Here is a 56170-nt window from a genome sequence, read left to right as displayed (position 1 = left end):
CGGTCGGGCGGATGGTCGCGACGGTACAGCCGGGCGCCGGCGGTGCGTGGACGAGCCGTCTGATGGCCGGGCCGCTCTCCGGCGGCATCCGCTATAACGGTCCGGCGGGCGTGCTGTTCAGTCTCGCGGGGCAGGCGCGGCAGCAGCTGACCGGCGGCATTGCGGTCGCCGCCGATTTCGGCGGGCGGGTCGATGCGCCGACGCTGAACGGCGTGATCCGCGCCGACAAGCTCACCTACGAGAACGAAGTGTACGGCACGCGGCTGTCGAACATGAAGCTCGCCGGTCGGTTCGACAATACGCGCCTCCAGATCACGCAATTGCAGGCCACGGCCGGCGACGGCACGGTGCAGGCGCAGGGTTCGGTCGGCTTCTCGTCGGCCGAAGGCTTCCCGATCGACATCCAGGCGAAGCTGGACAATGCGCGCCTCGCCCGCAGCGACGCGCTGGGCGCGACCGCGACGGGCACGATCGCGATCAGCAACAACGCGCGCGACGGCGGGCTGATCAAGGGCGACCTGATCATTCCGGAAGCACGCTACGAGATCGTGACGCAGGGCCAGGCCGAGGTGCCGGAGTTGACCGGCGTGCGGCGCAAGAGCGATCTGGTGACGCGCCCGACCGACCGTCCGGCGGCGGCTCCGGCCGGGCTGTTCAAGCTCGATCTTCGCGTGCGGGCGGACAATCAGTTGTTCGTCAGCGGCATGGGGCTGGAATCCGAATGGAAGATGGACATGCGGATCGGCGGCACGTCGGCCGCGCCCAAGGTGGTCGGGCGCCTGCAAGTGGTGCGGGGTACGTACACCTTCTCGGGCAAGCGTTTCGAGATCACGTCCGGCGACATCCGCTTCGACGGCGGTGCGCTGACCGATCCGCAGATCGCGTTGACCGCCAGCACGACCACCAACGGCGTGACGGTCAACATCAACGTCAGCGGCACGGGGCAGAAGCCGGTCATCGCCTTCACCTCGACGCCGTCGTTGCCGCAGGACGAGGTGCTGAGCCGGCTGCTGTTCGGATCGTCGGTGACGAACCTGTCGGCGACCGAAGCGATCCAGCTGGCGGCGGCGCTGAATTCGCTGCGTGGTTCGGGCGGCGGCGGGCTCAACCCGCTCGGCAAGCTGCGTTCGGCCACCGGGTTCGATCGCCTGCGCATCCTCGGCGCGGACGAGGCGACCGGCCGGGGCACGTCGCTCGCGGCGGGCAAGTATCTGACCAACAACATCTATGTCGAGATCATCACCGACTCACGCGGGTTCACCGCGACGCAGTTGCAGATCGCGCTGACCAAGAGTTTGAGCCTGTTGTCGCAGGCGGGCTCGTTCGGCGGGTCGAGCGCGAGCGTGCGGTATTCGAAGGATTTCTAAAGTTTCGCATCGCTCGTCATCACGGAGTTGATCCGGAGTCCAATAAGCCGTTTGGGCGGCATCCGGTGATCTGGCGTTTCGCCTGCGGCCCGTTGGATCCCGGATCAAGTCCGGGATGACGGTCGAGATGGCGGCATTCGTCGCTCGCAGAACCAAGTCCTTTTCCGCAACCGATAAATGGAATATCGGGTATGCAGGAGAGAGCATATGGCGCTTGAACATTTCGACGTGGTCGTGGTCGGGGCGGGGATATCGGGGATCGGCGCGGGGTATCATCTCCAGACGCTGGCGCCGGACCGATCCTATGTCATTCTCGAAGGAAGGCCGCAGCTTGGCGGCACGTGGGATCTGTTCCGCTATCCCGGTATCCGTTCGGATTCGGACATGTACACGCTCGGCTATTCGTTCAAGCCGTGGACCCAGGCGAAGGCGATCGCGGACGGTCCTTCGATCCTGCGGTATCTGCAGGAGACGGCGCGCGAGCATGGCATCGACCGGCATATCCGGTATCGCAGCCACGTAAAGGCGGCGTCCTGGTCGACCCCGGACGCACGCTGGACGGTCAGCGTCGAGGGGCCTGACGGGCCGGTGCGATATACCTGCAACTTCCTCTTCATGTGCTCGGGCTATTATAATTACGCCAAGGGCCACACGCCGGACTTTGCCGGTGCCGGGGATTTCGCCGGGCGGATCGTTCATCCGCAGCATTGGCCGAGCGACCTCGATTACACCGGCAAGAAGGTCGTGGTGATCGGCAGCGGCGCGACGGCGGTGACGTTGGTGCCGGAGATGGCGAAGACCGCCGCGCACGTCACGATGCTGCAGCGATCGCCCACCTATGTCGTGTCGCGACCGAGCGAGGACGGGGTCGCCAACTGGCTGCGCGCCAAGCTGCCGGCAAAGACCGCTTATGGCATCACGCGCTGGAAGAACGTGCTGTGGGGGATGTTCTTCTTCCGCCTGGCGCGGCGGCGGCCGGAAAAAGTGAAGGACCGGATCATCGGCATGGTGCGCGAGCATCTTGGGCCGGACTACGATGTCGCGACGCATTTCACGCCGCGCTACAATCCCTGGGACCAGCGGCTATGCCTGGTGCCTGATGCCGACCTGTTCGATGCGCTCAAGGCCGGATCGGCCGAAGTGGTGACCGATCGCATCGCGCGGTTCACGCCCGGCGGCATCGCGCTGGAAAGCGGCAAGGAGATTGCGGCCGACGTGGTCGTCACGGCGACCGGGCTGGAACTGCAATTGCTCAGTGACGTAGCGTTCGATGTGGACGGCGCGCCGGTCGATCTGGCGAAGACGTATAACTATAAGGGCATGATGTATTCGGGCGTGCCCAATCTGGCGTCGTCGTTCGGCTATACCAATGCGTCCTGGACGCTGAAGGCCGATCTGACCTGTGCCTATGTCTGCCGTCTGCTCAACACGATGGCGAAGCGCGGGTTGCGCCAGGCGACGCCGCGCATCTCGGGCGAGGATTTGCAGGCCGAGCCGTTCCTCGATTTCTCGTCCGGCTACGTCACGCGTGCGATGGAGAAATTCCCGAAGCAGGGCGACCGCAAGCCGTGGAAATTGTACCAGAATTACGCCAAGGACCTGGTGACGCTGAAATACGGATCGGTCGACACCGAGATGGAATTCTCCAATCCCGCGCCAAAGCGCGTGGCATCGCGCGATACGGTCGACGCCTGAGGGATTGGGGGTTAGGGTCGCCGGCATGACGCCGGATGATCTTACCGCCAGCGCGCTCGGCCATCTCGAGCGGCTGATCGCGTTCGATACGACGTCTCGCGATTCGAACCTCAGGCTGATCGAATATGTCGAGCATGTGCTGGCACCGCTCGGCGTCAACGCGACACGGGTGTTCAACGAGGATCGCTCCAAGGCCAATCTGTACGCGACACTCGGGCCTAGCGTGCCGGGGGGCGTGGTGCTTTCGGGGCATACCGATGTCGTGCCGGTCGATGGCCAGCCCTGGACGAGCGACCCTTTCACGCTGACGCGCCGGGGCGATCGGCTGTTCGGACGCGGGACGTGCGACATGAAGGCGTTCCTCGCGCTCGCTTTGGCGGGTGCGCCGGCGTTCTTGAGCGGTGCGCGGCCGGTGCATCTGGCCTTTTCCTATGACGAGGAGGTCGGCTGTCTCGGCGCGCCGAGCATGATCCGCGAACTGGTGCGGGATCTGCCCCCGCCCGCCGCCGTGGTGGTGGGCGAGCCGACCAATATGGAGGTGGTGAGCGGGCACAAAGGCATCTCGACCTGGCGCGTGACGGTGAGCGGGCATGAGGCGCATTCGAGCCTGACGCACCTCGGCGTGTCGGCGAACATGGTTGCGGTGCGGCTAATGGCGCGGCTGGCCGATCTGGCGGATGCGCTGGCACTGAAGGCCGATGCGCATTCGGCGTTCTGCCCGCGACATGCGACGTTGACGATCGGTCAGGTCAATGGCGGGACGGCGGTGAACATCCTGGCGCGCGAGTGCATGTTCGTCTTCGATCTGCGCGTGCTGCCGGGGATGGACCCGGACGCGATCGTCGCGCCGTTCATTGCGGCGTGCGCAGCGGAAGGCGCACGGATCGGGCCGCTGTTCGAGGGTGCCGGGGTGGAGGTGGTACGACGATCGCAGACGCCGAGCTTCGCGCCGGAGCCCGATGGGGCAGCCGAGCTGCTGGTGCGGCGGTTGACCGGCGACAACGGGCCGGCGCGCGTGGTGGCCTATGCCTCGGAGGCCGGACAGTTCCAGGGCGGCGGTTTCTCGGTGGTGATCTGCGGGCCCGGCTCGATCGAGCAGGCGCATCAGGCGGACGAGTATCTGGAGGTTGCGCAGCTGGAACGCGGCGCGACGTTCATGGCGCGGCTGGCAGAGGCACAGCGATAGAGTGCAAGTCACGCGATCGGCAGGAGGCGTCGCCGATGATGCGCGGTCACGAAGCGCTGACAAAAGTTTATTCGAAAAATAGCCGCTTCGGACGCTTTGTTCGAGGCAGTACCGAATCGGGACTGTCGGCCGATTGGCGGACAGTCCGTAAAAAGTCGCCGGTCAGATCCTGCGGGGAGTGCCGACCGAAAGTATCGATCCGACGCCGCGTTAAATGCTTCTAATATAGAAGGATTCTGTTGGACGTCGGATCGACTGCCTGATTTACCAGGGGCGAACGTTGTCGCCGTAGATGAGCGAAAGCAGAAACTTCAGCATGGTTATCTCCCTTGTTACACTCAGTCGAGTGCCGACAATTCTTAATGCATTTTTAACCGTAAGGCAATCGGAAGGCGGCGCGTGCGGTGTCCCGTTCGGGGTCGTTTAAGGGTTCCTTCAGGGGTGGCGCGGTAGCGGTATCGCGATGGCCTGCGTTTCCAGAACAGTTGGTCCGCATAACGGACCCCGGCGACACGCTCGGCCGATCGGCGCGAGCGCGCTCGACGACGTGCGTGCGCAAGCCGGTGGGCCAGTGGCGGAAGCGCCGGATCAGGCGTCGAAAGGCGTAGCTTCGCGTCGCCGCGCGGCGCCGGTCCTCTTGCAGGACGAGGATCGTCTGCCCTGGCCGGTGGTTCGGGCGTGGCAATTCCTCTGCATGACCGACATCCTGAATTTCGCGGCGCTGCGCCGTCACCTGGGATGTTCGCGGGCCGACCAGTTGGTGGTCGATGTCAGCGATCGCATCGCCGCAGTGTTGCCGAGCGCGCGGGTGACGATCGTGGGACGGTCCGTGCTGGAACTGACGTTCGAGGGCGACACGATCGACGATCTCGATGCGGCGCTGGTCCTGCTCAACGACGAGTTCGGCGCGCCGTTCGATCTGGACGGCGAGGCGCATCAACTGAAGATGCTGTTCGCCGCCGCGGCAGCACCGGTCGGCAATACCGAGGATGTCCGGCTTGCCGAGGAGGCCGAAGCCGCGATGGAGCAGGCGCGGATCGATCAGCGCACGGTGGTGCGCGATCTGTCGGCCGGAACGCCCGCGTTCGACCGGCTGACACTGTCGCGCGAACTCGGGCCCGCGCTCGCCAATCGCGAGATGTTCCTGCAATATCAGCCCAAGGTGCACGTGCGCCGGCAGGAGATTTCCAGTGCCGAGGCCCTGGTGCGGTGGCAGCACCCGACGCGCGGGCTGGTCCTGCCGGGCGATTTCATCACTCTGGCCGAAGAGATCGGCGAGATCGGGCCGCTGACCTTGTGGACGCTCGATCAGGTGATCGCCGACCAGAAGGTGCTGGCCGCCGAGGGCCATGACCTGACGATCTTCATCAACATTTCCGGGCAGTTGCTCGCCGAGCGCGATTTCGTGCAGGCGGCCTGCGCCATGGTGACGGACGGAGGCGCTAAGATCGGCTTCGAGATCACCGAAACGGCGGTGATCCGCGATCCCGAAATCGCCATCCGCCACCTTCAGCAATTTGCCGATGTCGGCATCGTCATCGCGATCGACGATTACGGCGCGGGCCTGTCGTCGCTCGCGTATCTCAAGCAATTGCCGGCGCGCGAACTGAAGATCGACAAGATGTTCGTGCTTCAACTGACCAGCAGCAATCGCGATCCGCTGATCGTGCGATCGACGATCGACCTGGCGCACGCGCTGGAGATGGAAGTGACCGCCGAGGGGGTCGAGACGCAGGCGGCGATGGCGCTGCTGACCGTGATGGGCTGCGACATGGTGCAGGGCTATCTGATCAGCCGGCCGATCTCGTTCGATGCTTTCCGTCATTATCTGCGCGACGACAAGCTGAAGGCGGCGCATCACCAGGGCGGGTCGCTGTTCAGCCGCCCGGCGAGCTTCTGGAAGAGCGCCTGAGCACGGTAATCTTAGCCGGGGGTTAAGGGGTTCGGGGCTAACGTCCGGCCGATGAAGCTGACCGATCTGACCATGCCCATTGCGATGCTGCTGAGCCTGACGGCCGGCGTCGCTCCGGTCATCGCGGCCCCCGGGAATGCTCATGCCGCCACCGATCCGCAGGCCGGGATCCGCTTCGATCGCGTGATCGCCGATGCCAAGGCGATGATGCTGCTCGATCCGGCCAAGACGGTCGAACGCGGGCAGGCGGCCGAACACCTCGCCGCGAAGCTTCAGGGGCGGGCGCGGATCATCGGCATCGCCACCGCCGAATGGTTGCAGGGCGAGGCGTATCTCCGCATCAACGATGCCACCCGCGCGGCACCGCTGATCGAGCGCGCAATCAAGATGGTCGCCAAGGCCGGGCCACCATCCAAGCTGAACGGCGATTTGTTGCTGTCGCGCGGCGGCCTGCATACCGCCACGGCGAACGTTGCCGCAGCGCTGGAGGATTATCAGCAGGCACACAATATCTTCCGCGATATCGGCGAGACGCGCAGCCGGGCGATCGCGCTGCTCAGCATCGCCCTGCTGTATCAGGAGGCTGAAGATTATCAGAACGCCCTGAAATATTACGATCAGGCGTTGGACGTGTATCGCGGCGACCCGCAGATCCTCTACGCGATCTACAACAACCGGGCCAATGCACTGAAGGAATTGGGACGGCTGACCGATGCGGAGGGGCAGTTCCGCAAGGCATTGGAACTGGCGCGCGAACTGAAGAGCCCGGCGATGGAAGCGCGCGTGCTGAGCAACATCGCACGCGGCCAGCTTCTGTCAGGACAATTGGCGGCCGCGGATCGCACGATCGCCCAGGGCTTCGTGGTCGCGGGTGGACCGGAAGCGGCGGTAGCGCGCGATCAGTTCTGGGTGCTTGCGGCAAATTCGGCGTTTCGCAGGGGCGACATGCCCGAGGCGGTCAAACTCATCACGCGGAGCTTTTCCGGGATCGACCCCGACAAGACGACGTTGGAACTACGGGAAGGGCATAAGATTGCCTATGAAATCTTCCGCAAGGCGGGAGACGACCGAAACGCCCTGATCCATCTCGAGGCATTGAAGCGGCTCGACGATCAAACTTCGAAGCTGGCTTCCTCCGCCAACACGTCGCTGGTGGCGGCGCGGTTCGATTTCGCCAACCAGAAGACACGCATCGCGCAACTCAAGGCGACCGAACTCCAACGCAATATCGATTTCGAGCGCGCGCAGGCGAAGACGCGGCAGACTATCGCGACCGGGCTGTCCGCCATCGTGGTGATGATCGTCGGTTTGCTGACCTTCGGCATCGTCACTTTACGTCGCAGCCGCAATCAGGTGCGCGCCGCCAATATCGACCTGGCGGCGACGAACAGCGCGCTCGGCAAGGCGCTGGCGGCGAAGACCGAGTTCCTCGCCACCACCAGCCATGAGATCCGCACGCCGCTGAACGGAATCCTCGGCATGACGCAGGTGATGCTGGCCGATCGCGCGCTGACCGAGCAGATCCGCGACCGGATCGGCGTGGTGCACAGCGCGGGCGTGACGATGCGGGCGCTGGTCGACGATATTCTGGACGTCGCCAAGATGGAGACGGGCAATCTGACGATCGAGCATGTGCCGCTCGACCTGAGGGCGACGCTGAACGACGTCGCCCGGCTGTGGCAGGAACAGGCGGCGGGCAAGGGGATCGGCTTCGTGCTCGATCTCGATCAGAGCCCGGCCTGGATCGCCGGCGACGCGGCGCGGTTGCGGCAGATCGTGTTCAACCTGCTGTCCAACGCGCTGAAGTTCACCGAGGCGGGTAGCGTCACCTTGCGGGCGGCGGCGGTGGGCGAGCGACTGTGCCTCACCGTGACCGACAGCGGCATCGGCATTCCGGCGGACAAGTACGAACTGATCTTCGAATCCTTCCGCCAGGTCGATGCCGGGACGACGCGACGTTTCGGCGGGACCGGGCTGGGCCTCGCGATCTGCCGCAACCTGGCGCGGGCGATGGATGGAGACGTGCGGGTCGAAAGCGAGATCGGCGTGGGATCGTCCTTCATCATCGACCTGCCCTTGACGCTCGCGGCACCGCCGGAGGCGGTCCCGGAGGTGTCCGATGGCAAGGCGCTGCTGATCGTCGACCGCAGTCCGATCACGCGCAGCATGCTTCGCGCCATGGTCGAAGCGCGTGCGGGGACGGTGATCTTCGCCGCTTCGGTCGAGGAGGCGGTGGAGAAACTGAACGGCGGCCAGGTGGCTCAGGTCCTGATCGACGATGCGACGATCAAGGCCGCGCCCGACCGCGACGCCGCGCTGTCGGCGATCGTCACGGCGGCGAATGCGGCAAAGGCGGCCACCAGTCTGCTTTGGAGCGCGAAGGATGATTCGGAGCATGACGCGCTGTGTGCTACAGGCATAGGACAGGTGATCGCCAAGCCCGTCACGGGCGCAGCGCTGATAGAAAAATTGTACGTTTCCGACGGGGTTATCCCCCAGCCGCTTGTTTCGCGCGCGGCATAAGGCGATAGGGTGCAAGAGATGTCGCACAGAATGTCGATCCAGGCCCCACGCCCATGAACGTCCTCTTTATCGAGGATGATCCGATGAATCGCCGGGTGGTCGGCGATATGCTCGACGTTGCCGGCGCCACGATGACCGGTGCGGAAAACGCCGAACTCGGCCTGCAGCTGATCGAGCAGAACGATTACGCGATTATCCTGATCGACCTGCGCATGCCCGGCATGGATGGTATCACCGCGATCCGGCATATCCGTTCACGTAGCGACGCCAAGGCGGGCTTGCCGATCATCGTGGTAACCGCCGACACCGCGATCGACCTGCGGGAACGTTGCATCTCGCAGGGTGCGGACGAGGTATTGTTCAAGCCGGTGGCGATGGATGCCCTGTTCGACGCGATGGGGCGCATGCTGGCCAAGGCCGCCGGCGACGGGACGATCGGTTAGGCTCTCACAGCCTGCTTGCTATTATCGCTTCCCTGGCCTCCGCTGGGGAAGTGGCTCCTTGAGAGTGCCGACGCTCAATCCCGCCGCTTCAAGGCATCGGTGAGCGAAGCGGTCGCGCTACCGCGACGGGCAGGCTGGGGTTGCGTGGGGGCGGGGGCCCAACCGGTGAGAAACACGATATCGAAGCGTTCGGTCGTGCGGCCGTCCGGGTCGGCGCGGTCGGCGAAAGCCCGGGCGGCATTGGCCAGCGTTTCGCGGGTGAGTGGCGGCGTGCCGGGGAGCAGATTGGTCGCCGCCATGCCGCGCAGGTCGCGAAACAGGCTCCAGACATCGCCGTAGCGCACTTTCAGCGTCTCCACGTCCGCCACCGGCAAGGCGAAGCCGGCGCGCATCAGCAGGTCGCCGGCGGCGCGGACATCGACTTGCGGATGAACGCGCGCGGCGGGCGTGTCGCGTTCGGCATCGCGCAGCGTCGCGCGGAGCGTGGAGAGCGTGTTCCCGCCGGTGAACGCGGCCAGAAACAGGCCGTCCGGGCGCAAGGCGCGACGCGCAAGCGTCAGGGCGCCGGGCAGGTCGCTGACCGTGTCGAGCGTGCCGGCGGAGACGATCAGATCGAAGCTGCCATCGGGAAAGGTCGGCCGGTCCTCGTCGGCCTGAACGCCGCCGGAGGCTTCGGCGAACAGGGAGCCGGGATCGCTGCGGGTGATGTTAGCGCCCGGCGGGGCAACGAACGCCCCGTCGAAACAGCCGAGGTCCAGCACATCCTCGAACGCGCGGGTCACGGTCGACAGGCGTTCGGCGATGCCGTCGAGCATGGCCTCGCGCAGGAACGAGAAACCGGCATAACCCGGCGCGGCACGATCACGGCGGAGGCGTCGCAGGTTGCGATCGAAGATTTCGGGTGGCGTCACGGGCGGGCTTGTGCCCCGCGCCGGGCGCGGCGACAAGAGTTCGTGTCGCCACTGCTGAAACCGCTGCATTATGTCGCCGGTCTTGCGCTACCGCCGCGCTGCCCGGGATGCGGCGCGGTGATGAGCGAGGACCATCGCTTCTGCGCGGACTGTTTCGGGCAATTGCGCTTTCTCGGCCCGCCATGGTGCGCCGCCTGCAACGTACCGTTCGACTATGATCGGGGGGACGGGGCTTTATGCGGCGAATGCATCGCCGATCCTCCGCGCCATGCCGGGGTGCGGGCGGCGGTGGCGTATGGCGACGTCGCGCGGACGGTGGCGCTGCGGCTGAAATATGGCGGCAGGACCGGTTTCGCCGAAACGGTGGCGCGGGCGATGCTGCGGTTGATACCGGACGACGCGAAGCTGCTGGTGCCGGTGCCGCTGCATCGCTGGCGGATCTGGTCGCGCGGGTTCAACCAGGCGGCGTTGATCGCCGAACGCCTGTCGGTGGCGAGTGGCGTGCCGGCGGACCCAAGCGTGCTGCGACGGGAGAAGGCGACGCCTCCATTGCGTGGGCTCGGCGCGAAGGGACGGGCGCGGGCGGTGGCGGGCGCGTTTCGGATCGATGGCGCAGACCGGGTGCGCGACCGGGCGGTGGTGTTGATCGACGACGTGCATACCAGCGGCGCGACGAGCGACGGCTGCACGCGCGTGCTGCTACGCGCCGGGGCGACCAGCGTGACGATCCTGTGCTGGGCGCGCGTGCTGGATGAGGCGCGCACCGATTGACAACGGCCCTTCGCGACCACATTTCTGTCTCATGGCCAAAATCGAAATCTACACCAAAGCCTTCTGCCCGTATTGCGCGCGGGCGATGAAGCTGTTGTCGAGCAAGAACGTGGAGGTCGAGGAATTCGACATCACGATGGGCGGGCCGAAGCGCGCCGAAATGCTCGAACGCGCCAATGGCGGGACCACGGTGCCGCAGGTCTTCATCGACGGACGGCATGTCGGCGGATCCGACGATCTGGCCGCGCTGGAGCGTGAGGGCAAGCTGGACGCACTGCTGGGCGTATGAAGGCCGCCGTGCTGCAGATGACGAGCGGGATCGATCCCGCCGCCAATGCGCGCGTGCTGACCGATGCAATCGCCGAGGCCGCCGGTGGCGGGGCGAGCATGCTGTTCACGCCCGAAATGTCCGGATTGCTCGATCGCGATCGGGTTCGTGGCGGGCCGAAGATCGTCGCCGAAGAGGCGGACGCTGTGCTCGCGGCGGTGCAGACGGCGGCGGCGGAGCATCGGCTTTGGGTTCATCTCGGGTCGCTGGCTGTGCGGCGGCCGGACGGCAAGTTCGCCAATCGCGGGTTCGTGATCGACGATCGCGGGGCGATCCGGGCGCGATACGACAAGATCCATCTGTTCGACGTCGATCTGCCGACCGGCGAAAGCTGGCGGGAGTCCGCGGCTTATGTCGGCGGCGAGACGGCGAGCGTGGTCGCGACTCCGTTCGGGCCGCTGGGGCTGTCGATCTGCTACGACCTGCGGTTCGCCGATCTCTATCGCGCGCTGAGCAATGCCGGGGCGACGGTACTGGCGGTGCCGGCGGCCTTCACCCGGCCTACGGGCGAGGCGCATTGGCACGTGCTGTTGCGCGCTCGGGCGATCGAGGCGGGGGCGTGGGTGATCGCGGCGGCGCAGACCGGTGTACACGAGGATGGCCGCGCGACCTTCGGGCATTCGCTGGTGATCGATCCCTGGGGGCAGGTGGTGCTCGACATGGGCGAGGATGCCGGCGTCGGGTTCGCCGAGATCGATCCGGCGCGCGTGGCGGACGTGCGGTCGCGCATTCCGGTAATTGTGCATCGCCGTGTCATTCCCGACGTGACGACAGCATGATCGTTTTCGATCTCAAGTGTGCGCACGATCACGTGTTCGAGGCGTGGTTCGGATCGAGCGCGGCGTTCGAGGATCAGCGCGCGCGTGGGCTGGTGGCCTGTCCGCTGTGCGGCGACACTGTGGTGGCGAAGGCGGTGATGGCACCCAACCTCGCGGCGAAGGGCAACAGCAAGCCGGCCGCCGTGCCGGTGACGCAGCGCGCCACGCCCGATACGCCGATCCCGCCCGACGTGCTGAAGGCCGCGCTTCAGTCGCTGGCCAAGGCGCAATTGAAGGCGCTGGAGACCTCGCAATGGGTGGGGGGTGCCTTTGCCGATCGTGCACGGGCGATGCATGCCGGCGAGGAGGATCATGCTCCGATCCACGGCCAGTCGACGATCGCCGAGGCCAAGGCGCTGGTCGAGGACGGCGTGCCGATCGCGCCGCTATTGATCCCGATCGTGCCGCCCGAAGCGCTGAACTAGCATCATGGCCGAGAGCTGTCGGCGCGACGCCCAGAAGGTCGAAGAGCCGCAAGGCATCGACATCTCGTGGCACGTGCCGTGGCATGCCAGAGTGCCGGGCGCGGCGCTGATCGCGATCATGACGTTGCTGTGGCTCGGGCATATCCGCACGGGCGGAATGGGTGCCTGGGGCGTCTCCGGCGCGGCGCTGGCCGACGGGCGGTGGCGGACCGTGCCGCTGCACATGTTCGCGCATGGCGGCGCGGCGCATATCCTGATGAACGGCGTGGCATTGTTCGTGCTGGGCGGGCCATTGGTCGCGCGGATGGGAGATCCGCCGCTTGGCTGGCCGAGGTTCGTGGCGCTATTCCTGGCGAGCGGGCTGGCGGGCATGGCGCTGTTCCTCGCGATCCATCCTTACGGCGTGGTGCCGATGCTCGGCGCGTCGGGCGCGATCTACGGGTTGCTCGGGCTGCTGATCCGCCTGCCGGTGGAGGGCGAGGCGCTGATGCCGATCCGATCGGCGCGAACCCGGAAGATCCTGCTCGACTTGGTCAAGGCGAATGCGTGGCTGGTCGTGTTGCTGGCGATCCCGGCGCTGCTGCTCGGGCAATCGGGCGGGCTGGCATGGGAGGCGCATCTCGGCGGGTTCCTGTTCGGGCTGTTCGCCGGCCCGTGGTTCCTGCCCGGCGTTCGCACACGCACCGATTGACCGGCTTTCGCGCAACCCTTACCAGCGGCCCCAGTGTCCCCGTAGCTCAGCCGGATAGAGCGACGGTTTCCTAAACCGTAGGCCGCGTGTTCGAATCTCGCCGGGGACACCAACTTTCCAGCTAAAAACCCCAGCAAATCAGCCACTTTCTCGAAAGGGGTGGTTCGCGGCTGTTCGCGATTGTTCGTTCCTGTTCGTCCGATTGTTTCCCGATTTGATTACCGATTAGGCGTCTGAGGCTTGACCGGAGGCGCATGCCTCGGTATCGAAACCGCAGTCGGGAAACTACGGGATTTGGATGATGAGTGAAAAAGAAACGATCAAGGCGCGCGCGACGGTGACGCAAATCGACGCGTTAAAGGCTGGCGCTGCGGTGCGGCTCGTTAGCTGCGACCTCATCCCGAACTTGTATTTGCAGATCACCCCCGTTGGCATGAAAAAATGGCTTTGGGCTGGTCGTCTCAAAACCGGCTCGCTTCGCAAGATCGGCATCGGCAAGTGGCCAGCTTGGAGCCTCGCTGATGCACGCGAAGAGGCCGAACGGTGCAACGCGCTCCGGGATCGTGGCCTTGATCCTAAGATCGTGGCGGAAGAAGCCGCGAAGGCCGCAGCGGAAGCGGCTAAGGAAGCGGCTACGAACTCCGTCCGTTTCGTCTTTGACCAGTGGATGGCGCACAAGGCCATCGAGGGGAAGGCCACCAAAACCTTGCCGGAATATCGCCGGATCATGACGCGCTATTGGGACGCGGAGAAATGGCGCGTGCCGATCCGAAACATCAGCCGCGCCGATGTCAAAGCGATGGTCCGGGAGGTTCGCGAAAAAGGGGCGGTGGCACAGTCCAATCGTTTCTTGAAGGTCGTCTTTCCCTTTATGAAGTGGGCGGTCTCCGAAGATTTCATCGACACCAATCCGGCGAACGATATCGCATCGGCTGGTGAAAAGCGCGTAGGCGAAGATCGCGTCTTGTCGATCAGCGAAATGGCGCTGCTCTATCGCTCGGTGGAGGATTGGGACGCGGATCGTCGGGACGCCATCCGGCTATTGATCCTCACCGGCACGAGGAAGATGGAGGCGTTTGGCGCTCGGTTGCAGGATTACGATGCGGAGACCGGCATCTGGACCCTACCGCTGGCGGAGTTCACGGATGATCGCGGCCACACCTATCCGGTCTCGCACGCCAAAACCGGGAGGGTCCACCACATGCTCTTGCCGCCCTTGGCCAAAGCGATCTTCGACGCTCGCCAAGGTAAGGAGTTCGCGTTCCATGTCGCGCCTCACAAGTTTATGTTTGCGACCGCTGGCGCTGATGCGACGGCTGCGATGGAGAAACTGTCTGGCAAGCCCGTCGAGGGTTGGACGCTGCACAAGATCAAAAAAGGCGTCCGGTCGGCGCTCGGCTCCGACGAAATGGACGAACTTGGTGAGGTCTTCTCAGAGAACATCGGCGAAATCGTCACGCAGCACAGCCTTGGCGGTCTCAATCGGACCTACAACAAAGCGACATATGCGCGGCAAGTTGGTCGGGCGCTGGCGGCTTGGGAGCGTCTCTTGCGCGCCGAAATCAGCAAGCAAGACGGCACAAATGTCGTGTCGATCAGCGCGCCGGTCGCCGGGTAGAAACCCGCTGATGAGCCGATATCCAGCGTTCGATTTCGACTTCCCGGAACCGGACGCTGGTATCGATCATGACCGGCTCCGGGAAGTCGCCAGAGCGCCGGAGCTTCCATAGGCGTGTGCGCCCCACGGAGAGGCGCTCCATCGTCTGGCGGATCGTCATAAGCTTCGCCATCACGACCACCGCAGCGCCGCGAGGAAGCGGTCTTCCGGGCACAAGAAACCCATCGTGACGACCAGTTCGTCCGTCGCGCGGATTTCCAGATCATAGGGCGATGTTGGCACCGTGTTGGCGTCCCACCACCGTTGGAAGTCGCGGTAGGCTGCAATGCTCGTGAAGTTGACGGTCTTCGTCATGTTGATGGGTGTGAGTGCAAGTGTCATGGCGTGTCCCCCGCGTGTGGACCCAACCAGATAGAGACCGAACTTTGCTTGCTCCAATTGTCTTTCGAGGTAATCGAAGTTTCTGAACCTTAGTTCGAAGTATATCCAATAAATCTGTTGTCAAGCAACCAGCGGGTGGGTTTCCAAGTCTCAGATCGGGTTGTAGGAAACTACTATGAACACCATCCTTTTCCCGAAGCTATCGCTTCAAGCTCTGAACTACATTCTGATAATGCGTGCCATCGATTCACGCGGGCGGAAGGCTGCTCCGGTCGTCACCAGCTTCAATGATCATCGCCGCCAGCGCACCGATCATGTCGCGTAGTTCGCGCTGGTCGTCGGTAAGCGTGGCCACCCGCATGATGGCCTCATGGCTCCGGCGCTCGGCTGCATGCGCCACCCGGCCAGCCGTGGCGCTGTCCATGGCGTCCGCAGCCTCTTGCTCATCAATGTAGCGGAGCAACGCCGCCAGATCATCGGCATGACGATCTTGATCAACACGGATATCGGATTGATCGACCGCAAGGCGCTGCACGATCTGGCGCGCTCGGCTGTGGCTCAGTCTCATCGTGTATTTATCGGTCTTGGCCGATGTTCCTGTTCCGTTCTACAGCGCCGTCATGGTCGGGAAAGCGGAACGAGTCATCATCGGGTTGGCCGTCGAGGTGTTGCGGCGTGCCGTGGATGGTGCCAGCGCCCGCCCGGTCAACACGGTATCGGTGAGGTTGGCGCTCCGGTGTTTGCTCCCACATTGCGAAGAGCGATGGCCGCTAATCGGCTTTTGGGAATCGGCTGGCCAGACCAACGAAATCGGTCGGTGCCAAGGGGTAACTTCGTCCCTCAATGGTATCTTGGTCCAGTTGAAGCGCCGGAGCCTCGCGCCGGATTAGAGGTCTAGATTTCGGCGTTCGATCTCACGCAAAATCCGCTCTGCCTCGGAGCCTTCGCCGTCTGTGTGCTCAAAAAGTGCTTTCAGTTCGCGGTCGGAGAGTTTGGTTAAATTGTCCATTCCAGAAACTTGGCCGATCCCCGGCGTGTGCGCAATGATCGACGCTAATCACACTCCATCGCGTCCAATGCCGCTTTTGCCCGTTCAAGAGCGTCAGCCAAAAGCGCAGCGACCAAGGGCTGGTCGGCATCGTCAGCAATTTCCATTGTGTCCGCGATCATGCCAACGATAAGCGCGAGCCGCGCACGGTCATTACCAGACATCGACCTTCTCCCACCCGGAGCCAGAAGGCCCTACCTGATAGGGTCAGATACGCGCGTCTTCAAAAATTGTTGCAATTTAACCCGGCTTATTCAGCGACTTATCATTTGAGATTTCTTGGACACCCGCATTTATCAAGCGGGTTCCGGTGATGATAGCGGCTTCGGGCGTTAGCGAGACATCCACGCCGTCTGGTCCTTCGACCATCACTTCGCCGCCGTAGCCCTCAACATCGGAAGGCTCGGAGTAGACCTCGCGCTGCATTTCCATCTCCATTATGTTTTGGCCAAAACGATGATGAGGGCGGATTGTTTCGGCACCGAGAGGCTTTGAGAAAATTGGATTGGTCGCACGCCAGCTTCGTGGCGGTGTCGAGGGGGAGAGGGTGAGGGCGGCGCTCAAAGAACCGCCCCCGTGACAAACCGACTGTCCGTCTATTTAGCTTGGCGGGAGCAAACATTCGAACCTTGGGTGTGAAGTTTTATGTGCCTGCTTTACAACATAAGGTTCAAGAACTTTCCTTGACAAGAAAGTAGTGTTTTGCACAAAGTTGCGTAGTTCTTTCGTCGGACTTAATAAGACTGGTAAGGCAATGGTGCCGATGGAGATTGAAGATGGCTTGGCGTGATGATGTAGCAAAGTTCGAAGCGGATGAGTTTGCAAGTGCGCAACTCGGAATGGCACCGCTAACGGAAGGCACCTATGCTCAACGCGAGTGGGCAACATCGATCCGGTTGCAGAAGTGCCGGGAAGATCGCCGTCTTATCGCTGCAATCAAGACCGGTGAACACAAGTGGTTCTTCAACGCCAAATGGTGGATCGACCGCCGCTACAAAGGTGGAAAAGAGATCGCAGATGATCTTTGTTTGAAGTATGACATGCAAACGCTCGAAGGTTTGCACGAACTTCAAGGCTTGCTTCGCACGAAGCTTGCCTCGGTTGAATCCGCTATCCGATTTTTCAATCCTGACAAACCGTCGCCGCAGGAACCGTCGCCCGAAATCATGAAGCTGATGTTGGAGGCCTGATCATGGGTTTTTCGAGCTACGACACCTCGCCAAAGACCGTGGCGTTCCCCTCACACGGCATGATCGAAATTAACCCCCGCGCAAACTATTGGGGCGAGGGTTATTTCTTTCACTATAACAACTTCAAGAAAGGCAATGCGAAACTTCTCCCCGCAGATTTCGAGCGAGAGAAAAAGGGGTCGTCGCAGTTCCTTTATGTAGCCAGCGGCGCAAACCGGGTTGCGGACTTTGTTGCCAAGTATCAGGAGCTTCAGAAAATTGGGTTTGATTTTTGCATTGGCTACGAGAGTTCCCTATTTGAAGTCATCGGCCAATTTGAGACAAAGGTAGACAATCTCAAACAAATGTTCTTTGAATCGGATCAGCCTATTGATGACTGGATGGCTTTGCGAGGAATACCGAACATCCGTGACATCGCGAGCGAACTGGCAAAGTCTACTGAACTGACTGCATATTCGGTCGAGACGATAAGATGCGCTTCGGGAAAAAACCGACTGCGAAGAATATCATCTGTCTCCTGAACCCCTCCGAGGATGTCGAGATCGAATTGAAGCTTCGCCTCTTAAACGGGGTGTTGAAAGTATGACCGGCTATCTCACCATCGCGCAGGTCGTGGAGCGGTTGCCCGTCAGTCGCTCCACATTCTTCCTCACCGTTCGAAACGATCCGGCTTTCCCAAAGCCGCGCCTCGTCGGGAAGAAGCCCTATTGGCGCGAAGATGACATCACGGCTTGGCTGGACGGTTGAGACACCCATCCGCTGGACGCCTATCCGCCAGCGCCACCCGGACGCATTGATAAAGATCAATGAGGGCGTTTAGCTGTGCGGCGGTATCGTTGTAGCGACGATCCGTCCGCGCGGTCGCGATGGCCATTCCCGCTTCGACCTGTGCCCCGCCCGGATGAAATGTGCTGCCGTCGTGGACGCTACTCAAAAACGCTTGGACACGGTTGCTCATCTAAAAATCGAAGTCATCAAGCTATAATAAAATTTGTTCGGTGAACAGTCATGTCGCTCAGACTTACACTTACGCGGTGCCCACAGAAATATCCTACGATTTAAGCCGATGGCATAATCCTTACTTTACAAACTTTGTTATCATGCAAGCAAGCGGAGACAGTATGAAAATTGGTTTGACCATTGCGGCGATAGCTGTGTCGTTCATTTCTACAGCGGCTTCCGCTGTGGATTTTGTGAGCTATGCGGCGTCGGGAACGGGCTACAGGGTCGCAACCAATTCGCTCTATGGTGAGATCGCCCCAAGGGAATTGTTCAGCTTCACATTTTCTTTCGCACTTCCTGCTGGCGGCACCGGCTTTACCCCCCTCTTCCCTTATCAGACTTACAGCTTTGGCTCGCCGAGTTCGGGAGTCATAAATTTCTCTCAGCTTGTGATATCCGGGAGCTTCTCAAGTGTGCTCAACGGGACAATAAATTACAACGATGCCGACCAGTTGAACGGATTCCCTACCGCTCTTGCGAATAACGATGCGACTGGCAGCTTTTCGTTCCGGGCCGGTGATCCCTTTAGCAATCGATACGGCCTGATGTTTGGGCAATTCGACTCTTTCCAAATTACGGGAAGCGGTGACTTGATGACGCCAGTAATTCTTGCGACCTCCCCGCTGCCAGAGACCGCCACTTGGGCAATGATGATCGCTGGCTTCGGCATGATGGGTGCAGCGATGCGCACGCGTCGTCGCTCGACCAAGGTCTCGTTCGCCTAACCTGTCCAGTCCGGGGGGAGTGGAAAGCCGCTGGCCGAAAGGCTGGCGGCTTTTTGTTGCCCTGTGGCGCGATGCGCTGTGGGTGGCGGTTCTACTCCGCCCGCCCTATCGTGGCGCTCACAGGGGAGGGCGGCATGCAGTGGAAAGGATTTGTCGGCGGCTTTGTCGTCGCTGCCGTCTTGGTCGGGTTTTCGAGCAACCGGATGATCAAAGCGGCTGAGGATCAGCCAGCCTTCTGGCCGATGAAGGCGTTCTATGATGACCGCGATACCCGCCCGGAGTCTGGATTCGTGAAGGTGTCCGGTTCGCTCACTGGCGAGGATATGAAGGGGAACACCTACCTCAACATCGAGTGTAGTCGCCCGACGATGACCTGTCGGGTGAACGAACTGACGCAGCTTCATCCGCCCCGATCCATCTTTCTGTGGAATGACGAGTTTCCGATAAAATCGTGGGCAGACGACCTCATCGTCGCTGAAAGCCAGCCCGCGCCAAAAGCATGCAATCGCGTTCGGTTGGTCATCGTCCGGGCCAGCGAGACGGCGCAATACATCCGCATCCCGCAGCCGAATGCGGACGCTGCGGGATGTAAGATGTTCGACAAGAAAGTCTTCAATTGGACGATTGGTAGTCAGTTTCCGATCAAGCAATTAGAGTGATTATTCCAAGCGTCGTGGGCCTCGTTCGCCGTAGTCAGAACGGGGTGGAGGATTTCACTTTGACTTTCGATCCCTTCCTACCGTAGCACCGCTCTTTTTACGCTCTGTCGGAATGAAGATACGGCGGATTATGCTTTTCGGCTACCAATCAGAGCGACGAAACCAACGACTACAGCGCCACCGACCACAGCTATACCATGCCTAAAAACATGGGCCTTGCTCACCACGAACTTCTGCGCTTCGATTGAGTCTTTTCGGCTACTTATTATCGCGTGTAGTGCTTCCAACTTCGCTTCTTCTGTTTCAAGCGTCGAAAGAACGGCCATAAGTTGTTCGTCGCTACGGCCCAAGCTTGCGTCGAAAGACTCAACCGTTCGCTCTTCCAGATTTGCGGCGCTCGACGCAATCTTAAGAAGAAAGTTTAGTCCTTTCTCAACAACGGGGGAGAAGGAAGGGATGAGTTTCAGTATCTGATTGAACGAAGCCTCGGATAGCTTCCCGGCATCGACCATCTGAATGAGCTTGTGTTCAGCCAAAGGCTTCGAGATGTTTTTGAGCGTTTCCGGGCCAATTACTTCCGATGTAGCGTTCATGCAAATTTCCCCAAAAGGTTCCGCCGCCAACTCGACGGTAAAGCACGATAAATATAATCATGAAAGTTTCCCAAAAAGGCAATCTCTTTTACTTCACATTCGGCAATAAGGTGGAGGTAGCCGCCTACAATTAGTGGCTCGATGACATCCGCCATCCCGAAAAAAATGTAATGATCCAAGGTCTGGTGCCATCGAGGCGCACGCTCCGGCGCATTTTCACGAAATCCCCGTCCATCCCTGCAGCCAAGGACGATCGCACCGTGGCGACGATCAGCGCCACGATGCCGGTGATGATGATGGCGATCATTTCTCGCCCTCCCGCATGTCAGTGGCGTCATCGGCCTCCATCTTGGTTAGAATCGAGCGCAGGACAGTGGCGAGCGTAAACCCGCCCATGATGCAGAGGATGCAAGGGAAGAGGTCGAAGGTCATTCCGCATCACCGTCCTTCGCATCGCGTGCCGCCTTGGCTGCGACCACGACCGTTGTGGAGCGTTCGGCGTGGCGGGTGCCGCGCTCTTCGTCCTTCTTCTCCGCAGGGAGATCGAGTTCAGCTTGACGGGCGTTCGCCGTCGCGAGACGGGCTTCGGCCTCGATCTTCGACGCCGCTGCGGTGGCGATCCGCGCCTTGGCTGCGGCCAGATTGGCCGTCATGTCGGGTGCCAGCGGTGCAGCCTCGCGTTCGGCCAAGGCGGCTTCGAGCGTGGCCAGATCGGTTTTGGCGATCAGCCTACGGGCTTCTGATTCACGACGGAACTTCATCGTGTCGCGGCGCTCGGTCGCCGGGATCAGGTCCAATGCGGCACGGAGGGCTTCGTCTTTGGCCTTGATCTGGGCTTCGCGGTCGGATTCTTGAAGCAGCGCGAGGCGTTCAACCGATGCGTCAATGGCGGCATTGTCTGCGGCGCGCTTGGCCTCGCGATCTTTGGCAACGATGGTGGTGGCGTGCTCGTGTAGCTGGCGAGCCAAAACGGTTTCAAATTGCTGCTCAGCCTTCACGGCCAGCCATGCGTTGCGCCAGAAATAACCCGCATAGATGATGACGGCGGTTGAGATAACGGTGAGGGGAATTGTAATGTCCATTATGTTCTCCGAATAGAAAGAGCCCCGACAGTGTAATGGACTGTCGGAACTTCCCTCTCGGTGGGAGAACTCAGAGCCTTTGAAGCGCCATTACCTGCTCTGATGTTATTTATCCCGAGAGACCAAGTGACCGCGCGCGCGTCGCAGGGGATCAGTATGGGACATCGGCGTCCGTGATGATCGGCACGACTTCCGTGGCGGTTTCCTCGCTGACCTCCCGGTAGAGGATGCCGGTGCGCCATGCCGGGTGGTGGGTAGACAGCGCGAGCCGACTGGATCGGACGGCGTTTCCTGCCAACGGCACTCTCCCGGCATAAGCCGTGTCGAAGTTGCGGAAGATGATGTCTTCGCTGCCAAGCCTCACGACAATCTGCATGTCGTCGGGGAGGGCGTGCGCATCGTCGCGACGGATCATGCCGACGCAACCCAAGAGGAAGTTGGTGCCCGCGCTCGATTTTACAAAGCCGGGACCGCATAGCGCCGCGTCATCGAGACCGGTTAGCATATCGGCGAAATCGTTCCACTCGGGATCGCGCTTCCCATTCTGGGGGACGAACCCGGACGATGATTTGGAAGGGTTGCTATATTCGGCGATCTTGGCCCGACGCTCGGCTTGATCCATCAGCACGAAGTTCAGGCGGAGTGCCGCCGATTTCGTGCTGATCTTCGTCTCCGGTCCCGTGGTCCAGATATCCATCTGAGCTTTGAACCGCTGTTGACGCGCTCCGGCCTCACTGCGCTTACGCGACGGCTTCCGTCCGTCCGTTGCCCGCCAGTTGTCGTAGAGCGTAAGTTGAGCGCAAGTGATCGATGCCAAGGATGGGACCGTCATCGGCTGTTGTCTGCGAAGTTCTTCGTCATGACCGACAAGAGCGGCATGGTAGACGGGGGCGTGCATTTTAGTCATCGCGATCAACCGGCCAAGCATGGCTGGATCGGATTTGGCGTCTTCGTCAATCAGACGCATGATTTCAATGATGTCGTTCGTTTCCATAAATCCTCGTTAAATAAAACCCCAAGGTCGCCAGACCTTATAAAAGTATTTAGCACGAACGATACTCGCGGCGGTATATTGAAGTTGACCCCGAAGCATTTGGCGATTCTCAGGATTATACGAGGAGCTATGAAGCTCTAAGATAAGAGCGCCTCGGGGTCATGATTATTTATAGTCGGAAGCCGATGTCGTGTCTATTTTAATAGATGGGGCACCGAACATTTAAGGGGAGGGGACCATTCTCTAAGAGAATGGCACCCAAGGGACCATTCTCTGCACAATGGCACCTTTGCGTTTAGGGACCATTCTCTTAGAGAATGGCACCCTCGCAGTGGAAGACGATTTAGGGACCATTCTCTAAGAGAATGGCACCCTTAAGGACCGATCTCTAAGAGAATGGCACCTTTTAAGGACCATTCTCTTAGAGAATGGCACCCGGCTCAAATTTGATTAAGGGACCGATCTTATATACTAACAAAAAAGGGGCGGAGCCAATGTATATAAGATTGGCACCCTGTCCCTTCGGGCAATGATGCCGCTCTTTTTCTATACTCGCTCTTCGAGCCTCGGGTAAGTAATTAGCAAGCTGCCGCGTCTGTTTAATTTCTGTTGTCAGGTCGGGTTCAAAAGCAAGCTTGCCGCGTGGAAAAAAATTGCGAGCGGGCGGGAGCCGGATGCCGGGGTTGGGATGTCGTGATTGGTCGCCAGAGATGCGATCTCAGCGCGATCTCGGACCTCGATGGGGAATAGTGCCATCATGAAATAGAGGCGCTCCACCGGCTTCTAACGGGACCGGTCCATCGGGCTAAATACCCGATGATTGACTACAAAGCACTTCAAAAAAAGCTTGGCATTACTGCGGACGGCATTCCGGGTCCGCTCACCTACGCGGCGTTGTTCGAATGGGCAGGCGCTAAGCCAGCCATCGCCGCCGCTCTTGGTCGGAGCGCCGCAAAGCATTTCGACCTCTACGGCATCACCACGCCTCTCAGGCTGGCGCACTTCCTCGGACAGACCGGGCATGAATCCGGGGGCTTTCGCTACACCGAAGAAATAGCCTCCGGGGCGGCTTACGAAGGCCGGAAAGACCTTGGAAATACGCAACCCGGCGATGGGAAGCGGTTTAAAGGCCGTGGGATTCTGATGCTCACCGGGCGTGCGAATTATCGCAGCTATGGGAAGGCGTTGGGGATCAATCTCGAAGGCGATCCGCAACAGGCTGCGGAGCCTGAGACCGGCCTCCTGATCGTGCTCCGCTACTGGTCGATCAATTCGCTAAACGGTTTGGCCGATGCCGATAACGGCGACAAGATCACGCGCAAAATCAATGGCGGGACCAACGGGAGCGCCGACCGCGTTATCCGCACACTTCGTGCAAAGGCGCTCTTGTCGTGAAGGTAAGCAGCGCGAAGGCCAAAGGCCGCAAGCTCCAACAGGCTGTCCGGGATACGATCTTGGACGCTTTCCCCGATCTCGAACCCGACGATTGCCGGTCATGCGCGATGGGGAGCAACGGCGAAGATATCCAGCTATCGCCAGCCGCAGCGCGAGCCTTCCCGTTCAGTGTCGAATGCAAGGCCAGAGCCGGAATCGCGCTTGTCTATGATGCCCTCGGACAGGCGAAGACGCATTCGAAGCGGACACCCATTGCGGTCATCAAAGCGGACAGGAAGCGTCCACTGGTCGTGATTGATCTCGATGATTTTATGAAGCTGGTGAAGTAGTATCCCGATGACTCCGGGATGGGATAGGGGCCATCGGGACGATGGCCAAATGGCACCAGCGAACCCGGCTGGCAACCCTAACTATCTGTCTTTGCACAAAGAACCCCGGTGCGCAGGTTGGGGAGGGGGCACCGGGGCGATAGTTCGCTCGGAGAGGATGCGAAGCCCATAGAACAACCCTCACCGGAGGTCGTTCCGGGCATCGCGTCTTCATGATAAATACCAGATGACAGACGATTTCAAGTTTTCGAACGCTTCGACCCTCGCAGCACCGGCCACCAGCGCGGTAGCTATCACCCCATCAGACTCCGCACAGTTGGACCGCGTTTCTCGCGCCGTCTTCATCGGTGGCGCTGGCGACTTGGCTGTCTTGTTTGCCAACGATGCCACGGCGGTCACGCTGAAAGGTCTCGTGGCCGGATCGATCCTGCCCGTTCGTGTTCAGAAAATCCTCAGCACGAACACGACCGCAACCAACATCGTCGCGCTCTACTAAGATGAATCTTGGTTTTGGCCTCGGCCTCGCACCCGCATTGCGTCCGCTCGCCATCACGGCTCCGTCGCTCCCGGCTGCAACCTTCACCGCATCGCAGCTTCCAAGCTCGAAGCGCATCTATCAGCGATCCACCAACACAGGCGGTTCGCAGGGCAAGGGCGCTGGCACCATTCCGGTTTCGGTCAATGTCACGCAGGTTGGCACTCCACGCTTCCGCATCCGTTCCAGCGACGGCACCACGATCTTGCAGGCCGCGACGGCACTGGCACCGTTCACCGCGACCGGCGCACAGACCCTCAATGTTCCCGTCGATGCACGCCTCGGTTGGTTTTACATCGATCTCAGCGGCGACGGCACCACATGGATGAACGGCACGGTGCAAGTCGGCATGGGTGCCCTTTTGCTCCTCAGCGGCCAGAGCCTCGCTTGTCGTATGTTGGTAGCCGCATCCGACAATATCAGCATGACAGCCGCAGGCGTCACGCCCGATCCGAACAGCACGACCTATGTCATTCCCGGCGACGGCAACAATCAGGCCACCACAGCCGCATGGCGTCCGTGGGATGCCAACACCGCAGGCAATGTGGGCGGCGAAGTAATCAACAGCGCGGGCGGCGCACAGCTTGCCAAATCCATGATCGCGCAGCTTGGCGTGAATGTCGGCATCGTCGGCAAACCGGCTGGGGGCACGCCGATTGTCTATCACACTATGGCGCAGACCAACGGCCCGTTAATCTGCCAGATCATTCAAGATGTCGGCGGGTTCGAACTTGCATTTTTGATGATCGGGCACAGCAACGCTCAAAGTCTGACAACGGGCGGCATCGGTGCGAGAGATTTCAAGGGCGGATTATCCGCGTTCTTCCAGATGATTACCGCAGCCAATTCGCGCAGCACAAGCTACCGCTCGGTCGTGTGGGCGATCCCGAATGAGACCAGCGGGTCATGGGGCACCACCCAACAGCAGAACGAAGTGCGCAGGGCTATGTATGAGTTCGCTCGCTCCACCACGGCTTCGGCGCTGATGACCAGTTGCCGGTATGTGAACAGCTACTCCCTCACTCTGTCCGCAGACGGGACGCACGAGGGACAGGCTGGCGCGATCCAGATCGCGAATGCGGTCTCGACGGCATTTTCCACCGGCACGGACAGCCCCGCAGGCGATGACACGCTTACTCCGACACCGAACAGCGTCGGCACGCCGACCAGCACCACATTCGGCACCGCTGGCAAGTTCCAAACCGCATGTCTCGACGGCGGCTATGTCGTCACGCAATATCCGTATCCGCAAGGCGGAGTGGGCAGCGTAGGTTTCTGGTATCGCGGCACGCCAGCCGGAAACTCCGTGGCGTTTTCTTGGGGCAACCAATACCTTCAAGAAGCTGGTGGCCGGTGGAAATGGAATAACAGCGGCACCGAGACCACGGCCACGACTGGTCCGCTCACGGGGACCGACAGCACCACTTGGCACTACTTGTCGATTGATCGTGTGTTCGCCGATCCGAATGGCAGCGGTGGACGCCTCCAAGTGTTTCAGGATGGTGTGATGATCTTGAATCTTGCCGCCGCACAAGCGGGAACGGCAGCCGTAGCCGGTTCAAGCGCGATCCGCACTTTCAGTGGATCGCTCGGCAACTTCGGCATCAATGTCCCGGTCAGCGATTGGCGCGGATACAGCAAGGCCATGGGCAACTATGTCCCGACAACCGCGCTGACTGGCGCAGAGCCGTTCCTGTTCGTTGGCTTCCCGTTGAACGGAAACTCAACCTCGGTTGCTTAAACTCGCGCTTGCCGTTGAGCGTTGGCTTTCGAGAGGTAGTCACCGATCACCATGCCAACGATCAGGCCCGTTATGAGGATCGCGGTGGGGTTGAAGCTCTTGATCTGCTCGATGACGAACGGCACGCCGTAAAGCAGCGTCGCGCAAATCGATACGAACTTTACGGCACCCCATGTGAAGCGCCCAACACTGTCCATCAGATCACCTCTCATCAAACCTTCCGCTGACATAGCGGAAACAACGGGAAAGAAAAGGCGTAGCTTAGGATTTAAAAGGGTTTTGGTTATACCCTTTCTCAGGATTCAGGGCAGGTAGTCAAAGCAGATAACCTATCCCTCTCCTGCTTCATTGCGCTATCAATCATGCCCTGCCGACCACCAAGATTGTTTAGCGCCCCTCGGATTCTGCCCTTGCAGACTTCTACCCGATATCTTCTCTCGCACTGGAGGTCGGACGAATAACGACATTCAAGCCTCGCTTGTTGTGCGATAAAAACCAAATCATTAGTCGTTGATGAAGGGATATTGCTATAAAACGCTTCGGGATCAGATTCGCAATTTGAGCCATTTATCTGATTAAAGAGATCGGCACCAGATTTCTCGGCCGATCTGAGTTTTGCCTGAACAAATTGGTCATACCTTTGATCAGCAGTTTTTCTATCGCGGAGAGCGCAGGCTAAGCCGTTGCCTTCTACGACAGCGCAACCGAAAGGAGACGACGCCTCTTCACAAGAGGCCAATTCGCTTTCCTTCCCGAGCGAGTAAAGCGCATTCACATACATTCTCAGAGCTTTTTCAGGGAAGCGATTTAGCTTTTCTCCGCGTTGTCCACCTTCAACCAAAAGCTTTATCGCATCTTCGTTGCTACTGTTCATTGCTTCTTCGAAGCTATCTTGCGAGCATCGAAACCCGAGGCTGACTATTTTCACGCACGGGGGCGAGTTTGGGTCAATCGCTAATACAGCAACGGGCGAAGCCGTCCCTGCGCTTCCGAACCCCCAGAGGCAAACTACGGCAGAAAAGCTTGCACCAGAGAACCAACTCAAGGCTCGCCCGGTTTCCTCTTTGGATAGCTCGGGCTTGCGTCGCACCCAAATTAAAGTCGCAATGGCAAGCGCGGCAAAAAGGATCGCGCAATATCCAACATACTTCGGTATCTGAGGTAGGATACCGAAAAGGCTTGATGGAACGCCGAGGACTGCTCCGAGGGTCGCCGCGCCAGCGTGGTCCCGTGATGACGCAAAAAAGGTTTTTAACGCTGGCACAACTTCCCCCAAAGCTGGTTCAACTCCAGCCTATTAAGGCTACGGCTTATTGCAACACAGCAAATGATCGTGAGGCTGATCTCCACACTTTTCGCGTCTCATCGTTCCGGATCGGCCCTAAATCGTCCTCCAACCATAGAGCTACGGTTTCGCAAACCGTTGCTCCAACGGATAAATCTCAATGAAAACAGTGGCTTAGCAGTCTTCACAACAGTTGATGGACCCAACCGGGACACAGATCGGCAATCATGAGGGACGATCTGGCACGATCTCGGACGATGCATCCCATCGATTTAGCAGACCGTTTTGCAGAGCGTCGTGCAAGGCGAAGGCAAGCGTCATGCAGATCATATGCGCCAGCCCCCATGGATGACCGCACAGCGCGGAGAGGATCATGCCCGGAAGATCGCGGCTGGATTTGGAGACCCTCTGAGAGAGGCTCTGAGAGGGCCGCAGAGGCCGCGCGCGGGGAGGGTAGGGGCCGGAATCGAGGCCCGGTTTCCAGACCCACCCCCGGTAGGCCCCTTTTTCACCGGGCCGGGTCTCAAATCTTTATCAGGCACCCGGTAGTTATATACCAAATATTACATCGAGCTATTTTTGAAAATGCCCAAAATTTTAATGGTCTAAAAGAATAAGGCTCTCGAAATCACGAATATGTTCGCAACCGCGCCGCAAACCGCGCAAGCATGAGGGACAACGGCATCAACCCAAAAAAATCGCCGCCGTTGAGGATCGTAAAGATTTGAGTTCATCGAGCTAAAATCTTTGGCAAGAGCTTTTTGCGTCTTATCCATTTGGTCAAGTTCGCCAGATATTGTCTTTAAGTGCTCGCTGATCTGTCCGGAATCCGTATTGCTAAACATCGGCGGAGGATTGCGTGGACCATCACGACCGTAGCTCCCGGCCAAAACTCTATAACGCTCTTCGAATGGCTGAATAAGCCGCCGCTGAACGATCTCTTGGACAACTATTTGCGATTCTGGGGGTATCTCCTCGCCAAGCGCGCTGGCCAGATCGCTTCGAACTCCGTTAGCTATCGTTCTGATTTCGTCCGCGATTCGCATGGTATCCGGTCGAAGACTGTTTTGCCAAGTTGAGACAGCTTCCGTAATTCGTGCCGGGATAGAGTCCACAGATTCTGCGGCGGCGTTCATCTGCGCGATGGTTTTCTGGATCGTATGACTTTGTTTTTCGAACAAATCGGACAAAGAAATATCTTTTGTTTTTGCGGCAGCTTCGGAATTTTCGATCTTAGTCGTTTGGTATTCAAAAAGATATTCGACAAAGCAGTATATAATAGCGATCAGTAAAAATGTCCCGGCCAGCCCGATATGAAATGAAACATCTAGGCCGGGGATTTTCACTGAGTCTGATGGAACCGTTCCCTTTGCACTTTCTTGGGTCGATGTGTCAGCAAAGGCGAGCGCAACGGACAAAATTGCGACCCAAGTTAGATTTCGCTTCGCTGGCTGAAATCGATCTTCGAACTTCAACTTTTGGCGCTGTTTAGTCTCCGTAACTATTGCGTCAGCCATCATCACCCCCAAAGCTCTTGGACCACACGCTACCGTCGCCAGACCGCCCCGTCCACCGCCCTCGTCCCCCGTGCTAAATATGGGATGACCTCAGTAAACTTCCCTCGCTACGGCACCGTCTCCGTCACGCTCGATGTCGTCGCCGATCTCCGCACTTTCAAAGCAGTTCAATTAAAAGACGGCCTCATTGCCTTTGTTCGCGGCCAGACGGGCACGGATGACGGTCTTGGTGGCATCTTCATCTGGTCCAGCACCAGCACCGCCACCGAAGACGGCGTCACCACGGTTGCGGTCAACGGCCTCACGACTGGCCGTTGGACCAAGACGGTTCGCTCGATCAAGGGCGACACCGGCCAGAAGGGCGACACCGGCCAAAAAGGCGATACCGGCGATATCTCGCCCGCTCTTTTGACCGCCAGAAATGAGGCCGTGGCATCAGCGACCGATGCACACGCGAGCGAGCTTCATGCGTCGGACTCCGCGACGGCGGCACAGAACGCGGCCACGAACCTCACAAGCATCGTCGGCACCATCTCGTCCAACGCCACACCCGGCGCGCTTTTCGAGTTCACAGACCGTCTCCGCCGTCGCGTTGCCGTCATCGACACGGTTGGCACTTTCACCAGCGCGGCAATCAGAGCGGTGGGAAGCTACTTTGTCGGTTCGAGCGGTCGGCGCATTTCCGATAATCCCGACCCTGATTCCGCGCTCCAAGTCATCGGCCCAAACCGTCGCGCGATCATGGATGTTCGCTCAACCGGCGCACGCATCGGCAAAGCCTATGTCCGCGATCTCACCGCTGGCACGATTGGCGGACGCCCCGCCAGCGCCATCGTCGCGTTCTTCGGCAACGGCGGCGTCCAGCGCAGCGACATCGGCTTGCTGGTCAATTCCACCTTCGGACAGTCGCTGTCTATCGGCACCAATTCGAGCAACGATACGGAAGACTACAAGCTTCTATCGCCGACCGATTATTACCATGACCTCATGTTCGCAGGCGGCGTCCGCTATCAGGACAATGGCAACAATGTCTCATCGCTGATCCCCTATGCCGCACAACGCCCGACAGGCGGCGCAGGCGAGACGATCCACGGCGGCTACAACGCCATGATGGCTCAGCTTTTCAACGCCTACGGTATACCGCCCCTCGATAATCCCATGTCCACGATCAGCATGGCACCGGGGCAGGGCGAAACCGCAATTGACGGCTTCCTCGAAGGCACCGGTCTCTTTGATCGCTTCATCCTCGGCGTTCAAGCGGCGGTCAATCTCCGCGCTGGTCGCAAGGTCGTGGTGGCACCGGTCAAGTGGATGCAGGTCGAAAGCCAAGGTCCGAACGATGACCAGTATGCCACCAAGCTAATTGCACTGGCAAACTCCATCGACACCCGCGTCCGCGCCATCACCGGCCAGACCGAACCGGTTGGCCTTCTCACTTATCAGGCTCGCTTTGGCGACTCTTCGTTGAAGTTCTCAACCGCAGCGCGCCAGTCCCCGTTAGTTCAAATTGCGGGTCCGATCTGGGATTTGAAAGTCGCAGGCCAATCCGGAAGCCAGTTCGATATGGTTCACCTCGCTAACCAAGGCTATTTCATGTATGGTGCGCGATGCGCGGTAGCTGATTTCTCAACGATCTATTTGAAGCGCCCGTGGCGTCCGCTGCAAATCTCTCGCGACGCCCGTGGGCGGGTGCGTTGCCGTCGAGAATCGGTCAATCGTCTAATCGTCAAATATGATGTTCCCTTCGATGGCGAACTCTTCATGGACCAATCGAACATCCGGCTTAACAGCACGGGCATTGCGACGGCTGGCATGTTGCAAAATGGTTTTTTCGTCACCGATGCGAACGATGTGAATATTCCGCTTGGAGATGTCTCCGTCATATCGCGGAATGAAATTCTTATCATCGGTCCTAATATCGCCGTAGCGGGAAACAAGCTCAATGTTGGCTCAAAGCTCCTAAATAGAAGTTCGGAGGCGGTCTGCGCGCTTCGGGACCGTATGGGCGACATAATCACGATTGACGACTTTAAAAATGAGCCACTCCACAATCCCGCGATTGGCGAAGGGTGGACAATGACATCAGAGGAACTTGGACTATGACACAGATTTTTACGACCGGCGCTATCGCTATTCAAAATGCGCTTGGCTCGAACACCCTCCCGAACTTCGACGGGGTCCGTGGCGAGTTCTGGTTCGGCGGCACTCTGGCGGATTCACGCCTCAACGCCATCACCGGCAACATGGCGGGGGTTATCGGTTCACCGTCGATCCAGCCCGGTTACGCCGCGCTCAACTATACTGACAACACCGGGTTTTTTCTCGATATCCCCCTCCCGGCTTCGGCGTCGGTCCTCATGCTAATGCGCTCGGCTGGTGGTCCCGTTATCCTGAATCCATCGTCTTTCGAATACAATGTCATCGCGACCCTTGAAGGAAAGATCAGCGCCGGTCATGGCGGCGCGTCCGGATCGACAGATCAGGCGATCCTCGATCAGCCGAACGCGGGCAATTTCACCTTGTTCATGGCCAATTTCACGGTTGGCCAGCTTGCCCGCATCTACCGCATCGACGCTAACGGCACGGTCTTCGATGACGCCACCTTAGGCGGATACACCGTCCCTACCACGCGTAGCACGAACCCCATTCAGGTCATGGGTCGTCTAAACGCAAACTATCAGGGAGCGGCGGACATCGCTGCGCTCGCTATTGTCGAGAATGCGAGAGGACAGGCGTATCTTGAAGCCGTTTATCCGCTCTACAAGGCCTTCGCGCAAAGCCGTGGCTGCACGGTGAACTAACCGAGGGCACGGCGTTCGTTCCATCGAGCTAAATACTCGATGGAAGATACTCCCCCCGATACCAAAGTCATCAAAGGCCGATTTCAGAAAGGCCAGAGCGGCAACCCCAAGGGCGGCAATAAGCCGCAATATGTCAAAGATTATGTCGGCAACAAAGTCGAGATAGCCGAACTCTACCGCCAGAACGCGGCTCATGTTTTCTTCGAACTCATGAAGGTTATCGCGGCGAAAGACACGCCAGCGACGGCGCGCATCTCCGCAATTAAAGAGTTCAATGATCGCGCCTTTGGCAAGCCAGCGACCAGCATTCGCGTTTCCGGCGGCAACGATACCTTTGATTCAATCGATGTGAAATCGCTTAATGATGAAGTCATCGCGCAGATCATGGCGGCGAAGAAGACCGCCGAAACCAAATGACCAAGAATGCGCTGCTCAATCAGCGCGAAATCGATAAGGTTGCGAAGGAGTATTACGAACGCTCTTTCGCAGCCTTCATTGCCGCAGCTTGGGGCGAAATCGACCCCGAACCCTTCGTCAATAACTGGCATATCAAGGTCTTAGCGGACCACCTCCAAGATGTCTACGAAGTTGGTGGCCAGCGGCTCCTAATCAATATCTGTCCCGGCTCCGGTAAGTCAAAGATCGTGGATGTGCTATTCCCGGCTTGGGTTTGGGCACGCGATCCGTCCAAGCGCATTATCAGCGCCGCGCACAACGAAGAACTCGCGATTAGAGACGCGAGCGAACATCGCAATCTTGTGAAGACCAGTTGGTATCAACGCTACTGGCCGATTGAGTTCGTTCAGGACAGCGACGGCAAGTCCAATTTCTCCAACATGGCCAAGGGCTTCCGCAAGGCGCACCCGATCAGCGCCATGACGGGTTCGCGCGGCAATATCGTCATCGTGGACGATCCGCACAGCGTCAAAACCTCCGAGTCCACAGTCATCAGAAAAGGCACCGTCGAGAACTTCTTCCGGTCGGTCATGAACCGTCTGAACAATCCCAAGAAAGACTCAATCATCGTCGTGATGCAGCGGCTTCATGAAGAGGATTTGAGTGGCGAGATTTTATCCAAGAAAGCGTTGAAGTTCGATCATCTATGCATCCCGCTCTTTGCGGACGGCGAAGTCCGAAAGCCAACCCGCATCGGTTGGGTCGATCATCGGGAGGAAGGGGAGAACATGTTCCCCGAACGCTACACCGATGAGCAAATTGCGATCTATCGAGAGGCGCTTGGCGTCTTTGGTTTTGCTGGCCAGTATCAGCAGCGCCCGGTTCCGCTGGATGACGGGTTCTTCGTAGAGTCTTGGTTCAACCGCTTCGAGCCGCACGAACTTCCCAAAAACCTCCATTATTACATGACAAGCGACCACGCGCCGTCTGGCCGGGGCGACTACAATGTCTTCCGGATGTGGGGCGTTGATGAGGGCCGGAATATCTGGATGGTCGATAGCTTCCGCGACCGTTGCACCATGGATGTCGCCATCGGCATGACCCGCGATCCAGAGACTGGAAAGCCGATGATCGGTGAGACCGGGGCGCTGGCCATGATCAAAAAATGGAACCCGATGGGATGGTATCCCGAAAACGATAATACATGGTCGGCGATCAGCAGCATGGTCAACGCGGCGATGCTCGAAACCGACACCTTTTGTCGGATTATCCCGCTCGCGACACGCGGCTCCGGGGACAAGGTTGCGAAGGCCACCAGCTACCAAGCCATGGCTTCAATGGGGCGCGTTTACCTACCCGTGGGGGCGGTAGGTGACGGCGCGCTTACGGAATATCTGACCTTTCCTCACGGCAAGCATGACGATCAGGTGGACGCGGATTCAGCGATGGCGAGGGTTATCGCCGAAGCCCTTCCGGCGTTCATTCCGGTAGTAAAACACAAGCCTGCAAAAGACGAATACTATGTCCCGTCCCTACCAGACGCGAGCGATGCGTGTTGGGGCTAAATAGTGGATGGAAGAACAGCCTCTCAACGAAGTAATCGCAGATACCTACAAAGCACCGTATTCGCATGGTCATTTAAAGCAGATCGTGCAGGGATTTTTGGATTCCGGACGCACGAACGCCAATCTGAGCAAGCGGGATCGTCGCTATTTTGACGGCGACCAGATCAGCGCCGAAATGAAGGCAACGCTGGCCAAACGCGGCCAGCCGCCACACCCAAACAACAAAATTGCTCCTGCGATCAATGGCCTTTTTGGCCTTGTTGATGCCGCTTCGAGCGATCCCGAAGCCTTTCCACGCACTCCGCAGAGCCAAGATGCGGCGGATGTTGCGACCAAGACCCTTCGCTACCTCGCCGAACGGGCAAATTGGCAGACGACGCGCCGTAAATCCTCGGAAAACTTCCTGATTGAAGGCACTTGCGCTGCAATCTTGGAGTTTGCCGGGGATCATATCACCGCCAGCCGAATCCGCTGGGAAGACCTCATTTATGACCCGTTGTCGCGTGAACATGACTTCGAAGATGCAAAGTTCATGGGCTTGGGTAAGATGGTGGAAGCTACGGATGTCGAAGCCATGTTCCCGGAGGCCTATGCGGCTCTTGGAAGCCCTAAAAATGGCGATGCCGCGGCGTTCTTCGATGAAGATAACAAGCAAAAGTGGTGGTGCAGCCCGAAGCGAGACCGTCTTCGTGTTGTAGACCTCTACTATGAAATTGCTGGCGACTGGCACCGCGCTATTTTCTGTGATGCCGGTATGCTTTGGGCTGGCGAGTCCGTCTATCATGACGACTACGGCCAGACCATTTGCCCGATTACTGCGGCAAGCTTCGAAACGCGTCCGGACGGCACCCGCTACGGCCCGATCCGCAACATGGTGCCGCTCCAAGACAGCGTAAACGCGCGTTCTTCGCGCCTTTTGCACCTCGTGAATCATCGCCAGATGCAACAGACCGATCTGTATGCACCAGCGGCGAACAAAGACATCGCACGCCGCGAAGGTGGCAAGGCCGATGGCGTTATTCCGTTCGGATATTCGCCAATTCAGGCACCCGATCTGGCGCAAGGCCAGATGCTCATTCTTCAACAGTCCATGGCCGATCTGGACCGTATGGCACCAACCCCGGCTGTCCTCGGACGCTCTGGCGGAGCCGGTGAATCTGGCCGCGCGCGCCAGATCCTTCAACAGGCGGGAAACACGGAAATCAGCCGTGGATTTAGCCGTTTCGAAGACTTCGAACTCACGATTTACCGCAAGATGTGGTTGATCGCTAAGGAGCATTTGGACCAGCCAACCGCGATCCGCATTGCCGACGATCCGCGCGCCGTTGAGTTTTTGACGATCAATGAGCCGGTTATGGGTCCGGTGCAGCAGCCCGTTATCGACCCGGCGACCGGTCAACCCGCCGTCGATCCGATGACCGGCCAGCCGATCATGCGCGCCGGTATGGGCATTGTCGGCATGAAGAACCGTCTTGCCGAGTTGGACCTCGATATCATCCTCTCGACCACGCCAGACACGATCTCGTTGCAACACGAAATCTCGACCCAAATCCTCGAATACGCCAGCGCGACCAAGACGCCGATCTCGTCGCCGGAGTTCTTGCTGATCTTGGAAATGAGCCAGCTTCCAAACAAGCGCGAGACCATCGACCGGATCAAGCGTCTGGCGGCGGAACAGCAGCAGCAGGGCGGCGAACAGCAGGCCGCAGCGGCACAAATGCAAATGGAAAACGCCAAAACTGACATCGAGGCAAAGCAGGCGAAGACGGCCAAGGATGCCGCACACGCAAGCAAGGCCGTTGCCGAAGCTCAGCGCACGGAGCTTGAAACCCAAGCCTTGGTCGCAATGCATTTGGCCACGCAGCCGCAGCCGCAGCCGCAGCCGCAGCAGCCGCAGCCCGGATACTGACACGAGAAAGCCGCCAGCCTTCCGGCCAGCGGCTTCCTTGACTGTATTGGCACTATCGGGCGAAGGCGATCCGTACCGACCGGCGACGATAGCGCATCGCGCCACCCATCATGCCGAAGCCTGCGATCATCATGCCCCAAGTCCCGATTTCCGGCACGGCGGCAGCAATGGGACGCTGGATATAGGTGAAGTCCACTTGGCCTGATGTGAATGACAGCGCGTAATTGTTTACCGTCACGCCGAACGCGCCAAGATCAATCGGCGACACGGATGCATTCTGTGATAAATAGATTAAACCGGCACTGCCATCGGTCGGAAGAATGAATCCCGTGTTCGTAAAATTATATTGCAGTGAGAAATTGACTGTATCACCTACCGATCCACCCGAGAAATACGAATAAGAAGACGAGTAAGTGAGGCTATTAATTGACCCGGCATAAAGGCTGTTCAGCGTCGTTGTAACCAGCGGACGAATACCGATATCGCCGTTTCCGGATGTGATCGTGAACGATCCCGTCAGCGTGTAATTCAAACTGGCGTTCACGCCGAGATATAGCTGATTACCCGGTGCGACCGTCGCCCCCGGTAGGCTATAAGTCTGGTTGCCGTTGAACGGCACCGCAGCAAAAGTCGGTGTAGCCATGCCCGCCAGTGTAAACGCTAAAAACCACTTCATCTCAGACCCCTATGTGACGAATGTCGGATATTGCGTGGACTAATCCGAATGTCACGCCGAATTTACTAACGGTTGGGACACCTTGTTCGCGCGCCAGCATAAATAAAGACAGAGACCCTCACCGGTCTTCGGTGTCGCCAACCCAAGGGCGCTTTCGGACGCTGCATACCGTGTGCGCAGCCGGTCTTTCGAGCCGTGATCGAAGATGAGTCGCCGTCATTTAATCGGGCGTTTCGCAGGCCACGCGTAGTTGGTTGAGGTAGTTATGGAAAGAGAGTTGGAAGATTTCTTCACTTCAAGTGAACAACATCCCGAAGTCGAGGCAGTAATCGAGACCCGTGAGGTTGAGACGACTGAACCGGCAGAATCCACAGAGGCAGCGGCGACGGTCGAAGCAGCAGTGGAAGCAGAACCCAAGGTAGAGGAACCCAAGATGGTTCCACTTTCAGCAGTTCACGCAGAACGGGATAGGGCACGAGAGGCAAGAGATGCTCTTGCAACAGCGAATGCACGCATCGCCGAATATGAAGCGAAGCAGGCTAATCGGACCATTCCTGATCCTTACGATGATCCCACGGGCTTTGCCGAATACCAACAGAAGTTTGTATCACAGCAAGTCGCCGAACAGATTGCACAACAGAATTTCCTCCAAAGTCGCGAGCGAGCTTTGGCCGAATATGGTCAAGAGTTCATCGATGAATTGGCGGATTGGGGCGGACAGGTCGATGCGACCGATCCGACCTTTGGAGTTCGCATGTTGCAGCAGGCTGATCCGGTCAAATGGGTAATCGAGCAAAAGAAACGCGCCGATATGCTCGAAGAAATCGACACCGATCCGGACGCTTTCGTCCGCAGACGCGCCGCTGAACTCGGGCTGGCAACCTCAGCATTGGAAGCATTGCCGGTTGCAATACAACCTACGGCCTCGAAAGACCTTGGACCAAAGAGCTTAGTTAGCGCGAAATCGCGCGAAGCAACCACTCAAAAATTTGGAAAAGACGATGATTTCGACGCAATTTTTAAAAATTAACAAAAGGAAATAATGGCTAACTTTAAACTCGCAAATGCATCGGAAGTCGCACAGTGGTCCAATGACTACGCCAAGGAATATGTGCGCGACACTCCGTTTTCACCTTATATGTCCACCCGCGATGATGCGGTCATTCGTGTTAAAAACGATCTGACTGGCCAGTCCGGTGCGGTCATCCATATTCCTTACATCGGTCGTCTGACCGGCGCTGGCGTCACTGGCGGCGCGAAGCTCTACGATAGCGAAGAGCAGATGCCGAACTACTCGTGCGCTGTCCGTGCCACCCTCCGCCGTAATGCGGTCGGTATTCAGGAAAGCGAGACTTTCCGCACGGTTCTCGATGTCGCTGATGCGGCCCGCTACACGCTGAAAAACTGGTCCGCTGAGCGTCTTCGTGACGACCTCATCGCCGCTTCTCAGTCGCTGGTCGTCAAGGGCGGGTTGGACGCTGACAACACCTACATCGAAGATACCTATCTGCCCTTCGCCGCTTCTGGTGCAGCCGCAAATAGCTTCGTGACGAACAACGCGGATCGCCTCCTCTTCGGCAACGCCAACGGCAACCTCGTTGCTGGCAACATGGCCAACTCCCTGCTTGCCGTCACGGCTGGCATGAAGCTCTCGGCTGGTGTTCTGAATCTGGCGAAGACGAAGGCGCAGCTTACCACTACGCTGAAAATCAATCCGATCCGCGTCGATTCGACGGCTGGCCGTGAATGGTTCGTCCTGTTCGTTGGTCCGGAAGGCTATGCCGATCTGGCGGGTGATCCCACAATCCTCGCAGCCAACAAGGATGCGCGCGAGCGTGGTGTTGGGGATAACCCGATTTTCTTGGGTGGAGATTTGCTCTACAATGGCATCATCATCCGTCAGGTTGTCGAAATGCCGGTAGTCGGCACGGTTGGCGCGTCTTCGGCTCGCGTCGGGCATGCGGTGTTGTGCGGCGCAAACGCCATGGCGCTTTCGTGGGCAAAGAAGCCTGAGCCGCGAGTTCAGACCTTCGACTACGGGCACCAAAACAACTGCGCAATCATGGAAATCCGTGGCCAGAACAAGTTCTCGGTCGCTGGTGTTCAGACTGGGATGGTTTCGATCTTCCACGCCGCAAACGCGTTCGCCTAATCCTCTAACGAAGAAGGCGGCTTCCTTCGGGAGGCCGTCTTTTTAGCGTCTGACACACAAAGAGCGCGCCGACGAAAATCGTAGACGCGCCCCCTGTCCGGGCTTAAGCGGTGCCTATCCCGGCACTGCTATATTATGGCGGCTTGCCACATAGGGTTTCTCTCTTTCTCTGCCGACCGGTGGCGTTGGAGTGATAGGACCGGGCGGTAACCCGGTTTCGAATCGGAGGCTGGCCGGTGCTGGCCTCCGGTCCATCTCGTGAGACCAAATCAAAAAATCTGCAAGTAAAATCGCGCTTCGCGGAATGAAATCGCTGTTTTTTTGTGCAATATATCACATCTATTGTGAATAACTTTTAGTAGCTGAGTTTAATGGCAATTAGTAAGGGCGTTTGGAACTACCGTTGTTTAATGCCTTTACCTTTAATCCGGCGATATAAGCCGTTTTATGTGCCATAAATTACATAAGATATATGTTGGCTTTTTAAAGCGCGTAAAACTGCACACACATTTTGATCCACGGTAATGGCTATAAAACCCATTAACCGGCGCAATGGCTGGCAAAGCGGTTTGCAAACAAAAGCCGCGATGGTCGCTCCGCAGCGACAGCCACCCTCAGGCTAAATACCTGATGAATTGCTTAGACCTAATTTCACGCGCTCTTCGCCGGATTGGCGTTCTGGCCGCAGGAACCGCGCCATCCGATATCGAAGCCAATGACGCGCTCGATGTCCTCAGCGCCATCTATCTCCGCCTCATTACGGAAGGGGTGTTCGGCACCCTCCGCGATGTAGTCCCGACCGGCGATTACACCGCTGGCGAGAACGAACGCGTCATCCGCAGCAACGGTATGGTCGGAGTCATCTCGCTTCCCGACACCATCAACGATTGTGGCCGGGATCGTGCCCCGCTCGATGGCTCTTTGGTCATTATCTCGGACAGCTACACCGATGAAACCGAAGCTTGGCTCTACGACGGCGCGGTCAAATCGTGGGTGCTGCTTACGGAGCTAACCCTCACCGACACCGCACCGATGAGCAACCGCGATCCTCTCGGTCTCGTCTGCACCCTCGCAACCGAGTTGGCCGATGAGTATGGCCAGCAAGCCTCAGATATTATCCGCATGAACGCCGCCCGGTTCCACATGGGCATCGCGCATAATTGGTCCAACCCGTCCACGGTTGTTCGCGGTGATTATTTCTGATGCCCGCGATTCCTCTCGGGCTGCAAAGCTATGATCGCAAGCGCGGCGAACAGCCTGAAACGCGCCTCGTAAATCTATATCTCGAAACGGACGAAAGCGGTGCTTCGCCAGACGAAACTTACAGACTTCAACGGCCCGGTCTCGTGGCGCTGGCCGATTTCCCGGCTCCGATCCGTGGGATTTACCAGAGCGATAATGTCCTATCCAGCCTCACGGTCGTAGTCGCCGGGGACAAGGTCTACACCACGGACGGCGCGAATATCACGCTGATCGGACCCATCACCAACGATGGCGATCTGGTCACGATTGCCTCTACTTTCGAGCGGGTTGGCATCTGTTCGGCTGGCGAGTTTTGGAGCTACGACGGGGACACGCTGGTCCAAATCCCGCTCCCCGATAATCAGAACATCATCGATTTGGATGTCCTCAACTCCTATTTCTTGGTCGGTCTCAGCGATGGCCGGTTCTTCTGGCTGGTGCCGGGTGCCGATAGCTTCGACGCGTTGAACTTCGCGACGGCGGAAAGTCTTCCGGACGGCATCGTCGGTGTTCGCCGCCTCAAAGACGATTTATTTCTGTTCGGAAGTCGCAGCATCGAAGTCTGGCAATCTACCGGCCTCGCCGACGCGACCTTTCAGCGCGCGCCCGGTCGTTTAATGGATCGTGGCGTTATGTCGCGCGATAGCGTCTGTTTATTCGACAACAGCGTCTTGTTCGTTGGCGACGACGCCATTGTCTATCGCCTGTCCGATACTCCGCAGCGCATTTCATCCTTCGGCATAGAAGAAAAAATCCGTCGCAGAACCGATCTCTGTTCCGCGTTCGTCTTCACCAGCGAAGGCCATAAGTTCTACTGTCTCCGCATCCCCGGCGTTGGCACCTACACCTACGACGCGGCCACCAAGGCGTGGACCGAGTTCGCCACCCTCAACGCTACGGTTTGGCTCCCGGTGGTCGGTATGGACACTAACGCGGGTCCGCTCTGTGCCGCCTCCAATGGCAAGCTCTACCGGCTCGATCCCGACGCCACGACCGATGACGGCACCGCGATCCAGAGACTGGTCACAGGCACCATCGCCTTGCCCGCCATTCCCGTCCGCAACACCAGTTTGGCAATCGGCGTTGGCTGCGAGGCTCCGGCGATCTTCAAAATGCGCTACCGCGATGCCCGCGATGCCGATTGGTCTCAGCCGATCATGCTCAATGCCCGCACCGGTAGCGACATCCTGAACGCCTATCGATTGGGTGCCACGAAAGGGCCGTCCAGAACCTTCGAAATCTCAACGATCAGCCCGACGAATATCCGCATCAGCGGCGCGCTCGCGAACGAAAGTTGGAGCGTCTGATGGCATTGAAGTTCCTCAATATCGCGAAGATCATCGCTGGCCGGAAGATCGTGGATCCGGAGACTGGCAACCCCACGACCGAGTTCATGCGCCAGCTAAACGACCAGTTTACGAACATCCAATCCGCTGTGAACTCAATCAAAGAGCAAGCGGACGATATCGAAACAAGCCTCCGACAAGCCGGGATCGCGATTACGACGGCGGAAGAAGTTCGCGAAATTGCCCTGCAACAGGGCAGGGAAGCGAGCCTCGTGGCCAGCTATGTGGACCCGAACGGCGTCCTCTCCGCTGCGGTCGATAGCGCAGACACGACCAAAGCCATTATCACGGTCATGGCGCACACCCGCAAATATGGCGATGGATCGTCGGTTTCAGTGGCGGGCGGCACCGTCTCCGGGCTGAATCTCGCGACGATTTATTATGTCTATTACAATGACCCGCAGCAGGCCGGTGGCACCGTCACCTATTTCGCCACGGATAATCCGCTCGACGCGGGGAACGGGCAGGGGAGACACGCGGTAGGGGATGTCCCGACCCCCGGCACCAGCACTAGCCCTCCATCAGAAGGCGGCGGCAGCTTCCCACCCGGCGTTCAGTGCCCGACCGTCGAGACCATGATTTTGATGGCGGATGCGTTCTGCTCTGGTCCCGGCGTTGAGGTTGAGGCTGGATCGATCAGGGCTGGCGACTTCGTTTGGACCCAACACGAAACGACCATGGAATGGGGCGCTTATCCCGTGGAGGCCATTCGCTTGCTCGAACGCCCGATCATGCAGGCGGACGGTTATCCGGACGCTACCGCAGAGCATCCGTTCTGGATCAACGGCGAATGGGTTCTAATGCGCGAGCTTGGCCAACCGGCTGGCCGCGCGACCATCGCCCATATGACTATCACGGACGCTCACACCTTCGTTGCACGCCATCCCGGCCATGAGTCTGGCAAGCTTTCACACAACAAGCGCCAGCAAGAATATCCGACCGACACCCCATGAGAACCTATGACCCATCGGCCTTGAACACGCTGGCTAATCACCCCGAAACCGTAAGATGGCTACTATGGAACCCGGAGGATCATCCTGAGACCGATGGATTTCTTCTGTTGGACAACTTGTTCGAAGACTGGCGCTTCATCGTCCTGCATAACGGTGACCGCGAATTGACGATGGACGATGTGATGGCTGGCGCTCCGCTTCCTTCGCTCGCGCTGATTTTCGAATGGTCCGCCCCCGGTGTCTATGAGGTTCACACGATCAGCCATCCCAACGCACGCGGCGGCAATCTCGTGGAGGAAATGAAAGGTCTCCTGCATGAGATGTTCACGGAATGGGGAGCGGATATGATCTGGGGCCAAGTCGCGGTGGATAACCCTCGTGCCTTGAAGTTCTTCCCGAAGATCGGAGGCGTCTCCGCTGGCACTGGCCACCATCATGTAGCTGGCGATGTCGAATATTTTCGAAACTCGCGCGAAAGATGGTTAGCGGATCATTGGAACGAACATAACAAATGTTAATAACGACCTTTATGGCGTATGTTTTGTTCATCGCCGACACCATGGCGTTCCCGGCATTTATCCCTTCGCCCTCGGTAGATGTCGGGGACAACACCGTGTTCTGATAAAGATCAGGTTGCCGCTTCTCACATATGTTGGCATTGGTTAGCTGTTCCGGTGCCACCTCTCAGACCCGCGACGCGGTGCCGGGACACCTCCGCCAAAGTATAGACGCGCCAGCATAAATACCTCATGATCATGAGGTTCTATTAATATGCCCGCAGCAGTAGTAGCCGCAGGAATTGGCGCGGTTGGCTCAGTCGCTGGTGGTGTCGCCAGTGGCAAGGGCGCGAAAAGCGCAGCACAAATCCAAGCCAATTCGCAAGCTCAGCAGCTTGCACTTCAAAAAAGCATTTACGACCAGAACGCCAATCGCTTCGGGACCGATATCGGGTCTGGCGATGCCGCGTCTGGCCGCATAAATGATTTGTTCGGATTGTCGGGCAACAAAGTGGATGCGAGCGCGCTTCTCCACAGCACCCCCGGCTACCAATTCAGGGTCGATGAGGCGCTTAAAGGCGTCAATTCAAACGCTTACGCCAGCGGACAGGGCAACAGCGGTGCGACCTTAAAGGCGCTCCAAAAGCAGGCCATGAATGTCGCTGATTCGACTTTCAACACTTATGTCGATCAAGTTGGCAGCGTGGCTAATCGTGGTAGCGCCGCGAAGGGCGCTCTTGCCGGTGTCTCCACCAATTATGCCAATGCCTCTAATGCGATCTCGCAGAATGCAGCGGACGCGGCTTCCGGTGCCGCGATGTTCCAAGGCCAGAACATCAATAATACCGTCAGCGGTCTATTGAAGGCTGGCGGACAGGTGTTCGGCTCTTCGTATGGCACCCCCACACAACACACGCTTGGCGGTTCCCCAATCGATCAGAGTCTTTGGAATAACTTGCGGAAAGGAAATGGTATCTAAGAATGGCTTTTGATTTCTCATCTTATCTCCGCAACGGCGCAGCCTCTAATAACCTTGGCGATAGCTTCCGCGAAGGGCAGGAAATCGCGCGCGCGGATGCCGATGCGCAGCGTAAGATTGGATTGCAGGCGCAGGCTCAACGCGATCAGCAGGCAGCACGCACCGGCATCGCAGCCGCCCTCTCCACTGGCGATTACAGCAAGGCCGCAGCGCAGGCGGCGCTATACGGCGACGACAAATCGGCAACCGTTCTGGCCGGATTGGGCAAAGATCGTTTCGACCGTGGCGCGAAGAACACCACGGCGCTGGCCAACATTACCAACGCGGTCGGCGCGCTCCCTTACGAACAGCGCCGTGCGGCGATTGCCAGCGCGAAGCCGCTGTTGATGAATCAGGGCTTGGATGCCGCCAGCATCGACAATTTCGATCCCACGGATGACAACATCCGCGCGCTTAGCCGTGTCGATTACAGCTATGGCGCGGGCGTCGATGACTCGATCAAACAGCAGGGCGCGAACACGGCGGAGTTCAGCGCACAGACTGGCCGTATCGCGGCTGAACAGCCGGTTGTGGTGGGCGGCTCGCTGGTCACGCGGAGTGGCCAAGAGGTGTTCCGTGCACCGCAGTATATCAATAGCCCGGTCGGCAATTCGGTTATCGAAGTCGGCGGCAAGACCGCTGATGGCTACACCTCCGGGACCAATCTCGCTCCCGGTAGCGTGACGGCGGAACAGCTTTACCGCAACGCCATCGAACCCCAAGAATCTGGCGGACGGGCAGGGGCTATTGGTCCCGCGACGAAGTATGGCCGTGCCCAAGGTGCCAGCCAAATGCTCCCGGCTACGGCTCAGAGCATGGCTCAGAAACTCAATATTCCATGGCGTCCCGATCTCATGACGGCCAAGTCGCCGGAAGGTCTCGAATATCAGCGCAAGCTTGGCATTGCCTATACACAGACGGCGCTCGATTCGACCGGTGGCGATCCAGCGAAAGCGGCTGCATTTTACCATGGTGGACCAGATCAATCGATCCACGGCCCGAAGACGCAGGCCTATGTAAATCAGGTCATGAGCCGTCTCGGGGCGGTCGTGAATCCGCAAGATACCACGCGTTCAACGCGTGTGATTCAGCAGGGCGTTCCTACAACCGGTGCCGGGAAGACGAAGGATGCCGCGAAGGATCGTCAGGCCGTTATAAGCGGTCTTGCCACCACGGACATCGCCATCCGTTCGGCAAACGATTTGCTCACTCACCCCGGCCTTAGTGCGGCGGTGGGCAGTGGGTTCGATCCAGCCAGCTACGGCAAGATAAATCCCGTCACCGGCCTCCCTTTCGCTGGCACGAATGCGGCAAACTTCCGCGCGCGCCTCGACACTTTCAAAGCGCAGACCTTTTTGCCGCAGGTTCAGGCTCTTAAAGGCATGGGCGCGTTGTCCGATGCCGAAGGTAAGAAGCTCACGGACGCCGTTGGCGCGCTCAATCCGAACATGTCGGAGGATGAGTTCAAGGCATCGCTCCGCGTCATCATTGGCGATCTCCAAGCCGCTCGTAAGCGAGCCTCCGGGCTGCTTCGTGCCGCTCCAACCGCTGCGGCTCCCGCTGGTGCAACGCCTTCGTTCCCGGCTGGCGCTGCGGCCAAGCTTCGGGCGAACCCGGCATTAAAAGACGCTTTCGAAGCGAAATATGGTCCCGGCTCGGCTGCACAGGTCTTGGGTCGATAAGATGGCCAATTTTTTCGACTCCATCATCGCCAAGCGTAATCGCACCTTGCTCGCGCCACTCGTGGCACCGATTGAGGCGGCGGATGCTGGCCGCTTCGGCAACGCTCCGGCGAATGTCGCCGCTGATCAGATGGCGGACGCTGCGGCGGATGCGCAACCTATGGCTCAGCAACAGCAGCAGGCACCGGCACCGGCGCCGGTTCAGCAGGCCGAACCTAATCCCTTCGATGAGTTCGATGCGCCCGAAGCCGCGCACCAGACGCACCAGCAAGCCGCCCCACAGCCAATGGCTCAACCCGACCCCGTCCCGGCACCCGAAGCCGCACCAGAATGGCAAGGCAACATGCAGGTCCATGGCGACCAGAAGGCGACCGTCTCGGAAGCCGATCAGCAGCTAAACGCGGATGTCGCCATGCTGATCAACAGTGGTGCGACCAAAGAACAGATCGCGGCTCGTCTGGCGAAAGACGGGAAGGGATTGGACACGCTGTCTGGTCTCGATGAAGCTTTGGCATGGCGGAAAAACAACCGGGGCACGATTCAGGTCGGCATCCAGACCACGCCAGATCGGGCGCAAACCGAATATCACGGACCCGACAAGGGCAAATTTGACGCTGCGGTAACGGGCGCGCTCGATGCCGTCTCGCTTGGCGCTGGCGACGAAATCGCGGGTGCCGTCGATGCGGCTGGCAACAGCATTGGCAACATCGTCGGTCTTGGTGATGGCCAGTCATTCGGAGACCGATACGCGCAGAGCCGCGATGCTAACCGCCAGCAGCTTACCGACGCGCAACATTATAATCCCGGCTCCTATCTGACCGGGCAGATCGCGGGTTCACTCGCCACGCTACCGTTCGGCGGCGAAGCCGCCGTTGGTCGCACCGCTCTGCAAACGGCTGCTCGTGCCGGTGCCGAAGGTGCCGCTTACGGTGGCGTCTACGGATTCAATTCCAATGACGGTGGTATCGTGGACCGTCTCGAAAGCGGTGCCAAAGGTGCCGCACTTGGTGCCGGTCTCGGAGGCGTTGTCGGTGGCGTGACTGGCCGGATCGGCGAACGGATCGCAGCCAACCGCGCTACCCCAAGCGAAGCGCGCCAACTCCTTAACGCCACGGATGCCCTCAACGCTGGCGTCCCCCGCGCCGAACAAATCCGCCCGATAGTCGGGCACACCAGCGGCGGCGGTCTCGCATCGACGCTAACCGCGACGGGTGAAGGGCTGTTGATCCCCGGCTACCTTGGCGGCATCCAGCGCGCTACCCGTGCCGTTGAAGAGAACTCCGGCCTCGCCCGCGACCGTATCGCCAACGATGCGGCTGGCGGCATTGCGGAAGACCTCAACGCCGTGGCCGCAAGACAGGCCAACCCGCATTCGCCGGGATCGCTTGCAGCCTATGAGGCTGAATCGAAGCTCGCCAGCGACCATCTTTATCAGCAAGCGGCGGACGCGGCTGGCAATGTTCAGCTACCTACTCCACGCACCATCGCGGCAATCGACCGCAAGCTGGCGCAATGGGATGCCGTTCCGGGCGGTGTCGCCGGGTCTCAGTCTCTTCGCGATCTCCGCGATAATCTGGCGGCGGGCACTTTCTCCGTGGATGGCCTTCGCCGCCTTCGGACATCGTTCGGCGACAGCATCGACAGCGGCAACCGCACCGTCCGTGAAGCCGCGAACTCGCTTTGGCCACGGCTCAGCGAAGACATCAGCGGCGGATTGTCTCGCAACGGTCTTGGGGACGCGGCTCGCCTCTATCGCCAAGCCGATCAAAATTATGCGGCTCGTGGCCAAAATCTCGAAGCGATTCGGACGATCTTGGGCGATGGACAGCACAGCGCGGACACCGTGGCGGACAATATCGCCCGCATGTCGAGAACCGACTACGGCCAGCTTGCACGGTCTCTGGCCGTCCTCCCGGCTGATCAACAGGCCAGTGTTCGCGGAGCGATCATCAACAGTCTTGGCCGCGCGAATCCCGGCAAGCAGGATTTGACCGGGGAGGCATTCTCTTTGGAAACCTTCCTCACCAGTTGGGGACGGGACAAGTTCAGCAACGAAGCCAAGGCGGCGATCCTCCCGGCTCGGACCGTGCGCGATCTGGATAATCTCGCGCGTGTGGCATCATCGAACCGGGCACTCCGCGCTAAGGGCAACGCCAGCCGTTCCGGCTACACGGTCGGCAACATCGCGGAGTTGGGCGCGGTCGGGATGGGTGGCTTGCTCAATCCAGCCGTCCTCGCAGCCCTCGGTGGTGGTAGGCTTCTGGCGTCTCCCGGCGTTGCCCGCGCTCTTGTAGCGGCATCGGAGAACCGTGGGATTGAGGTAGTGGCGAAGCGGTTGTCAGAAGCAGCCCGTCGCAATCCGGCCATGGCTCAGAACATCCTCGGTCTCAAAGACGCGCTGGTCTCCGGTAAGGTGCCCGACCACGCCATCACGATTGACGGCCAGCCCAAAGTCGATCCCGTCGAGACCCAAGCCCCGGTTCAACCTGCGGCAGAACCCAACCCCTTCGATGAGTTCGATGAGGTGAAGTGATGCACACGCAAATTGCACAGAAGGCGCTCCACATCGCCACCACATCGCCATTCCCGCAGAGCTTCGACGGTAGCGGAACGCTGTTCTGGTTTGCCCTATTCTCCCTCACGGTCATTCCGTCATTGGCGATTATGCTTGGCGGCATGCTGGCCACTCATCTTTATGAGGATCGCGAGCTTGGCATTGATGCCGCAGCCGCGTTGCGAGCGTTGGTTCTGGCCGTCTGTGTGACCGCCACGATGCGATGCGTGCCAGAGGTGGCCTCTATGATCTCATACGGCGAAGCCGCCCCGGCGACTTTGCAGACGATCCTATCGGTTAAGCGGGTCTTCGACTCCGTGTCTTTGGTGCCGGTGTTGTTCTGGATGGCCACCTTTTGGGTCTATTATCCTGAAATCCTCTTGCGCCTCCGTTCGCCGTCCTCGGTCGTCTGGCAGGACCACAAATTGGCCAGCCTTAAACGGTTCATTTCAGTGGTTATTTTGGCTGCGGCTCTGGCCGGTAGCGTCACCCTCGGGATGGCATTCCGATAAATAGTCTGTGATCAACTACCCTGCCAGCGTCGGCCTCGTTGTAAGCGCCGCTGCATCCGGGGCCACGATGACAGCCGTTCCCCATTCCCCCATCGGTTGGGTGATGCCCATCTTTTGCGCCTGCTTCGCCGCTTTGATCGTCCGGGGCATCACGATCTCGACGCCATCGAAGCGCAAGAAAGTGTGGGTGTTCGAGCTACTCGTGACGGCGTTGTCCGTGCTGTTGACCGGCGTGATTGTCGCCGACCGAGGGCTGGGGATTATGAACGCCACGCTGTCCGGGATCGGGATCGGATCGCTTGGCGTGGGCGTCATCAGCATCGCCAAATCAGCCGGGGTGACGATGATCAAGAATCTGGCGCGCTCGATCCTGAGCACCACGCCTCCGGACGATGATCCGAAGGGCTGATAAGTCGCTGACTTTTAATTTGGCTTTTAATCTGGCTTTTTGACCGTCCCGTCAAAATGCCGCTTGCTGTAAACAACCGCTTACGCGTATCAATTGGAACAGTAGGAAGGGACAGGGCTGGCACCCAAGACTTGCGCGATGCGCTGCTAAACACGCAACCGCTGAGCCTCTTGCGAGACCCTTCCTACTATTCCCATGGGTTCGAGATGGGAACCCACACCCGGACTGTGTGGCGATTCGCCCAAAGGCGCAACCCGGTAAATGGCAGATTAGGGACTCGGTTCGTCGCTCGCACGAGTCATTTCATGGCAAAGATTCAATCGGTTCAAGATGTGATGCCGCTCAAAGCTGGCCTCCGAAAAACGCAAGGGCTGAGCGGCGATTCCAATATTTATTTTTCGGCCGCTTCGGACATTTCATTTAGTAGCGCCGGTCATGCCCAAAGCATCTTAGCTCGTGGTTATTGTCGCGCCTTCGAGGCTGGCGCGAAGCCTCCCGATCAACCCGTGATTCCCGACCTGATTACCGATTCGGGGCAATGGCCCAAAAAACGGCAGTTCTGCGTGGGTAAACGGATGTTTCCTAAACCGTAGGCCGCGTGTTCGAATCTCGCCGGGGACACCAATCCTGCAAAGCGGCTCGAGTCACATGCACCTTGGTGCATGAACATTATACCTCTGCATGATTGAGAAGTTGGAAATCGTTCCACAAATGTTCTCGCCTGACGATTGGCGGGGGCAACATGGTTCACATATCGGAAGACCTACGGCGACGCGCGTTTACGACCTGGCTGCGGACGGGGAATCTGCCCTCGGTTCGCAAGGTCGACGGCATCGAACTCAAGTTCAATTCCTGGCATGACCCGGAAAACGGTCGTTTCACGTTTGCCCCGGGCGGCCCGCGCGGGCGGGTAAGCAGATATGCTCGGCCGGCGGGTTCTAGCACACCGGGTCGCGGCGTTGGGGCAACCGACCGCAGAGCAGGCTCAGCTACATCGTCGGAGGCGAACAATGTCCGGCCTCCTGCACGTCTAGGATCCGCGGGTCGCGGTAGTAATAGCCGGGCATTCGAAGACCCGATGACGTTGGAACAGGCGGTGCCGGGCCTGCGTAATTCGCCGGCCGGCCCAATTTTCGCGATCGCCGATAATATTTTCGACCTAACCGGGCCGGGTAATGGCGCGGCGGTCGAAATCCTGAATGACCAGTCACAACAGGTTATCAGGGAGATCAAGGCGATCGACCCGACATGGCACTATGAGGGCCTTGGCCCGGTGGAAACCGTGGAAGGCAATATCAACAAGCTGAACGAACTTCGGTTTACTCGAGCAGCCGTACTGCTGCGCGTCCGTCAGGACATAGGGCCTCTGCAAGTCGAGACATTGCGATTTATCCAAGAGCGGACGGACAAGGCGTACGATCGCGGTGTAGAGTTATTGCGAACGGGAAAGCTGAAAATTCGCCTTTCTGAGCAGGAAGCGTTGGGCAACTACATCGATCGCGAAGTGCGTGGCGAACTTCGCGAACGCTATAATCAGGCGGGGATCGACTCCGCTGCAAAGGGGCCGGTGCGTGTAAACCGCAGGGAAGACGACAGTTCCGGCACCGATTTGACCTATCGGCGACCCGATGCCCGCGCGGGTAATATCGCATATGATGTAACGCTTACTCGCAAGACGTTGCAGACGCCGCAAGTCCGTGGTTTCTTCAACGCCGACTTCCGACCTAGTAGCGTCGTCATTATTCGCCCACGTCAGTTGGGGGCGGAATCGAGCTATGTTATTTCACGTCCGGAGACCAAGCGATGACTATTCCCTGGCCCAATCCTTATCACAATCCCAATCCCTATATTCCGGCGTCGCTCAGCGAGGTGAACGACCTGATAGGATCGATGGTGTTGGGGGCGCCCACGTTCATCGACGATACCGGGGTTTTCCCGAACCGTAACATCGACAGCCGGTTCCATCAGTTGGTGGAGGGGTTCGGCCTCGTGCGCAAGAAATTGGGAGAAGATCGCTATGCACGGCTGATCGACATGGCCGCGCGGGCCAAGGCGTTGTTCGCCGACGATCCTACCGACAGCAATGGCAAAACCGACGTCGGGCGCCAGCTGCTTTATGACATGGAAGATGTTCTGAGCGAGGTCCGTTCTCGTCGTGTGAAGGAAAAATTGCCGGATGACGATGGCGAGATCAGCGGCGATTAAAGGAGAAACACGAGCGATCGATCCTCCGACTGAGCGCCTGCTGTCGTCGCTTGCTTCCGATTCCCCAAACGAAAAAGGCCCGGACAGCGATGCTGCCGGGCCTGTTCCGTGCCTGTTGGCGGACGCGGGCGGAGCCGCGCCGGCGGTTAGGCCTTGAGGTGCGCCGCGATGTACTTGTTCATCTCGAACATCGTGCACTTGTCGCGACCGAATACCTTCTTCAGCTTCTCGTCTGCGAGAATTTCACGCTTGTTTTCCGGGTTCTGAAGGTTGTGCTTCTTGATGTACTCCCAGACCTTTGAGATCACTTCGCTGCGCGGCAGCTTGTCGTTGCCGACGATCGCACCGAGCTCGGGCGACGGCTGGACGGGGGCATGGATGCCGCCGGTCTTGGGGGCCGCGGCCGCAGTTGGGGTCTTCGCCATAAATTGTCCTTCCTGATGTGCCGTTCAAGCCGACATCGATTCACGCCTTCTTCAGCGCGCCCTCCTTGTGCGCCGCCTTTCCGCCGTTGTCACTCCTTACAATAAACTGCGGATCATCCTTGGTGGCGGCGACCTTGTGACCCTTGATGGTGGTGGGGCTGGTCTGTTTCTTCTCGACATGGCCATGCGCGGTGCCGCCGTGCGATTTCCAAGTGACTTCGTCGCCTTTCTTCAGGTCGCTCATGCTCGCTCTCCTCTGTGCGAAGTAACAGCGCGGGAGCGGTCGGTTGGTTGCAAGAAAAAGGCCCCCGGCTTGTCGCCGGAGGCCAGAAGGTTCAAGTATTGGAGCCTTGGATCAGAACGACTTGCGCACCGTGATGCCGTATGTGCGCGGCTGATTGGGATAGCCGCTATAGCTCCCGTCCTGCGCCACGGTCGGGAAGGTCGAGATCAGGAAATTATCCTGCGTCAGGTTGCGGACGAAGCCCATCACCTCAAGCTGGGCCTTCACGAAAGTGACGCCGATGCTGGCGTTGACGATGTTCTGGCCATAAGTCGACAATTCCGGCGGAGTCGTGTCGGTAAGCTGGAACTTGCTGGTGTAGTCATATTCGCCCCGCAAGTAGGCGTTGATGCCGTCTGACAGATCGTGGCTGAGCGTGGCGGAGGTGGAGACGCTCCACTTCGGGATGCCGGCCGGAACCGTACCGGTGAGATCGCGAAAGTTGGGGCGCAGCCCGGTCAGCGGATTGATCGGGCAGCGGACCGTATCATAATTCACGCAGGCCGCGCCGGTGAAGGAGTCGAACTTCGGATCCAGGTATGTTGCCGCCGCAGTGAAGGATAGGAACGAGATCGGACGGTACGCGGCATCGATCTCGAAGCCCTTGACCGACTCCTTGCCGGCATTGACCAGACTGTAGCCGAGACCGGTGAAGGCGTTGGACTGGAATCCCTTGATCGTCTGTTTGAACACCGCGAGGTTGAAATAGCCGCCGGTGAACTTGGCCTTCAGGCCAGCTTCGTAGACGGTGACGTTTTCTGGGGCTGCCGAACGACCGACGCCGTTCGCGTCTGGCGGACGACTGTCCGAGGACAGATTGTATGCGCCGGCCTTCCAGCCAGTCGAATAGCTGGCATAGGCGTTGACGAAGCCGAAATCGTAAGCGGCACGGGCCGCATACGTGACCTTGTCGCCTTTAAGGATGCCGGATTCGTTGGCGTTCGGAAAGTTGACCGGCGCATGATTGGCGGTGTTGGCGTAGAAGAATTGCGCGCCGTTCAGAGCGAACGGGTTAACCCCGGCGCGCGAGGCTGGGCATGGGGCCGAGCCGGGGCCGGGCAGGCGAGAGCCGAGCGACGATCCGAACAGGTTCACCGGAACCGTGCCGCCCGGCACATAGCCCTTTTGCAACAGGCAACCCGCCACGCTTGCGGGCAACGCAGCGAACGGGACGAAGCCGAAGCGAGGAATATTCTCGAGGTTGAGCAGCGAGAACTGATCGGTCACCACCACATCCGATTGCGCCGCCTTGCGGTCGTTGAGATACGACAGGCCGCCGGTCAGCGTCAGGCGATCGGTAACCTTGTAATCGGCCTGGCCGAAGATCGAGAACGAGCGCTGCTTGAGTTTGTAATTGTCCGTGATGCCTTGGCCTGGTGCGAAATACGTGCCGGTCGGCAGGCCTTGCAGGCCCTCCAGCAGCGGCAACAGGCCACCGGTCAAGGCGTTCAGATATGTCCGGGCGTCTGTACCGAAGGCTACCCGGCGACCGGTGTCGAGCTTCTCATCCTGATAAAAGCCTCCAAGCAGCCAGGAGAACGGACCGTTGCCATCCGATGCGAGACGAATTTCCTGCGTGAAGGTCTTGATTTCATTGGCAGTGGTATTGTTCGAAATATCGGCTGCCGTGAAATCGATGTCCTGTTGCGACTGATTTACCTGATTGCGATACGCGGTGATCGAAGTCAGCTTGGCGAAGCCTACATCCCAGTCTGCCTGGGCCGAAATACCCTCGCCGCGCACGCGGTTGGTGGGGTTGGTGTTGAAGATGACGTTGCGGTCGAACACCGCCGCCGGATTGCCGATATTCTTGCCTACGCCACCGGCCGAAACCGGCGCGCCGATCAATTGCGTTGCCGGCCCGTTCAGAATCGTCAACACGCCGCAGCAGCGTTCCTTGATCAGATTATAGTCGGCGATCACGCGCAGTGAGAAATCGGACGATGGCTGCCACAATATGTCGCCGCGAATCGAGTGCCGGTTCCGATCGTTGACATCGGATCCGGTAGTAACATTCCTGAAATAGCCGTCGCGCTGATTGACGCTGCCAGACAAGCGCACGGCGATGGTTTCGCTGATCGGCCCGGTAACGGTGGCGCGCGCCTGCATCTGGTTGAAATTGCCATAGGTGATTTCGGCCTTGCCACCCCCTTCGAACGACGGCTTCTTGGTGACAATACTGATCGCGCCGGCCGACACGTTCTTGCCGAACAAGGTGGATTGCGGCCCGCGCAGCACTTCGACGCGCTCGATCTCGGGCAGATCGTCCAGGCCAGCGGCGGAGCGTGAGCGATACACGCCGTCGATGAAGACGCCGACCGAACTTTCGATGCCGTCGTTTCCGTTGCCGTTGCCGAAGCCACGGATGATGAAGTTGGTCTGGCCGACCGCGTTGAGCTGCGCGACCTTGAGCGAGGGAACGACCGACTGGAGATCGATCAGATCGCGGATCTGCGCGCGTTCGATCGTCGCCTGCGACGTGACGGAAACGGAGATCGGCACGTCCTGCAGCGTCTGTTCGCGTTTGGTGGCAGTGACGATGATCTCTTCGTCCTTGCCATTGTCCGGCGCGCTTGATGCGCTGGTACGGGGTGGATCGGAGGGCAGCGACGGCGTGTTGGTCTGCCCGACCGCCGGCATCGAGATGACCAGGGCGAGCGCGGATGCGGCGAACAATTCGAATTTCTTCATGATTTCCCTCTCCTGTCTTCGCTGGCGATCTTCGGGGTCGTCTTGCGAAATCTGTCTCTCGACCCCACAGACGTAGACCCCGCCGGAAAGCGCCGTCAATGGCCTAATCCCACGCAAAACTGCGGGCTTGCGCCGCCGTTGCCCAAATGAGACAGGTGGCATGACAGCCCAATTCACACAGAGCGCGCTTGCCGTAGCGTCACCCTGTGCTTGTTTGTTCTAGGAATTATAGATGACCGACCTCGGATCGGATCCGGAGCCTGAAAAAATTGCCGCCATACCGGCGAAGATTGCCGTGCCGGAAGAGGTTCAGGAGGCGATCCGCACGCTGATCCGCTGGTCGGGCGACGATCCGACGCGCGAGGGACTCGTCGATACGCCGGTCCGCGTGGCGCGCGCCTGGAAGGAATATTGCAGCGGATACGACGACGATCCCCGGCAGCACCTGTCGCGTGTGTTCGACGAGGTCGGCGGTTACGACGAACTCGTCCTGCTGAAGGACATCCCGTTCCAGTCGCATTGCGAGCACCACATGGCGCCGATCATCGGCAAGGCGCACATCGCCTATCTGCCGCGCGACCATGTCGTCGGGATCTCCAAACTCGCGCGGGTGCTGAACGCCTTCGCCCGGCGGCTACAGGTGCAGGAGCGGCTGACCGCCGAGGTAGCGGACTGCATCTGGGATGGGTTGAAGCCGCATGGCGTGGCGGTGGTGATCGAGGCGAGTCATGCCTGCATGACGGCGCGGGGCGTGCGCACTCCGGGCGTCAAGATGGTCACGAGCCGTATGATGGGGGTGTTTCGCGAGGACGAACGCAGCCGCAAGGAAGTGCTTGCGCTGATGCACGGATGATCGACGGGCGGACGATCCTTGTGACGGGCGGCGCGAAGCGGCTGGGCGCGGTGATCGCGCGGGCGCTGGCTGCCGACGGCGCGCGCGTCGTGCTGCATTACGGGTCGTCGCGCGAGCTGGCCGAGGCGCTGGCCGGGGAGATCGGCGCGGCGGGCGTGGTGCAGGGCGATCTGGCCGACAGCGCAGCGATCGACGATCTGTTCGCCCAGGCGCGGGTCGTGGCCGGTGGGCCGGTTCAGGGGCTGGTCAACAGCGCTTCCGCATTCGCGTACGATACGCCGCCCGCGCTCGATGCGGCGCTGCTGGCGCGGCTCTACGCGATCGGGCATTCGGCACCGGTGTTGCTGGCGTCGGCATTGGCGCGGCAGGACGATCTGGTGGAGGGCGCGGTGGTCAATCTGCTCGATCAGAAGGTGGCGAATCTGAACTCCGATTTCTTCTCTTACACCGGCGGCAAGACGGCCCTGGCCGGTGCGACGGCGATGCTGGCCCAGGCTTTGGGACCGCGCATCCGCGTGAATGCGGTGGCGCCGGGGATCACGCTGCCGAGCGGCGACCAGAGCGAGGACGAGTTTCGCGCGGTCGCGAGCGAGAATGTGTTGCGCCGACCGGTCGATCCGGCGGACGTGGCGCGCGCGGTGTCGTTCCTGTTGGGCGCGGCGGGGTTGAACGGGCAGACGCTGTTCGTGGATTGCGGGCAACGCTTCCTGAAGCGCGACCGCGATGTGATGTTCGACCGTGACCATGGCTGAGTTCACCACGATCCTGGATAGCTTGGCGGTCATGATCCGGCTTGGCATCCACCCCTATGAGGTCGAGCCGCAGCGGGTGATCATC

61 protein-coding genes and 1 tRNA gene (2 of these 62 running past the window's edge) are annotated in these 56170 nt (G+C 59.4%); 44 read left to right on the top strand and 18 right to left on the bottom strand.

Features of this window, described 5'->3' with window-relative positions; genetic code table 11:
- From ASG11_RS17965 to ASG11_RS17940, 6 genes are all read left to right on the top strand, one after another.
- Positions 1–1367, top strand: partial view of a translocation/assembly module TamB domain-containing protein gene (locus tag ASG11_RS17965; RefSeq protein WP_055783528.1) — the 3' portion only. Its footprint begins 2911 nt before the window's first position; only the last 1367 of its 4278 coding nucleotides appear in the window; the start codon falls outside the window, past its left edge; the stop codon is at positions 1365–1367.
- Positions 1368–1574: 207 nt separating this feature from the next.
- Positions 1575–3062 (top strand): flavin-containing monooxygenase, encoded by a 1488-nt coding sequence (locus ASG11_RS17960; RefSeq protein ID WP_055783526.1) that lies wholly within the window; start codon positions 1575–1577, stop codon positions 3060–3062.
- 25 nt (positions 3063–3087) lie between these two features.
- Positions 3088–4248 (top strand): acetylornithine deacetylase, encoded by a 1161-nt coding sequence (gene argE / locus ASG11_RS17955; protein ID WP_055783524.1) that lies wholly within the window; start codon positions 3088–3090, stop codon positions 4246–4248.
- A 694-nt stretch (positions 4249–4942) separates the two neighbouring features.
- Entirely contained in the window at positions 4943–6160 is a 1218-nt protein-coding gene (locus tag ASG11_RS17950; RefSeq protein ID WP_055783651.1) for an EAL domain-containing protein, read from the top strand.
- Positions 6161–6211: 51 nt separating this feature from the next.
- On the top strand, positions 6212–8683 hold the full coding sequence (locus ASG11_RS17945; RefSeq protein WP_236697589.1) for an ATP-binding response regulator: 2472 nt from the start codon (positions 6212–6214) through the stop codon (positions 8681–8683).
- 53 nt (positions 8684–8736) lie between these two features.
- The gene (locus tag ASG11_RS17940) at positions 8737–9126 is read left to right on the top strand and encodes a response regulator (protein ID WP_055783523.1); all 390 of its coding nucleotides are present in this window, start codon (positions 8737–8739) and stop codon (positions 9124–9126) included.
- 74 nt (positions 9127–9200) lie between these two features.
- Here the strand turns inward: ASG11_RS17940 and ASG11_RS17935 are convergent, their stop codons facing one another.
- On the bottom strand, positions 9201–10037 hold the full coding sequence (locus ASG11_RS17935) for a methyltransferase domain-containing protein (RefSeq protein ID WP_236697588.1): 837 nt from the start codon (positions 10035–10037) through the stop codon (positions 9201–9203).
- 42 nt (positions 10038–10079) lie between these two features.
- Between ASG11_RS17935 and ASG11_RS17930 the strand changes: the two genes are divergently transcribed.
- The 7 genes from ASG11_RS17930 (at position 10080) to ASG11_RS17900 (ending at position 14688) form a co-directional block, all read left to right on the top strand.
- Entirely contained in the window at positions 10080–10808 is a 729-nt protein-coding gene (locus ASG11_RS17930) for a ComF family protein (RefSeq protein WP_055783519.1), read from the top strand.
- Between the two features lie 31 nt (positions 10809–10839).
- Positions 10840–11097, top strand: coding sequence for a glutaredoxin 3 (gene grxC / locus ASG11_RS17925; RefSeq protein ID WP_055783517.1), 258 nt, complete (start codon positions 10840–10842; stop codon positions 11095–11097).
- Positions 11094–11915, top strand: a complete 822-nt coding sequence (locus tag ASG11_RS17920) for a carbon-nitrogen hydrolase family protein (protein WP_055783515.1) — start codon at positions 11094–11096, stop codon at positions 11913–11915. Before grxC ends, ASG11_RS17920 begins: the two co-directional genes overlap by 4 nt.
- Positions 11912–12379 carry a DUF1178 family protein gene (locus tag ASG11_RS17915; protein ID WP_055783513.1) on the top strand — a complete coding sequence of 156 codons (468 nt, stop codon included), beginning with the start codon at positions 11912–11914 and terminating at the stop codon, positions 12377–12379. The genes ASG11_RS17920 and ASG11_RS17915 overlap by 4 nt, the downstream gene beginning before the upstream one ends.
- Before the next feature lie 4 nt (positions 12380–12383).
- Positions 12384–13070, top strand: a complete 687-nt coding sequence (locus ASG11_RS17910) for a rhomboid family intramembrane serine protease (protein WP_055783512.1) — start codon at positions 12384–12386, stop codon at positions 13068–13070.
- Positions 13071–13105: 35 nt separating this feature from the next.
- A tRNA-Arg gene (locus ASG11_RS17905) sits at positions 13106–13182 on the top strand.
- Positions 13183–13368: 186 nt separating this feature from the next.
- Positions 13369–14688: a tyrosine-type recombinase/integrase gene (locus ASG11_RS17900; RefSeq protein WP_055783510.1), complete on the top strand. Its 1320-nt coding sequence runs from the start codon at positions 13369–13371 to the stop codon at positions 14686–14688.
- Here the strand turns inward: ASG11_RS17900 and ASG11_RS19515 are convergent.
- The 5 genes from ASG11_RS19515 to ASG11_RS18895 all read right to left on the bottom strand — a co-directional run bounded on the left by ASG11_RS19515 (position 14666) and on the right by ASG11_RS18895 (position 16681).
- Positions 14666–14848: a helix-turn-helix domain-containing protein gene (locus tag ASG11_RS19515; protein WP_168371763.1), complete on the bottom strand. Its 183-nt coding sequence runs from the start codon at positions 14846–14848 to the stop codon at positions 14666–14668. The genes ASG11_RS17900 and ASG11_RS19515 overlap by 23 nt on opposite strands.
- An 11-nt stretch (positions 14849–14859) precedes the next feature.
- Entirely contained in the window at positions 14860–15069 is a 210-nt protein-coding gene (locus ASG11_RS17890) for a hypothetical protein (RefSeq protein WP_156363873.1), read from the bottom strand.
- Positions 15070–15316: 247 nt separating this feature from the next.
- The gene (locus ASG11_RS17885; RefSeq protein WP_055783505.1) at positions 15317–15637 is read right to left on the bottom strand and encodes a hypothetical protein; all 321 of its coding nucleotides are present in this window, start codon (positions 15635–15637) and stop codon (positions 15317–15319) included.
- A gap of 485 nt (positions 15638–16122) precedes the next feature.
- On the bottom strand, positions 16123–16281 hold the full coding sequence (locus ASG11_RS18900; RefSeq protein WP_156363872.1) for a hypothetical protein: 159 nt from the start codon (positions 16279–16281) through the stop codon (positions 16123–16125).
- Positions 16282–16357: 76 nt separating this feature from the next.
- A complete protein-coding gene (locus tag ASG11_RS18895) occupies positions 16358–16681 on the bottom strand; it encodes a hypothetical protein (RefSeq protein ID WP_156363871.1) in 324 nt (107 codons plus the stop codon).
- Between the two features lie 212 nt (positions 16682–16893).
- Here ASG11_RS18895 and ASG11_RS17870 point away from each other — a divergent pair, with 212 nt between their 5' ends.
- The 5 genes from ASG11_RS17870 (at position 16894) to ASG11_RS17855 (ending at position 19693) form a co-directional block, all read left to right on the top strand.
- Positions 16894–17307: a hypothetical protein gene (locus ASG11_RS17870; protein ID WP_055783499.1), complete on the top strand. Its 414-nt coding sequence runs from the start codon at positions 16894–16896 to the stop codon at positions 17305–17307.
- A 2-nt stretch (positions 17308–17309) separates the two neighbouring features.
- Positions 17310–17828, top strand: coding sequence for a hypothetical protein (locus tag ASG11_RS17865; RefSeq protein ID WP_055783496.1), 519 nt, complete (start codon positions 17310–17312; stop codon positions 17826–17828).
- A 61-nt stretch (positions 17829–17889) separates the two neighbouring features.
- Positions 17890–18054: a helix-turn-helix transcriptional regulator gene (locus ASG11_RS18515; protein ID WP_082472951.1), complete on the top strand. Its 165-nt coding sequence runs from the start codon at positions 17890–17892 to the stop codon at positions 18052–18054.
- 374 nt (positions 18055–18428) lie between these two features.
- Positions 18429–19034: a PEPxxWA-CTERM sorting domain-containing protein gene (locus ASG11_RS19340; protein ID WP_055783494.1), complete on the top strand. Its 606-nt coding sequence runs from the start codon at positions 18429–18431 to the stop codon at positions 19032–19034.
- 134 nt (positions 19035–19168) lie between these two features.
- Positions 19169–19693, top strand: a complete 525-nt coding sequence (locus tag ASG11_RS17855) for a hypothetical protein (RefSeq protein WP_156363870.1) — start codon at positions 19169–19171, stop codon at positions 19691–19693.
- A 128-nt stretch (positions 19694–19821) separates the two neighbouring features.
- Here ASG11_RS17855 and ASG11_RS17850 read toward each other — a convergent pair whose 3' ends face one another.
- The 5 genes from ASG11_RS17850 to ASG11_RS17840 all read right to left on the bottom strand — a co-directional run bounded on the left by ASG11_RS17850 (position 19822) and on the right by ASG11_RS17840 (position 22362).
- Positions 19822–20286 carry a hypothetical protein gene (locus ASG11_RS17850; protein ID WP_156363869.1) on the bottom strand — a complete coding sequence of 155 codons (465 nt, stop codon included), beginning with the start codon at positions 20284–20286 and terminating at the stop codon, positions 19822–19824.
- 130 nt (positions 20287–20416) lie between these two features.
- Positions 20417–20593 carry a hypothetical protein gene (locus ASG11_RS18885; RefSeq protein WP_156363868.1) on the bottom strand — a complete coding sequence of 59 codons (177 nt, stop codon included), beginning with the start codon at positions 20591–20593 and terminating at the stop codon, positions 20417–20419.
- Positions 20590–20718, bottom strand: a complete 129-nt coding sequence (locus tag ASG11_RS19395) for a hypothetical protein (RefSeq protein ID WP_269083409.1) — start codon at positions 20716–20718, stop codon at positions 20590–20592. Before ASG11_RS19395 ends, ASG11_RS18885 begins: the two co-directional genes overlap by 4 nt.
- Complete coding sequence (locus ASG11_RS17845; protein ID WP_055783487.1) at positions 20715–21368, bottom strand: hypothetical protein; 654 nt, start codon at positions 21366–21368, stop codon at positions 20715–20717. Before ASG11_RS17845 ends, ASG11_RS19395 begins: the two co-directional genes overlap by 4 nt.
- A 151-nt stretch (positions 21369–21519) precedes the next feature.
- A complete protein-coding gene (locus tag ASG11_RS17840; RefSeq protein ID WP_055783483.1) occupies positions 21520–22362 on the bottom strand; it encodes a hypothetical protein in 843 nt (280 codons plus the stop codon).
- Positions 22363–23178: 816 nt separating this feature from the next.
- Here ASG11_RS17840 and ASG11_RS17835 point away from each other — a divergent pair.
- The 4 genes from ASG11_RS17835 (at position 23179) to ASG11_RS17820 (ending at position 26362) form a co-directional block, all read left to right on the top strand.
- Entirely contained in the window at positions 23179–23757 is a 579-nt protein-coding gene (locus ASG11_RS17835) for a glycoside hydrolase (protein WP_055783480.1), read from the top strand.
- A complete protein-coding gene (locus tag ASG11_RS17830; RefSeq protein ID WP_055783478.1) occupies positions 23754–24086 on the top strand; it encodes a hypothetical protein in 333 nt (110 codons plus the stop codon). The genes ASG11_RS17835 and ASG11_RS17830 overlap by 4 nt, the downstream gene beginning before the upstream one ends.
- Before the next feature lie 226 nt (positions 24087–24312).
- On the top strand, positions 24313–24582 hold the full coding sequence (locus ASG11_RS17825; protein ID WP_055783475.1) for a spike base protein, RCAP_Rcc01079 family: 270 nt from the start codon (positions 24313–24315) through the stop codon (positions 24580–24582).
- Position 24583: 1 nt separating this feature from the next.
- Positions 24584–26362: a hypothetical protein gene (locus tag ASG11_RS17820; RefSeq protein WP_055783472.1), complete on the top strand. Its 1779-nt coding sequence runs from the start codon at positions 24584–24586 to the stop codon at positions 26360–26362.
- On the opposite strand, the gene ASG11_RS17815 is transcribed toward ASG11_RS17820, so the two are convergent.
- The 3 genes from ASG11_RS17815 to ASG11_RS18875 form a co-directional block, all read right to left on the bottom strand.
- Complete coding sequence (locus ASG11_RS17815; RefSeq protein WP_156363867.1) at positions 26359–26574, bottom strand: hypothetical protein; 216 nt, start codon at positions 26572–26574, stop codon at positions 26359–26361. The genes ASG11_RS17820 and ASG11_RS17815 overlap by 4 nt on opposite strands.
- 83 nt (positions 26575–26657) lie before the next feature.
- Complete coding sequence (locus ASG11_RS18880) at positions 26658–27236, bottom strand: hypothetical protein (protein ID WP_156363866.1); 579 nt, start codon at positions 27234–27236, stop codon at positions 26658–26660.
- Between the two features lie 1016 nt (positions 27237–28252).
- Entirely contained in the window at positions 28253–29167 is a 915-nt protein-coding gene (locus ASG11_RS18875; protein ID WP_236697587.1) for a hypothetical protein, read from the bottom strand.
- A gap of 81 nt (positions 29168–29248) precedes the next feature.
- Here ASG11_RS18875 and ASG11_RS17810 point away from each other — a divergent pair, with 81 nt between their 5' ends.
- From ASG11_RS17810 to ASG11_RS17790, 5 genes are read left to right on the top strand one after another with little or no spacing between them, the layout of a single operon-like run.
- Complete coding sequence (locus tag ASG11_RS17810) at positions 29249–31267, top strand: hypothetical protein (protein WP_055783468.1); 2019 nt, start codon at positions 29249–29251, stop codon at positions 31265–31267.
- Positions 31264–31965, top strand: a complete 702-nt coding sequence (locus tag ASG11_RS17805; RefSeq protein WP_055783465.1) for a hypothetical protein — start codon at positions 31264–31266, stop codon at positions 31963–31965. The genes ASG11_RS17810 and ASG11_RS17805 overlap by 4 nt, the downstream gene beginning before the upstream one ends.
- A 39-nt stretch (positions 31966–32004) precedes the next feature.
- Positions 32005–32382, top strand: coding sequence for a DUF5681 domain-containing protein (locus ASG11_RS17800; RefSeq protein WP_055783463.1), 378 nt, complete (start codon positions 32005–32007; stop codon positions 32380–32382).
- Positions 32379–33926: a hypothetical protein gene (locus ASG11_RS17795; protein WP_055783460.1), complete on the top strand. Its 1548-nt coding sequence runs from the start codon at positions 32379–32381 to the stop codon at positions 33924–33926. The genes ASG11_RS17800 and ASG11_RS17795 overlap by 4 nt, the downstream gene beginning before the upstream one ends.
- A gap of 7 nt (positions 33927–33933) precedes the next feature.
- A complete protein-coding gene (locus ASG11_RS17790) occupies positions 33934–35835 on the top strand; it encodes a portal protein (protein WP_055783457.1) in 1902 nt (633 codons plus the stop codon).
- 52 nt (positions 35836–35887) lie between these two features.
- Here the strand turns inward: ASG11_RS17790 and ASG11_RS18870 are convergent, their stop codons facing one another.
- Complete coding sequence (locus ASG11_RS18870) at positions 35888–36511, bottom strand: PEPxxWA-CTERM sorting domain-containing protein (protein ID WP_236697586.1); 624 nt, start codon at positions 36509–36511, stop codon at positions 35888–35890.
- Between the two features lie 250 nt (positions 36512–36761).
- Here ASG11_RS18870 and ASG11_RS18865 point away from each other — a divergent pair, with 250 nt between their 5' ends.
- The 14 genes from ASG11_RS18865 (at position 36762) to ASG11_RS17720 (ending at position 51081) form a co-directional block, all read left to right on the top strand.
- Positions 36762–37541: a hypothetical protein gene (locus tag ASG11_RS18865; protein WP_156363864.1), complete on the top strand. Its 780-nt coding sequence runs from the start codon at positions 36762–36764 to the stop codon at positions 37539–37541.
- 12 nt (positions 37542–37553) lie between these two features.
- Positions 37554–38663 (top strand): phage capsid family protein, encoded by a 1110-nt coding sequence (locus tag ASG11_RS17775; RefSeq protein WP_055783449.1) that lies wholly within the window; start codon positions 37554–37556, stop codon positions 38661–38663.
- 552 nt (positions 38664–39215) lie between these two features.
- Positions 39216–39866 (top strand): hypothetical protein, encoded by a 651-nt coding sequence (locus ASG11_RS17770; RefSeq protein ID WP_055783446.1) that lies wholly within the window; start codon positions 39216–39218, stop codon positions 39864–39866.
- Positions 39866–41212, top strand: a complete 1347-nt coding sequence (locus tag ASG11_RS17765) for a packaged DNA stabilization protein (protein WP_055783443.1) — start codon at positions 39866–39868, stop codon at positions 41210–41212. The genes ASG11_RS17770 and ASG11_RS17765 overlap by 1 nt, the downstream gene beginning before the upstream one ends.
- Positions 41212–42204 (top strand): hypothetical protein, encoded by a 993-nt coding sequence (locus ASG11_RS17760; protein ID WP_055783440.1) that lies wholly within the window; start codon positions 41212–41214, stop codon positions 42202–42204. Before ASG11_RS17765 ends, ASG11_RS17760 begins: the two co-directional genes overlap by 1 nt.
- Positions 42201–42722, top strand: a complete 522-nt coding sequence (locus ASG11_RS17755) for a GNAT family N-acetyltransferase (protein ID WP_156363863.1) — start codon at positions 42201–42203, stop codon at positions 42720–42722. Before ASG11_RS17760 ends, ASG11_RS17755 begins: the two co-directional genes overlap by 4 nt.
- A gap of 253 nt (positions 42723–42975) precedes the next feature.
- Positions 42976–43680 carry a hypothetical protein gene (locus ASG11_RS17750; RefSeq protein WP_055783435.1) on the top strand — a complete coding sequence of 235 codons (705 nt, stop codon included), beginning with the start codon at positions 42976–42978 and terminating at the stop codon, positions 43678–43680.
- Positions 43681–43682: 2 nt separating this feature from the next.
- A complete protein-coding gene (locus ASG11_RS17745; protein WP_055783430.1) occupies positions 43683–45401 on the top strand; it encodes a lytic transglycosylase domain-containing protein in 1719 nt (572 codons plus the stop codon).
- Between the two features lies 1 nt (position 45402).
- Entirely contained in the window at positions 45403–47934 is a 2532-nt protein-coding gene (locus ASG11_RS17740; protein ID WP_156363862.1) for a hypothetical protein, read from the top strand.
- Positions 47934–48467: a hypothetical protein gene (locus tag ASG11_RS17735; RefSeq protein WP_055783425.1), complete on the top strand. Its 534-nt coding sequence runs from the start codon at positions 47934–47936 to the stop codon at positions 48465–48467. The genes ASG11_RS17740 and ASG11_RS17735 overlap by 1 nt, the downstream gene beginning before the upstream one ends.
- A 7-nt stretch (positions 48468–48474) precedes the next feature.
- Complete coding sequence (locus ASG11_RS17730) at positions 48475–48876, top strand: hypothetical protein (protein WP_156363861.1); 402 nt, start codon at positions 48475–48477, stop codon at positions 48874–48876.
- Between the two features lie 305 nt (positions 48877–49181).
- Positions 49182–49469: a hypothetical protein gene (locus ASG11_RS18860; RefSeq protein ID WP_156363860.1), complete on the top strand. Its 288-nt coding sequence runs from the start codon at positions 49182–49184 to the stop codon at positions 49467–49469.
- Between the two features lie 485 nt (positions 49470–49954).
- Positions 49955–50683 carry a hypothetical protein gene (locus ASG11_RS17725; RefSeq protein WP_055783419.1) on the top strand — a complete coding sequence of 243 codons (729 nt, stop codon included), beginning with the start codon at positions 49955–49957 and terminating at the stop codon, positions 50681–50683.
- On the top strand, positions 50680–51081 hold the full coding sequence (locus ASG11_RS17720; protein WP_055783416.1) for a hypothetical protein: 402 nt from the start codon (positions 50680–50682) through the stop codon (positions 51079–51081). Before ASG11_RS17725 ends, ASG11_RS17720 begins: the two co-directional genes overlap by 4 nt.
- 146 nt (positions 51082–51227) lie before the next feature.
- On the opposite strand, the gene ASG11_RS17715 is transcribed toward ASG11_RS17720, so the two are convergent.
- The 3 genes from ASG11_RS17715 to ASG11_RS17705 form a co-directional block, all read right to left on the bottom strand.
- A complete protein-coding gene (locus tag ASG11_RS17715; protein ID WP_055783413.1) occupies positions 51228–51506 on the bottom strand; it encodes an SWIB/MDM2 domain-containing protein in 279 nt (92 codons plus the stop codon).
- A 40-nt stretch (positions 51507–51546) separates the two neighbouring features.
- Entirely contained in the window at positions 51547–51750 is a 204-nt protein-coding gene (locus ASG11_RS17710; RefSeq protein ID WP_055783409.1) for a DUF2945 domain-containing protein, read from the bottom strand.
- Positions 51751–51861: 111 nt separating this feature from the next.
- Entirely contained in the window at positions 51862–54480 is a 2619-nt protein-coding gene (locus tag ASG11_RS17705; protein WP_055783406.1) for a TonB-dependent receptor, read from the bottom strand.
- 232 nt (positions 54481–54712) lie between these two features.
- Between ASG11_RS17705 and folE the strand changes: the two genes are divergently transcribed.
- The 3 genes in view from folE to ASG11_RS17690 are tightly spaced (each overlapping or abutting the next) and all read left to right on the top strand, a layout consistent with a single transcriptional unit that may run on beyond the window.
- Positions 54713–55333 carry a GTP cyclohydrolase I FolE gene (gene folE / locus ASG11_RS17700; protein WP_055783404.1) on the top strand — a complete coding sequence of 207 codons (621 nt, stop codon included), beginning with the start codon at positions 54713–54715 and terminating at the stop codon, positions 55331–55333.
- Positions 55330–56085, top strand: coding sequence for an SDR family oxidoreductase (locus ASG11_RS17695; protein WP_055783402.1), 756 nt, complete (start codon positions 55330–55332; stop codon positions 56083–56085). The genes folE and ASG11_RS17695 overlap by 4 nt, the downstream gene beginning before the upstream one ends.
- On the top strand, positions 56078–56170 hold the 5' portion of the coding sequence (locus ASG11_RS17690; protein WP_055783399.1) for a dihydroneopterin aldolase. 261 nt of this gene lie beyond the right edge of the window; 93 of the gene's 354 nt are visible here — the first part of the coding sequence; its start codon is at positions 56078–56080; its stop codon lies off the right edge, out of view. Before ASG11_RS17695 ends, ASG11_RS17690 begins: the two co-directional genes overlap by 8 nt.

The organism is Sphingomonas sp. Leaf357, assembly GCF_001423845.1.
Lineage (GTDB): Bacteria > Pseudomonadota > Alphaproteobacteria > Sphingomonadales > Sphingomonadaceae > Sphingomonas.
Note: the sequence above shows the minus strand (reverse complement) of the source record. Positions and strands in the feature narration are given on the sequence as shown.

Coding starts and splice junctions, on each gene's coding strand:
- ASG11_RS17960 (WP_055783526.1), top strand. CDS start 1,575: ATGGCGCTTGAACATTTCGACGTGGTCGTGGTCGGGGCGGGGATATCG.
- argE (WP_055783524.1), top strand. CDS start 3,088: ATGACGCCGGATGATCTTACCGCCAGCGCGCTCGGCCATCTCGAGCGG.
- ASG11_RS17950 (WP_055783651.1), top strand. CDS start 4,943: ATGACCGACATCCTGAATTTCGCGGCGCTGCGCCGTCACCTGGGATGT.
- ASG11_RS17945 (WP_236697589.1), top strand. CDS start 6,212: ATGAAGCTGACCGATCTGACCATGCCCATTGCGATGCTGCTGAGCCTG.
- ASG11_RS17940 (WP_055783523.1), top strand. CDS start 8,737: ATGAACGTCCTCTTTATCGAGGATGATCCGATGAATCGCCGGGTGGTC.
- grxC (WP_055783517.1), top strand. CDS start 10,840: ATGGCCAAAATCGAAATCTACACCAAAGCCTTCTGCCCGTATTGCGCG.
- ASG11_RS17920 (WP_055783515.1), top strand. CDS start 11,094: ATGAAGGCCGCCGTGCTGCAGATGACGAGCGGGATCGATCCCGCCGCC.
- ASG11_RS17915 (WP_055783513.1), top strand. CDS start 11,912: ATGATCGTTTTCGATCTCAAGTGTGCGCACGATCACGTGTTCGAGGCG.
- ASG11_RS17910 (WP_055783512.1), top strand. CDS start 12,384: ATGGCCGAGAGCTGTCGGCGCGACGCCCAGAAGGTCGAAGAGCCGCAA.
- ASG11_RS17900 (WP_055783510.1), top strand. CDS start 13,369: ATGATGAGTGAAAAAGAAACGATCAAGGCGCGCGCGACGGTGACGCAA.
- ASG11_RS19515 (WP_168371763.1), bottom strand. CDS start 14,848: ATGACGATCCGCCAGACGATGGAGCGCCTCTCCGTGGGGCGCACACGC.
- ASG11_RS17890 (WP_156363873.1), bottom strand. CDS start 15,069: ATGACACTTGCACTCACACCCATCAACATGACGAAGACCGTCAACTTC.
- ASG11_RS17885 (WP_055783505.1), bottom strand. CDS start 15,637: ATGAGACTGAGCCACAGCCGAGCGCGCCAGATCGTGCAGCGCCTTGCG.
- ASG11_RS18900 (WP_156363872.1), bottom strand. CDS start 16,281: ATGTCTGGTAATGACCGTGCGCGGCTCGCGCTTATCGTTGGCATGATC.
- ASG11_RS17870 (WP_055783499.1), top strand. CDS start 16,894: ATGGCTTGGCGTGATGATGTAGCAAAGTTCGAAGCGGATGAGTTTGCA.
- ASG11_RS17865 (WP_055783496.1), top strand. CDS start 17,310: ATGGGTTTTTCGAGCTACGACACCTCGCCAAAGACCGTGGCGTTCCCC.
- ASG11_RS18515 (WP_082472951.1), top strand. CDS start 17,890: ATGACCGGCTATCTCACCATCGCGCAGGTCGTGGAGCGGTTGCCCGTC.
- ASG11_RS19340 (WP_055783494.1), top strand. CDS start 18,429: ATGAAAATTGGTTTGACCATTGCGGCGATAGCTGTGTCGTTCATTTCT.
- ASG11_RS17855 (WP_156363870.1), top strand. CDS start 19,169: ATGCAGTGGAAAGGATTTGTCGGCGGCTTTGTCGTCGCTGCCGTCTTG.
- ASG11_RS17850 (WP_156363869.1), bottom strand. CDS start 20,286: ATGAACGCTACATCGGAAGTAATTGGCCCGGAAACGCTCAAAAACATC.
- ASG11_RS18885 (WP_156363868.1), bottom strand. CDS start 20,593: ATGATCGCCATCATCATCACCGGCATCGTGGCGCTGATCGTCGCCACG.
- ASG11_RS19395 (WP_269083409.1), bottom strand. CDS start 20,718: ATGACCTTCGACCTCTTCCCTTGCATCCTCTGCATCATGGGCGGGTTT.
- ASG11_RS17845 (WP_055783487.1), bottom strand. CDS start 21,368: ATGGACATTACAATTCCCCTCACCGTTATCTCAACCGCCGTCATCATC.
- ASG11_RS17840 (WP_055783483.1), bottom strand. CDS start 22,362: ATGGAAACGAACGACATCATTGAAATCATGCGTCTGATTGACGAAGAC.
- ASG11_RS17835 (WP_055783480.1), top strand. CDS start 23,179: ATGATTGACTACAAAGCACTTCAAAAAAAGCTTGGCATTACTGCGGAC.
- ASG11_RS17825 (WP_055783475.1), top strand. CDS start 24,313: ATGACAGACGATTTCAAGTTTTCGAACGCTTCGACCCTCGCAGCACCG.
- ASG11_RS17820 (WP_055783472.1), top strand. CDS start 24,584: ATGAATCTTGGTTTTGGCCTCGGCCTCGCACCCGCATTGCGTCCGCTC.
- ASG11_RS17815 (WP_156363867.1), bottom strand. CDS start 26,574: ATGAGAGGTGATCTGATGGACAGTGTTGGGCGCTTCACATGGGGTGCC.
- ASG11_RS18880 (WP_156363866.1), bottom strand. CDS start 27,236: ATGAACAGTAGCAACGAAGATGCGATAAAGCTTTTGGTTGAAGGTGGA.
- ASG11_RS18875 (WP_236697587.1), bottom strand. CDS start 29,167: ATGATGGCTGACGCAATAGTTACGGAGACTAAACAGCGCCAAAAGTTG.
- ASG11_RS17810 (WP_055783468.1), top strand. CDS start 29,249: ATGACCTCAGTAAACTTCCCTCGCTACGGCACCGTCTCCGTCACGCTC.
- ASG11_RS17805 (WP_055783465.1), top strand. CDS start 31,264: ATGACACAGATTTTTACGACCGGCGCTATCGCTATTCAAAATGCGCTT.
- ASG11_RS17800 (WP_055783463.1), top strand. CDS start 32,005: ATGGAAGATACTCCCCCCGATACCAAAGTCATCAAAGGCCGATTTCAG.
- ASG11_RS17795 (WP_055783460.1), top strand. CDS start 32,379: ATGACCAAGAATGCGCTGCTCAATCAGCGCGAAATCGATAAGGTTGCG.
- ASG11_RS17790 (WP_055783457.1), top strand. CDS start 33,934: ATGGAAGAACAGCCTCTCAACGAAGTAATCGCAGATACCTACAAAGCA.
- ASG11_RS18870 (WP_236697586.1), bottom strand. CDS start 36,511: ATGAAGTGGTTTTTAGCGTTTACACTGGCGGGCATGGCTACACCGACT.
- ASG11_RS17775 (WP_055783449.1), top strand. CDS start 37,554: ATGGCTAACTTTAAACTCGCAAATGCATCGGAAGTCGCACAGTGGTCC.
- ASG11_RS17770 (WP_055783446.1), top strand. CDS start 39,216: ATGGCTGGCAAAGCGGTTTGCAAACAAAAGCCGCGATGGTCGCTCCGC.
- ASG11_RS17765 (WP_055783443.1), top strand. CDS start 39,866: ATGCCCGCGATTCCTCTCGGGCTGCAAAGCTATGATCGCAAGCGCGGC.
- ASG11_RS17760 (WP_055783440.1), top strand. CDS start 41,212: ATGGCATTGAAGTTCCTCAATATCGCGAAGATCATCGCTGGCCGGAAG.
- ASG11_RS17755 (WP_156363863.1), top strand. CDS start 42,201: ATGAGAACCTATGACCCATCGGCCTTGAACACGCTGGCTAATCACCCC.
- ASG11_RS17750 (WP_055783435.1), top strand. CDS start 42,976: ATGCCCGCAGCAGTAGTAGCCGCAGGAATTGGCGCGGTTGGCTCAGTC.
- ASG11_RS17745 (WP_055783430.1), top strand. CDS start 43,683: ATGGCTTTTGATTTCTCATCTTATCTCCGCAACGGCGCAGCCTCTAAT.
- ASG11_RS17740 (WP_156363862.1), top strand. CDS start 45,403: ATGGCCAATTTTTTCGACTCCATCATCGCCAAGCGTAATCGCACCTTG.
- ASG11_RS17735 (WP_055783425.1), top strand. CDS start 47,934: ATGCACACGCAAATTGCACAGAAGGCGCTCCACATCGCCACCACATCG.
- ASG11_RS18860 (WP_156363860.1), top strand. CDS start 49,182: ATGGCAAAGATTCAATCGGTTCAAGATGTGATGCCGCTCAAAGCTGGC.
- ASG11_RS17725 (WP_055783419.1), top strand. CDS start 49,955: ATGACGTTGGAACAGGCGGTGCCGGGCCTGCGTAATTCGCCGGCCGGC.
- ASG11_RS17720 (WP_055783416.1), top strand. CDS start 50,680: ATGACTATTCCCTGGCCCAATCCTTATCACAATCCCAATCCCTATATT.
- ASG11_RS17715 (WP_055783413.1), bottom strand. CDS start 51,506: ATGGCGAAGACCCCAACTGCGGCCGCGGCCCCCAAGACCGGCGGCATC.
- ASG11_RS17710 (WP_055783409.1), bottom strand. CDS start 51,750: ATGAGCGACCTGAAGAAAGGCGACGAAGTCACTTGGAAATCGCACGGC.
- ASG11_RS17705 (WP_055783406.1), bottom strand. CDS start 54,480: ATGAAGAAATTCGAATTGTTCGCCGCATCCGCGCTCGCCCTGGTCATC.
- folE (WP_055783404.1), top strand. CDS start 54,713: ATGACCGACCTCGGATCGGATCCGGAGCCTGAAAAAATTGCCGCCATA.
- ASG11_RS17695 (WP_055783402.1), top strand. CDS start 55,330: ATGATCGACGGGCGGACGATCCTTGTGACGGGCGGCGCGAAGCGGCTG.